At 72.1% G+C, this 57,671-nt stretch carries 45 protein-coding genes, 1 tRNA gene, 2 pseudogenes and 1 riboswitch (1 of these 49 running past the window's edge); of the genes and pseudogenes, 30 read left to right on the forward strand and 18 right to left on the reverse strand.

Features of this window, described 5'->3' with window-relative positions:
* Both STBA_RS38950 and STBA_RS22430 read left to right on the forward strand, forming a co-directional pair.
* Positions 1–207, forward strand: a pseudogene (locus STBA_RS38950) (ABC transporter ATP-binding protein); the annotation flags it as partial.
* Positions 204–2,795: an FtsX-like permease family protein gene (locus tag STBA_RS22430; protein WP_077060964.1), complete on the forward strand. Its 2,592-nt coding sequence runs from the start codon at positions 204–206 to the stop codon at positions 2,793–2,795. The pseudogene STBA_RS38950 and the gene STBA_RS22430, both read left to right, overlap by 4 nt.
* 123 nt (positions 2,796–2,918) lie before the next feature.
* Here STBA_RS22430 and STBA_RS22435 read toward each other — a convergent pair whose 3' ends face one another.
* Complete coding sequence (locus STBA_RS22435; RefSeq protein ID WP_077060965.1) at positions 2,919–3,578, reverse strand: response regulator transcription factor; 660 nt, start codon at positions 3,576–3,578, stop codon at positions 2,919–2,921.
* Entirely contained in the window at positions 3,554–4,723 is a 1,170-nt protein-coding gene (locus tag STBA_RS22440; protein ID WP_077060966.1) for a sensor histidine kinase, read from the reverse strand. Before STBA_RS22440 ends, STBA_RS22435 begins: the two co-directional genes overlap by 25 nt.
* 112 nt (positions 4,724–4,835) lie before the next feature.
* Between STBA_RS22440 and STBA_RS22445 the strand changes: the two genes are divergently transcribed.
* Positions 4,836–5,603, forward strand: a complete 768-nt coding sequence (locus STBA_RS22445) for an ABC transporter ATP-binding protein (protein ID WP_077060967.1) — start codon at positions 4,836–4,838, stop codon at positions 5,601–5,603.
* Positions 5,600–7,987: an ABC transporter permease gene (locus tag STBA_RS22450; protein WP_077060968.1), complete on the forward strand. Its 2,388-nt coding sequence runs from the start codon at positions 5,600–5,602 to the stop codon at positions 7,985–7,987. The genes STBA_RS22445 and STBA_RS22450 overlap by 4 nt, the downstream gene beginning before the upstream one ends.
* Positions 7,988–8,116: 129 nt before the next feature.
* On the opposite strand, the gene STBA_RS22455 is transcribed toward STBA_RS22450, so the two are convergent.
* On the reverse strand, positions 8,117–8,554 hold the full coding sequence (locus STBA_RS22455) for a DUF5980 family protein (RefSeq protein ID WP_077060969.1): 438 nt from the start codon (positions 8,552–8,554) through the stop codon (positions 8,117–8,119).
* A 280-nt stretch (positions 8,555–8,834) separates the two neighbouring features.
* Between STBA_RS22455 and STBA_RS22460 the strand changes: the two genes are divergently transcribed.
* From STBA_RS22460 to STBA_RS38955, 3 genes are all read left to right on the forward strand, one after another.
* Complete coding sequence (locus STBA_RS22460; RefSeq protein ID WP_077060970.1) at positions 8,835–10,187, forward strand: hypothetical protein; 1,353 nt, start codon at positions 8,835–8,837, stop codon at positions 10,185–10,187.
* A 20-nt stretch (positions 10,188–10,207) separates the two neighbouring features.
* Positions 10,208–10,987 (forward strand): hypothetical protein, encoded by a 780-nt coding sequence (locus STBA_RS22465; RefSeq protein WP_079252099.1) that lies wholly within the window; start codon positions 10,208–10,210, stop codon positions 10,985–10,987.
* A 681-nt stretch (positions 10,988–11,668) separates the two neighbouring features.
* Positions 11,669–13,186, forward strand: coding sequence for a serine/threonine-protein kinase (locus tag STBA_RS38955; RefSeq protein ID WP_077060971.1), 1,518 nt, complete (start codon positions 11,669–11,671; stop codon positions 13,184–13,186).
* 22 nt (positions 13,187–13,208) lie between these two features.
* On the opposite strand, the gene STBA_RS22475 is transcribed toward STBA_RS38955, so the two are convergent.
* The 5 genes from STBA_RS22475 to STBA_RS22495 form a co-directional block, all read right to left on the reverse strand.
* On the reverse strand, positions 13,209–15,620 hold the full coding sequence (locus tag STBA_RS22475) for a protein kinase (protein ID WP_077060972.1): 2,412 nt from the start codon (positions 15,618–15,620) through the stop codon (positions 13,209–13,211).
* A gap of 166 nt (positions 15,621–15,786) precedes the next feature.
* Positions 15,787–19,077, reverse strand: a complete 3,291-nt coding sequence (locus STBA_RS22480) for a tetratricopeptide repeat protein (protein WP_077060973.1) — start codon at positions 19,075–19,077, stop codon at positions 15,787–15,789.
* A complete protein-coding gene (locus STBA_RS22485; protein WP_077060974.1) occupies positions 19,077–19,493 on the reverse strand; it encodes a hypothetical protein in 417 nt (138 codons plus the stop codon). The genes STBA_RS22480 and STBA_RS22485 overlap by 1 nt, the downstream gene beginning before the upstream one ends.
* Positions 19,494–19,563: 70 nt before the next feature.
* Entirely contained in the window at positions 19,564–19,779 is a 216-nt protein-coding gene (locus tag STBA_RS22490) for a DUF397 domain-containing protein (protein ID WP_077060975.1), read from the reverse strand.
* Positions 19,776–20,603, reverse strand: coding sequence for a helix-turn-helix transcriptional regulator (locus tag STBA_RS22495; protein WP_077063510.1), 828 nt, complete (start codon positions 20,601–20,603; stop codon positions 19,776–19,778). The genes STBA_RS22490 and STBA_RS22495 overlap by 4 nt, the downstream gene beginning before the upstream one ends.
* Positions 20,604–20,772: 169 nt before the next feature.
* Between STBA_RS22495 and STBA_RS37935 the strand changes: the two genes are divergently transcribed.
* Both STBA_RS37935 and STBA_RS22500 read left to right on the forward strand, forming a co-directional pair.
* Positions 20,773–20,931, forward strand: coding sequence for a hypothetical protein (locus STBA_RS37935; protein ID WP_171987761.1), 159 nt, complete (start codon positions 20,773–20,775; stop codon positions 20,929–20,931).
* Positions 20,932–20,959: 28 nt separating this feature from the next.
* Positions 20,960–21,193, forward strand: coding sequence for a hypothetical protein (locus STBA_RS22500; protein ID WP_143659552.1), 234 nt, complete (start codon positions 20,960–20,962; stop codon positions 21,191–21,193).
* 15 nt (positions 21,194–21,208) lie between these two features.
* Here the strand turns inward: STBA_RS22500 and STBA_RS22505 are convergent, their stop codons facing one another.
* Complete coding sequence (locus STBA_RS22505; protein WP_077060977.1) at positions 21,209–21,913, reverse strand: DinB family protein; 705 nt, start codon at positions 21,911–21,913, stop codon at positions 21,209–21,211.
* Positions 21,914–22,148: 235 nt separating this feature from the next.
* A complete protein-coding gene (locus STBA_RS22510; RefSeq protein WP_171987762.1) occupies positions 22,149–22,994 on the reverse strand; it encodes an alpha/beta hydrolase in 846 nt (281 codons plus the stop codon).
* 334 nt (positions 22,995–23,328) lie between these two features.
* Between STBA_RS22510 and STBA_RS22515 the strand changes: the two genes are divergently transcribed.
* The 3 genes from STBA_RS22515 (at position 23,329) to STBA_RS22525 (ending at position 26,738) form a co-directional block, all read left to right on the forward strand.
* Positions 23,329–24,480 (forward strand): glutamate-cysteine ligase family protein, encoded by a 1,152-nt coding sequence (locus STBA_RS22515; RefSeq protein ID WP_216355953.1) that lies wholly within the window; start codon positions 23,329–23,331, stop codon positions 24,478–24,480.
* Positions 24,481–24,549: 69 nt separating this feature from the next.
* On the forward strand, positions 24,550–25,602 hold the full coding sequence (locus STBA_RS22520) for a hypothetical protein (RefSeq protein WP_077060979.1): 1,053 nt from the start codon (positions 24,550–24,552) through the stop codon (positions 25,600–25,602).
* Positions 25,602–26,738, forward strand: a complete 1,137-nt coding sequence (locus STBA_RS22525; protein WP_077060980.1) for a hypothetical protein — start codon at positions 25,602–25,604, stop codon at positions 26,736–26,738. Before STBA_RS22520 ends, STBA_RS22525 begins: the two co-directional genes overlap by 1 nt.
* A gap of 27 nt (positions 26,739–26,765) precedes the next feature.
* On the opposite strand, the gene STBA_RS22530 is transcribed toward STBA_RS22525, so the two are convergent.
* Positions 26,766–27,839 (reverse strand): LacI family DNA-binding transcriptional regulator, encoded by a 1,074-nt coding sequence (locus tag STBA_RS22530; RefSeq protein WP_077060981.1) that lies wholly within the window; start codon positions 27,837–27,839, stop codon positions 26,766–26,768.
* A 12-nt stretch (positions 27,840–27,851) separates the two neighbouring features.
* Positions 27,852–28,010 carry a hypothetical protein gene (locus STBA_RS37940; protein ID WP_171987764.1) on the reverse strand — a complete coding sequence of 53 codons (159 nt, stop codon included), beginning with the start codon at positions 28,008–28,010 and terminating at the stop codon, positions 27,852–27,854.
* Positions 28,011–28,167: 157 nt separating this feature from the next.
* Between STBA_RS37940 and STBA_RS22535 the strand changes: the two genes are divergently transcribed.
* Positions 28,168–30,108, forward strand: a complete 1,941-nt coding sequence (locus STBA_RS22535; protein ID WP_077060982.1) for a cellulase family glycosylhydrolase — start codon at positions 28,168–28,170, stop codon at positions 30,106–30,108.
* Between the two features lie 25 nt (positions 30,109–30,133).
* A complete protein-coding gene (gene manD / locus STBA_RS22540) occupies positions 30,134–31,363 on the forward strand; it encodes a D-mannonate dehydratase ManD (RefSeq protein ID WP_077060983.1) in 1,230 nt (409 codons plus the stop codon).
* Positions 31,364–31,419: 56 nt separating this feature from the next.
* Here the strand turns inward: manD and STBA_RS22545 are convergent, their stop codons facing one another.
* From STBA_RS22545 to STBA_RS22555, 3 genes and pseudogenes are all read right to left on the reverse strand, one after another.
* The gene (locus tag STBA_RS22545; protein ID WP_077060984.1) at positions 31,420–32,721 is read right to left on the reverse strand and encodes an erythromycin esterase family protein; all 1,302 of its coding nucleotides are present in this window, start codon (positions 32,719–32,721) and stop codon (positions 31,420–31,422) included.
* A 104-nt stretch (positions 32,722–32,825) separates the two neighbouring features.
* Positions 32,826–33,151 (reverse strand): annotated as a pseudogene (locus STBA_RS38960) (hypothetical protein).
* A 406-nt stretch (positions 33,152–33,557) separates the two neighbouring features.
* On the reverse strand, positions 33,558–34,229 hold the full coding sequence (locus tag STBA_RS22555) for an HNH endonuclease family protein (RefSeq protein WP_079252102.1): 672 nt from the start codon (positions 34,227–34,229) through the stop codon (positions 33,558–33,560).
* A gap of 211 nt (positions 34,230–34,440) precedes the next feature.
* Here STBA_RS22555 and STBA_RS22560 point away from each other — a divergent pair, with 211 nt between their 5' ends.
* The 3 genes from STBA_RS22560 (at position 34,441) to mfd (ending at position 39,488) form a co-directional block, all read left to right on the forward strand.
* Positions 34,441–34,926, forward strand: a complete 486-nt coding sequence (locus STBA_RS22560; protein WP_077060985.1) for an OsmC family protein — start codon at positions 34,441–34,443, stop codon at positions 34,924–34,926.
* A gap of 36 nt (positions 34,927–34,962) precedes the next feature.
* The gene (locus STBA_RS22565; protein ID WP_077060986.1) at positions 34,963–35,637 is read left to right on the forward strand and encodes a class I SAM-dependent methyltransferase; all 675 of its coding nucleotides are present in this window, start codon (positions 34,963–34,965) and stop codon (positions 35,635–35,637) included.
* A gap of 299 nt (positions 35,638–35,936) precedes the next feature.
* Entirely contained in the window at positions 35,937–39,488 is a 3,552-nt protein-coding gene (mfd, locus tag STBA_RS22570) for a transcription-repair coupling factor (RefSeq protein WP_077060987.1), read from the forward strand.
* 60 nt (positions 39,489–39,548) lie between these two features.
* On the opposite strand, the gene STBA_RS22575 is transcribed toward mfd, so the two are convergent.
* Positions 39,549–40,187 (reverse strand): DUF4352 domain-containing protein, encoded by a 639-nt coding sequence (locus STBA_RS22575; RefSeq protein ID WP_143659554.1) that lies wholly within the window; start codon positions 40,185–40,187, stop codon positions 39,549–39,551.
* 205 nt (positions 40,188–40,392) lie between these two features.
* Between STBA_RS22575 and STBA_RS22580 the strand changes: the two genes are divergently transcribed.
* From STBA_RS22580 to STBA_RS22590, 3 genes are all read left to right on the forward strand, one after another.
* Positions 40,393–42,219: an N-6 DNA methylase gene (locus STBA_RS22580; protein ID WP_077060988.1), complete on the forward strand. Its 1,827-nt coding sequence runs from the start codon at positions 40,393–40,395 to the stop codon at positions 42,217–42,219.
* Between the two features lie 86 nt (positions 42,220–42,305).
* Positions 42,306–42,794 (forward strand): hypothetical protein, encoded by a 489-nt coding sequence (locus tag STBA_RS22585; protein WP_077060989.1) that lies wholly within the window; start codon positions 42,306–42,308, stop codon positions 42,792–42,794.
* Positions 42,791–44,080 (forward strand): serine/threonine-protein kinase, encoded by a 1,290-nt coding sequence (locus tag STBA_RS22590; RefSeq protein WP_077060990.1) that lies wholly within the window; start codon positions 42,791–42,793, stop codon positions 44,078–44,080. The genes STBA_RS22585 and STBA_RS22590 overlap by 4 nt, the downstream gene beginning before the upstream one ends.
* A 6-nt stretch (positions 44,081–44,086) precedes the next feature.
* On the opposite strand, the gene STBA_RS22595 is transcribed toward STBA_RS22590, so the two are convergent.
* Positions 44,087–44,158: transfer RNA gene (locus STBA_RS22595), tRNA-Gln, on the reverse strand.
* 224 nt (positions 44,159–44,382) lie between these two features.
* Between STBA_RS22595 and STBA_RS22600 the strand changes: the two genes are divergently transcribed.
* The 10 genes from STBA_RS22600 (at position 44,383) to STBA_RS22645 (ending at position 56,217) form a co-directional block, all read left to right on the forward strand.
* A complete protein-coding gene (locus STBA_RS22600; protein ID WP_077060991.1) occupies positions 44,383–45,747 on the forward strand; it encodes a sensor histidine kinase in 1,365 nt (454 codons plus the stop codon).
* On the forward strand, positions 45,740–46,969 hold the full coding sequence (locus STBA_RS22605; protein ID WP_077060992.1) for a cytochrome P450: 1,230 nt from the start codon (positions 45,740–45,742) through the stop codon (positions 46,967–46,969). Before STBA_RS22600 ends, STBA_RS22605 begins: the two co-directional genes overlap by 8 nt.
* Positions 46,970–47,207: 238 nt before the next feature.
* Entirely contained in the window at positions 47,208–48,068 is an 861-nt protein-coding gene (locus tag STBA_RS39325; RefSeq protein WP_290443903.1) for a transglycosylase family protein, read from the forward strand.
* 314 nt (positions 48,069–48,382) lie between these two features.
* Positions 48,383–48,536, forward strand: a riboswitch (cyclic di-AMP (ydaO/yuaA leader).
* Positions 48,537–48,539: 3 nt separating this feature from the next.
* On the forward strand, positions 48,540–49,199 hold the full coding sequence (locus STBA_RS22615; RefSeq protein WP_077060994.1) for a transglycosylase family protein: 660 nt from the start codon (positions 48,540–48,542) through the stop codon (positions 49,197–49,199).
* A 222-nt stretch (positions 49,200–49,421) separates the two neighbouring features.
* The gene (gene eno / locus STBA_RS22620; RefSeq protein ID WP_077060995.1) at positions 49,422–50,702 is read left to right on the forward strand and encodes a phosphopyruvate hydratase; all 1,281 of its coding nucleotides are present in this window, start codon (positions 49,422–49,424) and stop codon (positions 50,700–50,702) included.
* Between the two features lie 84 nt (positions 50,703–50,786).
* On the forward strand, positions 50,787–51,275 hold the full coding sequence (locus tag STBA_RS22625; protein ID WP_077060996.1) for a septum formation initiator family protein: 489 nt from the start codon (positions 50,787–50,789) through the stop codon (positions 51,273–51,275).
* Between the two features lie 32 nt (positions 51,276–51,307).
* The gene (locus tag STBA_RS22630; protein ID WP_077060997.1) at positions 51,308–51,883 is read left to right on the forward strand and encodes a DUF501 domain-containing protein; all 576 of its coding nucleotides are present in this window, start codon (positions 51,308–51,310) and stop codon (positions 51,881–51,883) included.
* Positions 51,880–52,836, forward strand: a complete 957-nt coding sequence (locus STBA_RS22635; RefSeq protein WP_077060998.1) for a Ppx/GppA phosphatase family protein — start codon at positions 51,880–51,882, stop codon at positions 52,834–52,836. The genes STBA_RS22630 and STBA_RS22635 overlap by 4 nt, the downstream gene beginning before the upstream one ends.
* Positions 52,837–53,207: 371 nt before the next feature.
* Positions 53,208–54,623, forward strand: a complete 1,416-nt coding sequence (locus STBA_RS22640; protein WP_077060999.1) for an NAD(P)/FAD-dependent oxidoreductase — start codon at positions 53,208–53,210, stop codon at positions 54,621–54,623.
* A 220-nt stretch (positions 54,624–54,843) separates the two neighbouring features.
* The gene (locus tag STBA_RS22645; protein WP_079252104.1) at positions 54,844–56,217 is read left to right on the forward strand and encodes a cyclopropane-fatty-acyl-phospholipid synthase family protein; all 1,374 of its coding nucleotides are present in this window, start codon (positions 54,844–54,846) and stop codon (positions 56,215–56,217) included.
* 45 nt (positions 56,218–56,262) lie between these two features.
* Here the strand turns inward: STBA_RS22645 and STBA_RS22650 are convergent, their stop codons facing one another.
* Positions 56,263–57,671: the 3' portion of an ABC transporter permease gene (locus STBA_RS22650; protein WP_077061000.1), read on the reverse strand. It continues 1,138 nt past the right edge of the window; only the last 1,409 of its 2,547 coding nucleotides appear in the window; the start codon falls outside the window, past its right edge; the stop codon is at positions 56,263–56,265.

The following is a 57,671-nucleotide window of genomic DNA, read 5'->3' on the forward strand; positions in this document are numbered from 1 at the left end:
GCCGAAGTCCTCGGCTTCCTGCGCCGCTCCGTCGACGAGCTGGGCCAGACCATCGTCATGGTCACCCACGACCCCGTCGCCGCCGCCTACGCCGACCGGATCATCTTCCTCGCCGACGGCCGCGTCGTCGACGAGATGCGCAACCCGACCGCCGACCGGGTGCTGGACCGCATGCGGGGCTTCGACGGCCAGGGGCGCACGTCGTGACCGTACTGAAGACCTCCCTGCGCAGCTTCTTCGCGCACAAGTGGCGCATGGTGCTCTCGGCGATGGCCGTGGTGCTCTCCGTCGCGTTCGTGTGCGGCACGCTGGTGTTCACCGCCACGATGAACACCACGTTCGACAAGCTGTTCGCCGAAAGCGCGTCCAACGTCATGATCGCCCCGGCCGAGGACGAGGACAGCGGCTCCTCCTTCGAGGGGACAGGACCGGCCAACGGCGTTCCGGAGTCGGTGCCGGGCTCCGTCGTCGACGAGGTCGCCGCGGTCGACGGGGTGGAGCAGGCCACCGGCGTCGTCCTGTCGAGCAATGTCACCGCGATCGACGCCGACAACGAGAATCTCAACCCGACCGAGGGCGCGCCGACCATGGTCGCCAACTGGTCCGAGATCGAGCTCCGGACGATGGAGCTGGCCGAGGGGCAGGAGCCCGTCGGCCTCGGCGAGGTCATGATCGACGCCGACACCGCCGACAAGAACGATCTGGCGATCGGCGACGAGATCCGCCTGGTGACCGTCTTCGGCGACTACACGGCCAGCATCACCGGCATCGCCGAGTTCATGGTCACCAACCCCGGCGCGGCCATCGTCTACACCGACCTGCCCACCGCGCAGGAGATGCTGCTCGGCGGTGCCGACGACTTCACCGAGATCTACGTGGACTCGACGGGCGACGTCACCGACGAGGCGCTGAAGCAGTCCGTCGCCCAGCTCCTGGGTGCCGATACCTACAAACTGCAGACCGCCGACGAGTACATCGAGGAGAACCGCGACGAGTTCGGCGAGGTGCTGTCGATCCTGGAGTACGTGCTGCTCGGCTTCGCCGGCATCGCGCTGCTGGTCGGCATCTTCCTCATCGTCAACACGTTCTCCATGCTGGTCGCCCAGCGCACCCGCGAGATCGGCCTGATGCGGGCCATCGGGTCGAGCCGCCGCCAGGTCAACCGGTCCGTGCTGATCGAGGCGCTGCTCCTCGGCGTGTTCGGCTCCATCGTCGGCTTCGGACTCGGCGTCGGCCTCGCGGTCGGCCTGATGGCGCTGATGGGTTCGCTGGGGATGAACCTCAGCACCGAGGACCTGACCGTCGACTGGTCCGTGCCCGTCATCGGCATCGTCCTGGGCGTCATCGTCACCCTGCTCGCGGCCTACATACCCGCCCGCAGGGCCGGAAAGATCAGCCCCATGGCCGCGCTGCGCGACGCGGGCACCCCGGGCGACATCCGGGCGGGCCGGGTGCGCGCGGCCCTCGGCGGCGTCCTCACCCTGGCCGGCCTCGGCGCGCTGGCCGCGACCGCCTCGGTCGACAAGGCGTCGGACGGCGCCGGCTTCCTGGCGATCGGCGTGCTGCTGAGCCTGCTCGGCCTGATCCTGGTCGGCCCCGCGCTGGTCGGCCTGGTCGTCCGCGCGCTCAGCGCGGTGCTGCTGCGCGGCTTCGGCTCCGTGGGCCGCCTCGCCGAGCGGAACGCGCTGCGCAACCCGCGCCGCACCGGCGCGACCGCGTCCGCGCTGATGATCGGCTTGGCGCTGGTCGCCGGTCTTTCCGTGGTCGGTTCCTCGATGGTGGCCTCGGCCACCGACGAGATCGACAGCTCGCTCGGCGCCGACTACATCGTCCAGACCAGCAACTTCACCCAGCTCCAGCCGGCGGTCGTGGAAGCCGTCCAGGGCACGGAGGGCCTGGCGAGCGTCACCCCGTCGATGCCGGTCGAGACCGAGATCACCCTCCCGGGCGGGGGGACCGAGGAGATCGGCCTCTCCGCGTCGCCGGCCACCTACGTCGACGAGGTGCAGCTCGACGTGGCCGAGGGCGACATCGCCGCCGCCTTCGAACAGGACGGCATCGCGATCGACGGCGACTGGGCGGAGGAGGAGGGCGTCGGCATCGGCGACCAGCTCCCCGTGGCGTTCGACGCGAGCGGCGAGACCGCGACGCTCGAAGTCCGGGCGATCATCACGCCCGGCAGCGCGTTCGTCGGCTCCTGGTACATCGGCACCGAGACGATGGAGACGTACATCCCGGCCGAGGCCCGGCCGCTGCCGTGGATGCTGTTCGCCTCCGCCGAGGACGGCGGCGAGGAGCAGGCCCGGGCCGCGCTCGACGCGGCGATGGAGCCCTACCCGCAGGTCGACGTCAGCGACCAGGCCGAGTTCAAGGAGATGATCCAGGACCAGGTGGGCCAGCTGCTCAACATGGTCTACGGCCTGCTGGCGCTGGCGATCATCGTGGCCATCCTCGGCGTCGTGAACACCCTGGCGCTCGCCGTGGTGGAACGGACCCGGGAGATCGGCCTGATGCGCGCGATCGGCCTGTCGCGGCGGCAGCTGCGGCGCATGATCCGCCTGGAGTCGGTCGTGATCGCCCTGTTCGGCGCCCTGCTCGGCCTCGGCCTGGGCATGGCGTGGGGCGCGGCGGGCCAGCAGCTGCTGGCCCTGGAGGGCATGCCGGTCCTGGAGATCCCGTGGGGCACGATCATCGGTGTCTTCATCGGCTCCGCGGTGGTCGGCCTCCTGGCCGCGCTGGTCCCGGCCTTCCGCGCCGGCCGCATGAACATCCTGAACGCCATCGCCACCGAATAGCGGTCCCGCGAAAGGGCCGCCGGCCTCCGGGCCCGGTATCACCGCTCCCCCTGTCGCAGGCAGGACCCGGGGGTGCTGTCACCGGGCCCGGAGGTCTTTCGACGCCGCTTCGCGCTCCCGGGCTCACGCGCGCAGATAGGCGAGCACCGCGAGGACGCGGCGGTGGTCGTCGGGTGCCGCCGGGGGGAGGTCGAGCTTCAGCAGGATGTTCGCGATGTGCTTGGCGACCGCCGCCTCCGTGACGACCAGCCGCCGGGCGATGGCGGCGTTGGACCGGCCCTCCGCCATGGCGGCGAGCACCTCGCGCTCGCGGGGCGTGAGGCGTTGCAGGGGGTCCCGGCGGCGGGCCAGGAGCTGGCGCACCACCTCGGGGTCGACGACGGTGGCGCCCGCGGCGACCCGGCTGACGGCGTCGCTGAACTCCTCGACGTCGCCGACACGTTCCTTGAGGAGATAGCCCAGCCCCGCGCCGGCGCGCCGGTCCTCCAGAAGCTCCTCGGCGAAGGTCTGCTCGACGTACTGGCTGAGGACGAGGACGGCCAGGTCCGGCTGTCCGGACTGGAGCGTGCGGGCCGCCCGCAGCCCCTCGTCGGTCTGGCCGGGCGGCATCCGGACATCGGCGATGACCAGGTCGGGCCGGTGCTTCCGGGCGGCGGCCAGCAGCGCCGGGCCGTCGCCGACCGCGGCGAGGATCTCGTGGCCGAAGCGCCGGAGGAGTTGGGCGATGCCTTCGCGGAGCAGGACCGCGTCCTCGGCGATCACGATGCGCAAGGGCCGCCGCACGGGATCTCCGCTCTCAGGAGGGTGCGCCCGCCGGGCGGGCTGGACAGGAACATCATGCCGTCCGCCGCCGCGATCCGGTCGGCGAGACCGGTGAGCCCCGTGCCGCGCGCCGGGTCGGCACCGCCCGTGCCGTTGTCCTCGATCTCCAGGTGGAGCAGGGCGCCGCGGCGGCGGGCGGTGACACGGCAGTGCTCGGCGCCGCTGTGCTTGGCGACGTTGGTCAGGGCCTCGGCGGCGACGAAGTAGGCCGTCGACTCCACCGCGGGCGGCAGGCGGTCCGGCAGATCGATGTCCAGGTCGGCCGGAACCGGCGAGCGGCCGGCGATGTCCCGCAGGGCGGCGGGCAGCCCGCGCTCGGTGAGCACCTGCGGGTGAACGCCGCGGATCAGCTCCCGCAGTTCGGCCAGCGCCTCCTTGGCGAGGGTGTGCGCCTCCCCGACCTCCTTGGCCGCGGCGCTGCCGGGCGGCAGGTCGAGGGCGGCGAGCCCGAGCTTCATGTGGAGCGCGACGAGACGCTGTTGCGCCCCGTCGTGGAGGTCGTGCTCGATGCGACGGCGTTCGGTCTCGAACGCGTCGACAAGGCGCGCCCGTGAGCGCGTGACCTCGCGCAGTTCGCGGTCCCGGGGCACGAGGACGGCGCGGGCGACGGCGCCCCGTGCGCCGGCCCAGGCACCGATGGGGTAGGCGGCCACGGGAAGGAGCAGGGCGCCCGCGACCGGGCCCGCGACCGCGTGCCAGGTGCCGGCGGTGGGCTGGAGCGGGGCGAGCAGGAGGAAACCGGGGATGCCGAGGGAGACGAGGACCACGGCGAGATCCGCCCAGCCGACGGCCAGGACCGAGACGGCGCCGTAGCCGGCCGCCCGCCAGGGGCTCGCGGGCGGCACCCGGTTGCGATCGACGAGGGCGAGTCGGCGGCGTTCGAGAGGGCCGGCGAGGGCCACGGCGAAGGCGACGACGAGGAGCCCGCAGAGCACCACGGTGGCGCGGCCGAACGGCGCCGCGACCAGCCCGCCGACGCCGAGGCCGACCGCGGCGGCGAACGTTCCGCCGGACAGGAGGTAGGCCACCGCTCGCCACGGCCATGCGGTGCGGAGGTAGCCCAGCGGGCTGCGGCCGAGGGCCTCCAGGACGGTACGCGGGATCACGCCGCCGACCGTATCCGGCCGCGCGGCGGGGCGTCGGTAGTGCCAGGTGGAGTATCGGCTCTCGCGCCGGCGCCCGTGTGCCGGGCGGCACGGGGCCCGTTGTATTTCCCGCATGACAACGACACGGAACGCGGAAGCGGCCGGGGTGGTCAGGCCCGTCGAGTTGCGCGCGGTGACCAGACGCTACGCCGTGGGCGGCCAGACCGTTACCGCCCTGGACGGCGTGACCACCGGCTTCGACGCCGGAACGATGACCGCCGTCATGGGCCCGTCGGGCTCCGGCAAGTCGACGCTGCTGCACTGCGCGGCGGGCATCGACCGCCCGACGGCGGGGCAGGTGCTGATCGGCGGGACGGCGCTGGACGGACTGGACGAGCATGCGCTCACCCTGCTGCGCCGGGAGCGCATGGGCTTCGTCTTCCAGGCGTTCAACCTCGTCTCGGCGTTGACCGCCGCGCAGAACGTCGAGCTGCCGCTGCGGCTGGCCGGCCGCGGACCGGTGCCGGACGAGGTGTCGGCAGCCCTGCACCGGGTGGGGCTCGCGGACCGGGCCGGCCACCGGCCGAGCCAGCTGTCCGGCGGGCAGCAGCAGCGGGTGGCGATCGCCCGGGCGCTGATCTCGCGGCCCGCCGTCCTGTTCGCGGACGAGCCGACCGGGGCGCTGGACACCGGCGCCTCCCGCGAGGTGCTGCGGCTCCTGCGGGAGCTGGTGGACCGGAACGGCCAGACCGTGGTGATGGTCACGCACGCGCCGGCCGCCGCGGCGCACGCGGACCGGGTGGTGCTGCTCACGGACGGGCGGCTCGTGGACGAACTGCCGGGCGGCGACGGCGCCGAGGCGATCGCGCGGCGGATGGCCGCGCTTGAGGCGGCGTCGTGATCGGCGTGGCTGCGGTGCGGGACCGCTGGGTCTCCTTCCTGGGGTCCTTCGTGGCCGTGGCGCTGGGCGTCGCGGTGGTGACGGTCAGCGGCCTGGTTCTGCTGTCGGGGGGCACGGGCGTGCCGGAACGGCTGGCGGGGGCGCCGGTGCTGGTGCGGAGTGCGGTCGGCGAGCAGGTCGGCGGAACGTTCCGGGAGGACCCGCCGTGGGCGCCGGAGCGGGCCGAGGAGTTGCGGCGGGAGCTGGCCGGACTGCCCGGGGTGGCGGCGGCGGTGGCGGACCGTTCGTTCTACGCGCAGGCGGTGGGCACCGAACAGCGGAAGGGGGAGCGCCAGGGACACGGGTGGGCCGGAGCGGAGCTGGCCGCGTACGGGCTCGGCGCGGGAACGCCCCCGGTGGCCGCGGACGACATCGTCGTGGACCGGGCGCTCGGCTTCGCGCCGGGCGAGCCGGTCACGGTGCTGACCGCCCTCGGCCCCGAACGGTTCACGGTGTCCGGGCTGCTGGACGGGCCGGGGTACTACGTGACCGACGCGCGAGCGGCCGAACTCGCGGGCGGGGTACGCGTCATCGGCCTGGTGCCGGGGCCCGGCGCCGACGCCGCCGAGGTGGCCGCCGCCGCGCGGTCCGTGGTCGGCGGCGAAGGCCAGGTGCTCAGCGGCGCCGCACGCGACGCGCTGACCCCGAAGGCGGACGCGATGACCCGGTGGATCGGCAGCCAGGTGCTCACCGCCATGACGGTGCTCTCCGCGTTCGTCGCCGTCTTCATCGTGTCCTCGACCTTCGCCTTCACCGTGGCGCGGCGGCGACGGGAGTTCGGTCTGCTGCGGATGATCGGCGCCACGCCGCGGCAGGTGCGCCGGATGGTCCACGGCGAGGCGCTGGCTGTCGGCGCGGTCGGCGCGGCGGCGGGCGCGCTGCTCGGCACCGGGCTGGCGCCCGCGATGGCCGGGGTGCTGATCGAGGCGGGCTTCCAGCCGCCGGGCTTCACACTGCACCCGCGCCCGTGGGTGCCGGCCGCGGCGTTCGGTCTCGGCCTGGTCGTCGCGTTCGCCGGCGCCTGGTCGGCGTCCCGGCGGGCGGCGCGGGTGGCGCCGCTGGAGGCGATGCGCGAGGCGGTGGTGGACAGCCCTGCCGTGACGCGACGCCGGTGGCTCGTCGGTCTTTCGGCGTCGTCGGCGGGCCTGGCCTGCGCGGTGGGGACGGCCTGGGCGTCGGCCGACAGCATGGTGCTGCTGGGTCTTGGCACGGCGATGGGCCTGACCGTCGGCCTCACCCTCCTCGTTCCGGCGCTGCTGCGGCCCGTCGCCGGGGCGCTGACCCGGCCGATGGCGCGCGGCCGGGGCGCCACCGCGATGCTGGTCCGCGAGAGCATGCTCACCGCCGTGCGACGCACCTCCGCCACCGTCGCGCCGGTGCTGGCCACCGTGGCGTTCACCGTGCTGATCACGAGCACCGTGCAGACGACCGCGAACGCCGGCACCGCCGAACGGACGGCGGCGGTGCGGGCCGAGGCGGCCGTCGTGCCCCGGGACACGCCGGGGCTCTCCGAGGCCGCCGTCGCCGAAGTGGCGGGCGCCGCACCGCTGTCGACGACCGTGTACGGCGGCGAGGGCCGCACGGCGCTGTCCGCGGCCGGGGTGTCGCCGGACTTCGAGGCGGTGTACGACGAACCGGCGCCCGGTGCGGGAACGGTGGTGATCACGGCCGCCGTCGCCGCCGCGCACGGCTGGTCGGCGGGCGGCACTGCCGTTCTGACCTTGGAGGACGGCCGCACGGAACGGTTGCGGGTGGCGGCCGTGGTGGACGACTCCCTGCCGTACCAGGTGCTCCTCCCGCGGGACCTGGTGCGCGCGCACGACCCGTCCGCGCTGGCCGACGTCGCCTACCGCACCGGCGGGGCGCCGCACCGGCCGGCCCCCGAACTGGGCGCCCGGGAAGTCCCGGTGGCGGAGTACGTGCGTGCGGCCGACGCGGAGGAGGACCGTCTGGTCTGGATTTTCACCCTGATCCTCGTCGCCATGACCGCGGGCTACACGGCGATCGCCGTCGCCGCCACCCTGCTCATGGCCACCGCCGACCGGGCCGGGGACCTCCGTACCCTGCGCCTGTCCGGGGCGACGGCCCGCCAGGTGCTGCTCGCCGTCGCCGGCGAGACGTGTTGCGTCGTCGCTTTCGGCACGGCCCTGGGTCTCGCGGTCGCCGCGCCCGCGCTGCTCGGCATGGTCCATGGGCTGCGCCACGGCCTGGGACTTCCGGTGGAACTGGCGGTGGCGTGGCCGTGGGTGGCGGGCGCGGTGGCGGCCTGCCTCCTGCTGGGGCTGGTGGCGTGCGTTCTCCCGGCCCGGCGCCACCTCGTACTCGCCCGGACCGCCCGCCGGTGACCCGAGCCGGAGAGCCTTGGGCGGAGTTCGCTCGCGGGAGCCCCGCCGGCGGCCTTCCGGCTCAGGTCACCGGGCGGCCCCGGGCAGGCCGGGCGCCGCCGCCGGGATTCAGCCGTCGGTCGTCAGGCGTCAGTCGCCCAGGCAGTCCTCTTTGACCGAAATCACTACCGGAACGGTCTGGGTGTCCGTGCCGTCGGAGGCCCACAGTTCGGCGATGTATTCGCCGACCGGCGTCGGCGCGATCGACACGTGGACCAGTCCGACGAACTCCTGGCGGTCCTCGTCCCAGTCCCCGGGGTGCACTGCGCCGCCGTCGCTGTACGAGCCCGGCGGCAGGTTCCGGACCTCGCCGTAGATCGTGGTGTCCCAGTAACCGGATATCGGGAGGTGGAAGTAGGTGCTGGGCCACCCGCGTTCCGGGTGGACGCATATCCGTTGCGGAAAGTCCGGGTGGTCCACCAGGACCCAGGTGGCGGCCGCCGAGGCCGGCGTGGCGCCGACCAGGGCCAGCGCGGATGCCGCGACCAGGCCGGAAACTAATCCGGCCGCACGACGGGCTGATTTCATCGATACCTCCTGATGAAGACGTGGGGGGCGCCAGGTGGCTTCGCGGCAACTCCTAGGGCCGGGAGGCCGCTCACGAGTGTCGCCCTCCCAACGGCCCCTGAACAAGGAGTAGTTGAGCGATAATCTTTTCGGTTCTCGTGGATCTTGATGCCGTTGGGCGCGCACCGGTCCCGCCCCGGCACCCCTCCCGGCGCCGATCGGACAGAGTGGCGCCAGAAGACGTCATCGCGGGTCCTCGGCCGCGACTTCGTCACCTGGCTTCGAGGGGAGGGGTTCGCTCATGCCACCGGAACCAGCGGAGCTGCTGCATTTCACCAGGGACGATGTGGAGGCGGCGACGGAGGGCGGCAAGAAGCCGTGGACTCGGCAGGCCGAGTTCGCCGACGAGATAAACGCCGAGGACATAGCCGCCGCGGCCGCCGCCTACGGCCGTGCGGCGGCGGAGGCCCGCGGGGCGCAGGATCTGGCGGTGCGGGCCACCGAACTCGCCGCGCAGGGCGGGGAGCTGGACGGGACCGCGCTGGTGGACGGCGAGGCGCGTATCGACGCGACGCGTGGCGGCCTTCAGGACGGCGGCGCCGACATCGACGCCGTGGTCGGACACCTCGTATACGCCATGAACCTGGCGCTCGCGACCGAGGACGACGTCCGCGGGCTGATCCACAACCCGCAGGGTCTCGACACCAAGTACGTGGACCACCTCAGGACGGCGACCGAGGAGTGGAACGGCTGGGTACAGGCGCTGAACGAAGCGCAAGCGGCGCAGAGCGACCTGATGGAGGGGTTCGGGATCTGGCTCACCGGAGAGCCGGTCCCGCTGAGCCTCACTCATCCCATCACTCAGGAGACGAGGCTGGCGAGGCTGACTTCTGCGGGCTGGGAACTTCCTCCGGACCTGGCCGGGCAGATCCGGGACAAGTATCTCCGGCTCGCGGCAACCGACGCCGCCGCCACCGCGGACGATATCGAGGCCGAGATCGAAAGGTACCGCCGGCGCCTGGCGGAGCGGGCGGACGAACTCGGCCGTCTCGGACACGACGTGTCGGCAGGCCCGCTGGGGCTGTGGAACAGTCCGGGGGAAGGCCGTCCCGACCTCACCCGCCAGGACAACGACTTCTACGCCCAGCAGAACCACAAGGGCCAGCGCAAGTCCCACCTGAACGCTGACGGAGACCTCGTTCCGGCCAATCCCACCGGCGCGGCAGGAATCGTCGATCACGTCGTCGGCAAGGGCCCGATCAAGTCGGACAGCCCTTTCACATCCCTCAGCAGAGAGGGCGCCGCCGCAAAAGACTTCGGGAACAGCTACATCAGGGTGGACCTGCCCACGCTTGAACAAGACATCGCAGCCGGGCGAGTGCAGGGTGTGGAGATTTACTCACCCGAAGAAGTGCAGGCAGCTATTCAGGGGAGCGCCGACAGCATCGCCGGACGGCCCGTGGACGTGACGGTGTCTCCTCACGCATCCCGAGCGGAGATCGACGAACTTGCCCGGTCCTACGGCTTGAGCGAAGATGCCACCAATCAGATCCGGCAGCGCATCATCGACATGAAGAACACGCAACGAGACGAAGAGTGGCTCATCAGGGGTACCGTACCGAACGAGTACGTTGATGGGCCGTTCGGCAATTGACCTGTGGGAGGAGAGCCCTCGTGGGCGCTGATGCACTGCTTCGCACCGGATTCGACGGCGATCAGCTGTCCAACCCGTATGACCTGATCGAGGCAGGAATCGAGGACCCCAGGCACCGGGAGCGCGTGCCAGGTCTGACAGCACTGTTGGCCGACGGCGCCGTACCGGCAACGGATCGCTTCCTCGCATGCTACGCACTGACGGCGTGGGCCGAAGCCGGTGGCTACTCGGGGGTGATCGACGCGGCGGCCGCCGGCAAGCAGACGTCGTGGTACGACACGTTGATCGATCGCACGTATTCGGTGGACAGCACCTTTGCCCATCTGGCCATGGCCATCTCCGATGGCGAGCACCTTGCCAGAGGCAAGAGAACGGAGTCGAAGCGGACTGAAGCAGTGCGTGCGCTGATCGGCATCGCGGACACCGAATACTTCGACGGGAAGCTCGAATACGTCCTTGACGAGGCGACTGCTGAATCGGTCATCGAGGATATCAAGTCAGTTGTGGAACGGGGGGTCCAATCGTCTGCGGAAGGCGAGCGCCCCGGTTTTGACCTGCCTACTCAGCTCGTGGACCTCGCGGCTGCCGTGGCGACCGTCGACGGGCCGACCGCTGTTGATCTCGCCACGCGGGTAATTGCCGAGGTGACCCACTCCCACTACCGCACCCTGAATCACGCCGTCGCGATCGTCTATCGCGCGAAGGGATTCCAGGGACAGGTTTTCGGTGAGTACCTGAAGACCATCGGAAACGAAAAGATTCGCGATCAGGTCGACGAAGTGCTCGCCTCTCGCCATTAGCTGTCCGGTCAGCAGGAGAACGGCCCCGGGGCGAGGCCGTTCTCCTGCCGCGGGCCATGATCGCCGACGCCGACTTCGAGGAGCACTCGCAGTTTCTGGCAGTCTCCTCGCTACCGGGAGCAGTTCACCTCGGCCGTATCAGCGTTGACGACCAGCCCGCCCTGACCAGCTCATCAGCACCTTCCACGCACCCATGACCTCGTCGCGGGCTTCCCGCCGGTCTGCTCCGGACTCATACTGGCCGCTGTGAACCTGATGAGCAGGCTCTTCAGCGCGCACTCCACTGCCATGCCGAAGTGGTGATCGGCGTTCGGTAAACGACCGTCCTCGTGGAGATGGACGGCGTCCTGGTAGTGCCGTTCGGCGGCGCGGGCAAAGTGATGCTCAGGTGGCTTCCCCGACATGAGGAGGATCGTGGAGGGGGAAATGCGCCTTGATGGCCCAGCCGAGCACCGCCCGATCAGTGTTCGGCGGGATCTCCGGCGGGGCACTTCCAGCGGTAACCACCAGCACTTCGTCCGGGGCCGGACGCGCCGGACGCGCCGGTCGCGGTCACCGCGGGCACGTCCGCGCTACTCCTCGGGCCCGATGAACCGTACTTGTGCAATCGGCTGTTGGTCAGCAGGCTGGTTCGCGGGGAGCTCGTTTCGCGGACGCGATGACGAAGGGGATGGGGTCGGCATGGCTGAGGTGCGTCCACTGGGGCCCGGAGACCCGCGCGAGATCGCGGGCTACGTGCTGCACGGGCGGCTGGGCGCCGGCGGCATGGGAACGGTGTACCTCTCCGCGACCCGCGGCGGGCAGCCGGTCGCCGTCAAGGCGATCCACCACGAGCTGGCCGAGGACCCGAAGTTCCGGCGGCGCTTCGAACAGGAGGTGCGCGCGGCACGGCGCGTGCGGGGCCGGTACATCGTGCCGGTGCTGGACAGCAACACCGAGGGCCCGCTGCCGTGGCTGGCCACCGAATACGTTCCCGGGCCCTCGCTCGCGCGGGCCCTGGCCCGGCACGGACCGCTCCTGCCCAGCACGTCCTTGCTGCTGATGGCGGGCGTGGCGGACGCGCTCGGCGACATCCACGCGGCGCACATCGTCCACCGCGACCTCAAACCGTCCAACATCCTCCTGACCACGGACGGCCCGGCCGTCATCGACTTCGGTATCGCGCGGGCCGCCGAGGCCACCCCGCTGACCGGTACGGACACGCGTGTCGGCACCCCGGCGTTCATGGCCCCCGAGCAGATCAGGGGCAACGCCCCCGCCACCCCGGCCATCGACGTCTTCGCGCTCGGCCTGACCGTGCACGTCGCCGCCACCGGGGTCCACCCCTTCGGCGAAGGGCCGGCCCCGGCCGTTCTCTACCGCATCGACGGCGAGGAACCCGACCTCACCGCCTGCCCGGACAGCCTGCGGCCGGTCATCGCCCGCTGCCTGGCGAAGGACCCCGCGGCCCGGCCCACTCCCGCCGAGGTGGTGGAGCTGTGCCGGCAGGCCGGCGCCGGACTCGGCCTGCCGGGCCCGTTCCCCGGCGCCGGCTGGCTGCCCCCGGCCGTCACCGCCGCCCCGCCCCCGTACACGCCGACGCGGTCGGCGACCATCCCGGCGGCCCCGCCTCCGCTGCCGCCCCCGCCCCCGCCGCCCGCCCGGCGCCCGGCCGCTGCCATCGCGCTCGGCGCGGCTCTCGCCACCGTGACGGTCGTCGCCCTCGTCGCCTGGCTCCTCACCGGAGACGGCGACGAAGGGAACGGGGCCGCCACCGACCCCTCCCCGTCCGCCGAGGAGACCCCCGAGGGGGAGTCGGGGGAGGAAAGCCCGCAGGAGGAACCGCCGCCGGAGGAGCCCTCGCCGGAGGAGACCCTGCCGCCCGCCTACGAGGTCATCGAGCTGGCCGTCGACTTCGAGGCTGTGGAGGAGAAAGACGGCGAGGGCTGCGGCTGCTGGACCGTCACCGCTCGGGTGGTGAACAACGGCGACCTGCCCGTCACCCTCGACGGCGAATTCACCCTGGAGGACTCCCTGAGCCCCGGCGTGACGGACTGGTACTTCGACGAGTTCACCCTCGCCGCCAGGGAGACTTCCGTGCTTTTCGTCCACTACCCGCAGGCCGACAGCTGCCGGGGCACCTACCGCATGGAGGTGTGGGGCGTGGCCCCGGAGGGCCCGCCCGTCTCCGACACGATCTTCGCCGCCTGCGAACCCTGAGGCAGCCGTCAGCCGTCAGCCGTCAGCCGCCCGCGGCCGCGGGCAGCACGGCCAGGACCGGCTCCTGCGCGCGGAACGAGTCGGTGATGCCCAGGGCGAGATGGCCTTCGGCGCGCACGGCCAGCAGGCCGTGGCCCCAGTCCTCCAGAACGCCGAGCTGTCTCTCGTTGAGCGTGGGCCCGGCCGCGGGCGCCCCGGGCCCGCTCATGCTGTGTATCGCGGGCGGCTGCCCCTCGCTGCTCGTCAGGACCTCGACCCCGCTGTCGGTCGGCGCGAGGAGCGTCACCGAGGTGGCCCCCTGGACGCCGGCGCTCCACAGCTGGGTGCCGTCGTTCAGATTCAGCGCGACGACGCCGTCGTCGGCACCGCCGGCACCGTTCTCCCCGTTGACGAGGTACAGGGTGTCGCCGTGCATCACGATGTTCGGCGGGGCGGTTGCCCCGTTGAACTCGTCGCGCAGCGTGCGGTCCGCGACTCCGGTCAAGTCCATCGGGACCAGATCCTCCGACTCGGCGGAGAGCGCGAAGACCGCGGCTTCCAGGCCCACGGATTGCTGGCAGGCGATCAGCAAGTGGTCGGCGCTCTCGGTCAGCGTTCCGGTGACCCACTCGTATTCGATCGGGCCGCAGTCGTCCAGCGAGCCCACCCACCGCGGCGAGGGCGAGTCGAGTACGGCCTCGAAGGCGACGAGCGCCGGGATGGGGTTGCCCTCGCAATCGGCGATGGCGTAGACCGTTTCCCCCAGCGCCTTCGCCATGCCGGTGAGCCGGCACCGGTTCTCCATCTGCGCCCCGCCGTAGTCGGTCGTCCAGCGGACCTCGCCGGTGGCCGCGTCGGCCGCGAGCAGGTCCGTGGTGCCGTGCTCCGTCTCGGTACGCGTTCCGGCGAAGGCGGCGGTGACCACGCCCTCGCCGATGGACAGGGACTGGCCGCCGAGGAGGTCCGGAAAGCCGGTCGCCCCCTCGGCCGTCAGGCTCACCGGCTGCTCCCAACCGGTCTCGCCCGAGGACAGGGACATGGTCTGGAGCCGGTCACACTGCTCGATGCCGCCGGCCTCCGTGTTGAACTGCCCGAAGGCGAACGCCCCGACGCCCCCGGAGGTGGTGTGGCTCATGTTGCACAGAACGCCGCCGTCCGGCGGCTGCCAGGACCACAACTGCCCACCGGTCACGGCGTTGTACGCGGTCATGCCGCCGTGGGAGGTGCCCAGCACGACGCTGGAGCCTTCCTGCCACAGGCCCACCAGGCCGCCGAACCCCTGCGGGTCGCCGACGGCGTCGGCGACGGTCAGGGCCCAGTGGAAGCCGAGCTGTCCATTGGGAACGGCGTCGTCCGCCTCGCCGGTGCCCGCCGGTGCATTCGCCTCGGACGGGGAGTCGTCCGAGTCCTGGGACACCAGGACGAGTGCGGCGACGACCGCGGCGCAGACCACGCCGGCCACCGCGGCCACCCACGCCCGCCGGCCCCGGGCACCCTTCGGCGGCTTCCCCGGCGGCGGCAACCATATGGGCGGGGCGGCCTGCGGTGGCGGCGGTGGCGGCGGTGGCATGGCGGGAGCCGGCGGAGCCACCGGCGGCGGGGCCGGCCGGCCGAGGCGGTCCAGCAGCTGTTCGGGGGTGGGCCTGGCCGCGGGACTCTTGGCGAGGCAGTCGGCGATCAGCGCGCGCAGCGCGGGTTCCGGCAGGTCCGCCAGGACCGGCTGTTCGTGGACGATGCGGTGGTAGGCCGTGGCGCGCTGGTAGGCCGTAGCACGCGCCTGGGCCCCGCCGAAGCCGAACGGCGCCCGGCCGCTCGCCGCGAAGTGCAGCACCGCGCCCAGCGCGTAGACGTCCGACGCCTCTCCCGGCTCCTCGCCGAGAAGCCGCTCGGGGCAGAGGTAGTCCGGGTCGCCCAGCACCGTGTCATCCGGTTCGGACGCGACCGGCCGCAGCGCGCGGACGAGTCCGGCATCGGTCAGCCGCGGCCCCTCCGCGGTCAGCAGTACCCCCGACGGCTCCAGCGCCCCGTGCACCACGCCCGCGGCGTGCACCACCGCCAGGGCCGCCAGCAGCCCGGCCGCCAGCTCCCGCACCGCTCCGGGCGCCAACGGGCCCTGCCCGGCTACCCGTTCGGCCAGCGAGGGAACGTCGAGATACTCGGTGGCGAGCCACGGAACCGACGCATCGAGGTCCGCGTCGACGAGCGGAACGACAAGGTCACCGCGCAGGCGGCGCGCCACCGCCACCTCGTCACGGAGCCGGCCGAGGAACGCGGCGTCCCCGGCGAGCCGTTCGGGCACGACCCGGACGGCCGCGGCGCGCTCCGCGGAACGTCCCAGGTACACCTGCCCCAGGCCGCCGCCCGCGCCCAGTCTCCCCAGCAGCCGGTAAGGACCGACACGCTCGGGATCGTCAGGGGCGAGCGGGCCCGCGCCCGCCTTCTCGCTCGGGGACATGGAAACGACCTTCCGTTCTGCGGTGCAATCCCCCGATCCTGAGGGCGCACGGCGAACGGATCAAGAACGGCCGTCTCCGGATGTGTAACAGCCCGGCTCGCCGGGCATGTTCACCGTCCCTCAGCACCGTCGCCACGGACGCCCGTAAAGCTCCCCGCAGCGGGTTCTACGGTGGAATCGGGCGGCCCTTCTTCGCCTGCCGCAGGTAGCGCCGCAGGTTGCGGGAGGTGTCGTCCTCGGGGCGCCCCTCGATGCGGCGGACTTCCAGAAGCCGGGTGTAGAGGCCTGCGGCCCGCCCCGTGTTGCCGACGGTGTGGTGAGCCACCGCCAGGGAGGTCAGGGCCAGGTTGCTGCGGGGGTCCGTCGGAGGACGGTCGGCGATGCATCGTTCGTAGAGGGGGATGGCCTCGTGGTGCCGACCGACGTACGCGTACGCCTCGCCCAGGCCGAACCGTGCACGCCAGGTATCCGGGGCGTCCTCCCCCAGGGTTGCCGCCAGGTGGGGCAGGGCCGCTGCGTACAGGGAGATCGCCCGGTCGTACTGCCGGATCTGCACGTACACGTCCGCGAGCAGAACGCGTCCCATGAGCGTCCGCTGGTGCAGGGCGCCCAGTGTGGCGGCGTTGTACGGGTCGTTCTCCACGAGCAGGGCGACCGCTGTCGCGTAGTCCCCCGCATGGAAGCGGTTCTGGGCGAGCAGATGGCGGGACCCGGTGACTCCGGGGTCATCCGGGCCGAAATGGCGCGTGCCCTCGCGGATCGACTGCCGCCACAGCGGCTCGGCCGCCTCCCATTCGCCCGCCGTGTCCAGAGCCGCGGCCTGCTCGAAGAGGGCCTCCAGCCGACGGATCACGCCGTCGTCGGGCCGGGGCGGTGCCGGGGCTTCGCTCGTCCGCGAGCCGGTTGGTGCAGGAGGTGCAGGAGGTGCCGGAGGCCGAGGAGGGACAGGCGGTGCGGGCGGCGCAGCGGGAACGGGCGCGACCGGGGCCGCCTGCGGGCCGGTGCGGACCTCGTCGAGCATCTCCCTTGCGCGGCGGGTCCGTTCATGGTCGGGGCCCAGCGTCCGGTGGCAGTCGGCGACGAGGGACTCGGCCGCTTCCCGCGCCCGGCCGGTGCGTTCGGTCACCGAGAGGGCCATGACGAGTGACTCGCGAGTGTCCAGCGTGTCCGCATCATCGGCGCCCAGGGCCGCCGCCTGCTCGGCCACGGTCTCCTCAAGCACCCGTATCCCCGCGTCGGCATCGTCCGCGGCCACCAGCCCCGCGCCCAGCATGCTCTTGGCGTCCAGGGTGGTGCGGTGCCCATGTCCCAGCCCGGCGGCCAGCCCGGCGTGCGCCCGACGCTGCTCCGCCAGGCCCCGCCGCAGGTCGCCGGAGGCCAGCAGCGCGCCGGCCAGCCGCTGCCGCCGGAAGAGCGTGTCAGGGTGGTCGGCGCCGAGGACGCGCTCACTGTCCGTGACAACACCGTCCAGCAGGGCCGTGCTCCCGGCCATGTCGTCGGCCTGCCGGGCGAAGGCGAGATCGGTGCGGACCACGAGGGTCTCCGGGTCGTCGGGCCCCTTGAACTCGGTCACGTCGCGGACGAGTTGCTCGCGGACCCGGACCGCCTCGGCCACGTCTCCGAGCGCCGTCCGGACATCGGCCAGGTGGCGCACGCACACGATCGTTGCCAAGTCGGCGGGGCCGCGCACCCGCCGCCAGGCGGCGGCGTTGGTCTCCAGCACCTCGGCGGCGGCGTGGAGGTCGCCGAGCGTGTCGTAGGCGCGGGCCAGGTCGTCCCTGGCCCACAGGACGTCCTTGTGGTCCGGGCCGAGCTTGCGCAGGAAGGCGTCGAGCACAACCCGGTGCATGGACAGGGGCTGTTCAGTGCGGTCACCGTCGAGCAGCCGGGCCTTGGCAAGGTTCGCCAAGGCACGCAGCGTCCGCTCGGAGTCCTGACCCTCGGCTTTGTCCCACGCGCCGAGCACCCGCAGGCGCATGGTGACGAGGTCGGCGGTTCGCCCGGCCTCTTCATAGGCCCGCGCCAGCTCCTGTTCGGCCATGAAGGCGGGCGCGCTCACGATCCCGAAGTGGCCGTAGGCGTCGGCCCACGCCTTCTCCAGCAGGGGAACGGACCGGGCCACGTCGCCCTGTTCGGTCAGATAGGCCCCCGCGGAGTTGAGTATGCTCACGAAGGCTTCCCCGGACGGGCTCGGCGCGTTGCGCTGAAGCGCCTCGACGTGCGGCAACAGCGCCCGCCACCGCGGCCACGTCTCCGGCTCCGTGGTGCCCGGCAGCAACAAGCCCAAGGCCGCACCGCAGGAGAAGAACCCCTCGTTCAGCGGCTCCTCGCCCCGGCGGGTGGCCCGGGTGCGGGTGCGGTACCAGTGCTGGAGCAGCGGATGCACGGAGATCGTCTCCGGTCCGAGATCGATCAGTCCGTGCGCGGCCAGCGCGCCGAGGGCGGGATCGACGGCCTCGGCCGGCACGGCAAACCTGACCAACTCCCGGGGAATCGCTTCGGGGGCGAGCCAGGAGAGGAACGCCAGCATGTCCGTCGCCCCCGGCACGTCCGAGACCCGCTCGGTGGCCATCCGCCAGATGGCGACGAGACTGCGGTCGTCGGACGCTCCTTCCGCCGGGGCGCGATAGGCCGTCCTGGGCTCGGAACGCAGCGTCCGCAGGTATGCGGCCGGCGCGAGCCTGCTCTCCCTGAGGAACGCGCCCGCCTGCGCGACAGCCAACGGCAGGTACCCCAACGCGTGGCAGATATCCGTCAGTTCGCCTGCCGCTGCCGTCGGCCCTCCGCGGTGCAGGTAGGTGCTGAGCAGCGTCTCCGCAGTTTCGGCCGGGAACGCGCCGAGTTCGGAGAAGTCCCCGAGCCGCGCCGCCAGCGACCGATCGTTCGTGGTCAGCAGGCACGCCCCGCCCGGGGCCCTGGCCAGCAACTCGCCGACGTACCCGAGGTCGGTGACCTGGTCGAGCACGAGCAGCCAGCCGTCGTGTGCACTCAGCCAGTTGAGCGCCCGCTCCCGCAGCAGCGGGGACGGTAACTCGGCCAGCTGCGGTTCGAGGGCGAGCGTGATGCGGCTCAGGCCGTCGTCCACCGCACCGGCGCTGTCCGCGTGCAGCCAGCAGACCTGAGCGTAGGCCGCGCCGCGGATGGTCGCGTAACGCGCGGCAAGGGTTGTCTTGCCGACCCCGTCGAGACCGAACAGCGTGTGCAGCCGCCGGCCGACTGACGCGGTGCCGGTGAGCGCCGCATCGAGCGTGGCCAGCTCCGCCTCGCGGCCGACGAACAGCGAAGCCGCGAGCGGCGGTCGGCCGATGATGCCGCCCACCGGCGGCACCTCGGCCGGAGGCCGGAGCAACTCGGAGGGGACAACGGTCATCCGCTCGGCGCGGTAGAGCATATTGATGGCGCCGTCGCCGGTGGAGACGATCCCCTCGTTCCACCCGATGTGCAACGGCTCGGGCATCAGCGCTGCTGCCGGAAGACGTTGTGGGCGCCGTCGCCGGTGGAGACGATCCCCTCGTTGTGGCCGACCGCAACGGCCCTGTCCCCGGTGGCGGACGCGGCGTCGCCCTTCGGCAGCAGGGCGGCGAACTCGCGCCGCAGATCCTCGTCGTCCCGCAGCAGCTTGCGCAACTCAAGGCGCAGCGCCGCCTGCTCGTCCTCGCCGCCCTCACCCTCGGCCAGGTCGGTCACGGCCCGCGCCAGGCCGTCGGCGTCGTCGGGCCGATGGCCCGTCAGCCAGGCCAGCAGTCGTTGCCCCAGACGCACCGTGTGGGGCGCGGCACTGTCCTCGGCACGGCGCAGCACATCCGCCCCGTACTGCGAAACGGCCGCGGAAATCGCCGGTACGGCCTGGGCGAGCAACGGCTCAAGCTCCATGATGAGTCCCCCTCGTCCCTCTCATCATTGCCGACCGGGACGAGGGGCGACAACCTTTCGGCCGTCTCCGTCAGGATTCCCCGACGCGAGGCTCCAGCGCGGCGACGAACGCCCGCCAGCCGGCGGCCGGGAAAGCCAGCGCGGGCCCGTCGGGGTTCTTGCTGTCCCGCACCGGAACGGCGCCGGTGAACGCCGCAGTTCCCGGGGCCCATTCAATGCACTGCCCGCCGTTGCCGCTGTACGAACTCTTGATCCATGTTGAGGAAGTGGTGATGCGGGGGGTCATCGAAGCTCCTTCGAAACGGTACGGATGAACGCCAGCGAGTCTTCGGGGGCTGCCGCGTGCGCGCGCAACCGCTCGTGCACCTCGGCGGCGTTGCTCACTGTCGTGTCGATCTGAGTCAGACGGCCTCCGGTAGGACCATCGCTCCACAGCGTATCCGGGCTTCTGTCCGCGAAGGTGAGCACGGTGAACGCGGGTGAGTGCGCAGCTGCCGCACCTGCGGTGAACGGCATGATCTGCACGTCGATCGTGGGGCTCTGCGCGATGTCGATGAGGTGGTCGAGCTGTGCGGCCATCACCTGCGGTCCTCCCACGACTGACCGGACACACGCTTCGTGAATGACTGCCCAAAGTCTCGGCCCGGCATCCCCGCCGAATGCCTCCCGCGGACGGCGCATCCTACCTTTCACCATTCCTTCGATCGTGTCGGCGCTCTCGTGCGGATTACCTGCACGCAGAATCGCGCGTGCGTAATCCTCCGTCTGCAACAGGCCGATGAAGCAGTGCACCGACCAGTCGAAGATCCGGTGCGCCTTGGGCTCCAGTTTCAGGTAGGGCACGAACCATGAAGGCGCCTCCGTCTCGTTGATCCTGCGCCGTAGACGAGTGAACAGTCCGCCTGTACCGAACACCACGTCGCAGCGCTCGGCGAAGGACACGGACGGCATCAGAACGCCGTTCTCCACCTTGCTGACGTAGGCAATGGAGTACCCGGTGCCGTTCGCCAGGTGACGCTGACTCTGCTTGCGCCCCTCCCGGGCGGCTCTGACCTCGAATTTGAAGTGGCCCAGCGGGCTCAACTGCTCGTTACGCTCCGCTTCTTCCATGCTGTCACCTGCCAACTCGCCAATGAGCTCCGGTACATGCATTGAGCATCAGCCACTCAACGGTGCCTCACCATAGCGGAACGGTGTTGCCTGGTAGCGGACAGTGCACGGAGGGGGTGCCTGCCCGGAGGGGGATAACTCACGGCTTTCGAACGGCAGGTGGCACCCCATGACCGATACGCAGTCCGAGCCGGCCGCGGAGGAAAACCCCGTACCCGCGGGGGAGTTGCCTACGCCGCCGCCCGATGAACTGGCGCTGCGGACCGCGGAGCTGCTCCGCGAAGCGGAGGCTCTTGCCGCGGCCATTCGCGAACACCTGAAAGGGTGATAGGCAGATGTACAGCAAAATTCACCAGATGAAACACGGTGCGGGCGTGCAGGTGGCCGTCGAGGTCAACGCCGCCACCGTGCGCCGTGGCGATCAGCTCATGATCGGCGGGCAGGTCTACACCATCAGTGATCTCACCAGCATGCAGCGCGGCGTGAAGCGCCTGCACTTCACCTCCGGTGAGACCTTCACCCTCCACCCCGCCACGGTCCTGTGGGCCGCCCGCCGCACCGACCCGCGCAGGGCCGCCCGGCGTCTGTAGGAGAGGCCCTCTCGGTTACCTGGCCCGCCACAGATCGCGGAGCAGCGCGATCTCGGCCATGTGGTGGATGAATTCGAGGTTGGCTCCCCACACCACGCTGATGAACGGTTCGTCGGGGGCCGAGCTGTACGGGTACTGCGAGAAGCCGACCGTGTCCAACTGCTCCTCGGTGACCGCCCCGACGCTGTCGCGCCAGCAGTCGATCAGCGGCCAGAACCGTTCGAGTGCCAAGGCGGCGGTGGGGGTGAAGTCGACCAACTGCTTCGGCTCCCGCCGCCGTTCACCGAAGGTCCATTCCCAGTCGCCCGCGAAGTGGAAGTGCAGGTGCGCCAGTCGCCACGCGATGGTCGTGATCGGTGCTTGGTCGGGCTCCGGCTCACCGGTGTGGGCGAGGACCTCCTCGACCCGCTCCTCACTCACGCTCCAGTCGTCGGCGATCTTGGCGATGCTCATGCCGCCGGCGGCCTGCCGGGCGACCTCCGCGTACTCGTTCGACGGAATGTCGGGTGCGCCGAGGTCGAGCACCCACTCGCCGGGCCCGAACGCCCTGGGCGTCGTCGCCTCGCCCCGGCGCCGGATCGACCAGCAACCGGGCACCGGCTCCCACAGGTACTCCTCGTCCCCGAGCCCCGCCAGCCGCACCTCGGCCATCTCCCTGGCCTTGTCGAACTGGTCGAGCAGCAGGCCCAAACGGTCGGTCCTTATGCCTTCGGTCTCCATGCCCCGTCCCCCTTCAGCGCTCAGCTGGAAGGTAACGGCTCCCCCCGCGGCGCGCGACCGGATTTTTCGAAGTGCTGCGGAGCGGCGGTACGTACGTCGTGGACGAGATCGACACCGGCCTCCACCCCCGCCTCACCGCTCGGCTCATCTCGGGCGGCGTGCTCTCGCCGGCCAGGTCACCAGGAAGCCGGGGGCCTTTGTCGCGCGAAGACGCGAAGGCCGCTGAGCGGAACCTTCAGCCGGCGAACGGTGCCAGGGTGCGGGCGAGTGATTCTTCGCCGATCAGGCCGAAGTGGTCGAGTTTGGTGAGTTCGGCGGAGATGTGGTCCGTGCCGCCGTATTGCCGCATGGCCGCCTCGATGGCGGGCAGGTGTTCGTCGTACGGTGCGGAAAGAACGATCCGCACCTGGTCGGCCACCCGGGCCACGTGGCCCAGGCGTTCCGTCAACTGCTCGTATCCGGAAGGATTCCAGTAGGAGAGCATGTCCCGGGACAGCTGAGAGATCTGGCCGAAATCCTTGGGTGCGAGTTTCGGCAGATAGCGGCACAGGGCGCGGAATTCTCCCTCGTCCGCCGCGGAGGCAATGAGCTGCTTGAAAACCGGGAGCGGGTGGCGGGGGTCCGCGTCCGCGAAGAGGCGGGAAATGCTCATCGTCGACTGGTTGACGTTGGGGTCGAGCAGCACGGCCGCGTGGACCGGCGGTGCCGTGCGCTGTTCGCTCCGCCAGTGCTCGGCCAGTTGCAGGACGAGGTCGGCGCCGAGGGAGAAACCGGCGATCACGATCCTTTTGCGGGCGTTCTCCCGGCGGACCTCCGCCACGGCCCCCGCGACCATCCGGATGTGCGAGGAGAGCGGCACCGGTGGGAGGCCGCGCACGCCGTCCGGCTCGTAGCCGCGCAGGGTGAGCGCGATGCTGTGGCTGTCGTGTCGCCTGAGATAGTCGAGGTAGTCCGTGGCGTCGAGTCCGAGACCGTGCAGGAAGATTGTCACCGTTCCGGAGTCGGCTTTTCGTTCCAGGCAGCTCAACCCGTGCAACGTTCGCTCGTCGATCACATGATCGGAGCCCAACGCGGAAGTCATCAAGGCCATCCCTCGGCAGACGCGTGCGGCAGGTAGGCCAACGACTCTAGAGCAATGCCGCCCGGCATGCGCTGGAGAGAACGGAATCGGCACGATCAGACGTCGCCGAACGCAGAGGCGTACGACCGCACTGGACATCGCTGCGAATCTTCTGCTGTAATCGGATGATAGCTGTTCGATCAGCTCCTTGTCGAAACAGAAGCATTCGGTTCCGGCCACACCGGGGATCCTGGGCGGGGGAGCGTGTTTCTTGGGTAGCACCTTGAACGAGTCGGAAGCCAGGGACCTGATCTTTTCCCACGCCTTCTCACGCGACTGCGCCGGAAGAGTCGGGGTGGAACTCGAGTGGCTGGTCGATGTGGACGGCGGCGGCACCGGAGAGCGTTCACGGGCGGGGCTGACGGAGTCGGTGTCGCTGCTGGCGCGCCGTGCCGGAGCGCGGCTGGCCGGTGACAGCCTCGTCTCCCTGGAGCCCGGTGGGCAGCTGGAGTTGAGCACCCGGCCGGCCGGATCGCTGAGCGCATGCGTCGACCGGGCGGCCTCGGACCTCGCGACGCTGCGCGCGCTCGCCACCGCACAGGGACTGGTCCTGCGGGGAGCGGGCCTGGACGACCGGCCCCCGCGTCTGCGGATCGCGCATCCCCGGTACCTGGCGCTCGACCAGTACTACCGCCAAGTCGGCGGCCAGGGCCGCGCCTTGCTGTGCAGTACGGCGTCGGTGCAGATCAATGTGGACGCGGGTGACCACTCGTCCGGCTGGCGGGGCCGCAACCGTCGCTGGGCCCTGGTCAACGTCCTCGGACCGGTGTTCATGGCGATGTTCGCCAACTCGCCCACCAATGTCCGGGGCAGGCAGGTCCGTTCCGGTCGGCAAGTGCTGAGGCTCGCCACCGATCCGGCCCGCAGCGGCCCCTTGCCGCCGAGTGACGACCCGAGGTCTCTGTGGGCGGAGCACGCGCTCGGCACCCGCGTGGTCGCGGTGCGGTCCCTGGAGGACGGAGCCTGGGAGGTGCCGTGCGGCCGGCTCACCCTGCGGCGCTGGCTACGGGGCGGCGGGCCGCGGCCCGTTCAGGCGTCCGATGTGCGGGCCCACCTCAAGTCGCTGGTCACGCCGGTCCGTGCCTGCGGGCATCTCGAACTGCGGATGATCGACGCCCAGGGTGGCGACGACTGGGTCGTGCCGCTCGCCGTGGTCGCCGTGCTGCTCGACGACGCGCAGTCCTCGGACGCCGTCTGGCGCCTGCTGGGTGCGTCCGCAGTGGCGTCCGGGCGCACGGGCTGGAGGCGGGCGGCGGAGACCGGGCTGTCCGACCCCGCACTCGCCATGGTGGCAAGAACGGTCATGCATATCGCCCTGGAAGGACTGCCGCGGCTCGGCGTTCCCTCCTGGGCCCTCGACGCGGTCGAGCGTTACGCGGACGCCTACACCCTGCGTGGACTATCGCCCGCCGACCGCCGCCCGGCCGGGTCGGCGGCCGTCGCCTGACGCCTTCGCCGTCTGTACGAGTACGGGACGAGTACGCGCACGAGTACGCGCACGAGAAAGGGGCGCCGGATGATGCTCGACCGCAGGGACGTGCTGCTGCGGACGTTGACCGATATGCAGCGCCACCAGCAGGGCAATCACGGCTGGGCGGTGCTCCACGAGTCGATGGCACTTCTGGCCGGTGCGGGCTCCGGCTCGCCCATGGACGCGGTGCTCGGCTCCGTATGGCAGTCGAGGCCGCGGATGAGCGAGGCACATCTGATCACTCTCCTGGGCATTGCCCTGCGCACCGTCGCCGAACGGCAGCCCCGGGCCGCGGCGCTCTTCCGGCCGGAACAGCCGGCCGCCGAGCGCGCCCGCCTGCTCGCGGAGGTCCTGGACAGCCATGGCGAGGAGATCATCGCCGTCATCTCCGAACGCTCCAACTCCTTCACGGGAGCTCGCCGTTTTCTCGTGCCGCAGCTCGTCCTGGGGGCCTACGCGGCGCATCAGCGGATCGGCAGCGTGCGCCTGCTCGACATCGGGACCAGCATCGGACTGCTGCCCCGCCAGCTGAACAACCGCACGGTATTCGAACGGTTCGCGCCCGACCTGGAGTGGTACCCGCGGGCGCCGTCCTTCCGGCACATCCCGCTGACCGCACGGTTCGGCGTCGACGCCCCGCCGCTGCCGACCCTGGAGTGGGTGCGCGGCTGTCACGGGCCGTCCGCGTACTACAACGAGCGCCTTTCCGAAGTCGAGTGGTCTCTGGCACAGACGGAAGCCGCCGCTGCCGATCTGCGCATCCTGCCGCTCGACATCCTCAACCTTCCGGCGCTCGGCCGGTTCCTGCGCGCCCACCGCATCAACGTGGCCACCTGCAATTTCGTGCTCTACCAGTACGACGGGCCGACCAGGGAGCAGGTCATCGCCGCGATCACGAGGAACCTGGCATGGCCCGGACTCCTGCTCAGCATGGAGCCGGGCCACGAACTGCGGCGCATGGGCGCCCGCGTGCGCGCCCACCTGCCGGGCAGGGCCGACGCGCTGCACGTCGCGGACGTTTCCGACGCGCATTTCGTCGGGCGCGTGACGACCGGGCCGGGATTCGCGGAGCTGACCGGTGCGGATCGGGCTCCGTGATGCTGCTGACGTTGACCGGCACCCGGCGGCTCGTCTCCTTCTTTTCCCGGCACCGGGTCCTCATCGCCGGAGCCGGTGGCCTGGCCGGCATTCTCATAGGCATCTACAGCGACGAGGCCCGCAACGTGATCCAGTGGACGTGGGACCACATGAAGACGGGGGGCGCTCTGATCGTCCTTGCCTCCGTGGGCGCGTTCTCGGCGGCTTGGTGGGGGCGTGGAAAAATGGAGCGCCGCTGGGAATCCGAGCGGGAAACGGTGGCGAGGTCCTTCGACGTCCATGCGGATGACTTCGACGAAGGACTGCCGTCCGACCACGCGGTCATCGGCAGGGAATTGCGGTACATCGAACGCCGTACCCCGTCTTCGCACCTGGTCGTCCTGCTCCACGGTCTCGGGCTCGACTCGGGCGACTTCCGCCCTTTCATGAACGTCGCGTCCCAGCACACCGTGGGCATCACCGCGTTCGGGCACAACACCGACGAGGCCAGGGACAGCCGTTACCGTGCCATCGGGCTGGCCACCCATGCCGCTCTCATCAACGGTGCCATCAACAAGCTGTGCCGGGAGTACCCGCACAAGAAGCTCACGCTCGTGGGATTTTCTGTCGGTGCCGACATGCTGTTCCGGCTCGCCGAACTCTGGGCGGATCACCCCGGCCGGAAGCCGGATGTTTCCTCCGCTCTGCTCCTCGATCCCAACATCAATCACTCCACGATGATCATCACGGGCAGTGTGGCGCACCTCAATCCCGACGAACCGCTCGCCGAACTGAAACGCATCGCCGAAATACCCCGCTCCACCATCGAGTTCCAGAACGTCTGTGAATACCTGCACAAGATCACCGGTAAGGACCTCCGCCAGGTCCAGCGCTACGCACACGATCTGTGGAACTACTGGGAGCCTGCCGGACAGTACGACCTGTTCTTCCAGCGTTTCGAGCGGCTCCAGGCGGCATGCGGAACGGTGCAGGTACGCTTCTCCACCCATTTCGAGGAGCATTTCAACGAGGTCGTCGCGCTGGCCCGGCGGGCAGGTATCCGCGGCGTCTTCGACCTGCGGCGCGTGGACCACTTCGAACTGTGCCGGGACACGTTCCTCAAGGGCGAGGTCGACGCGCTCACCCCGCGGCGGTGAGGGCCCCCGGGCTCCCCGGCCCTGGAATCAGGCGGCGGCCGGGGCCGGTCCGGTGGATTCGCGGGGGACCAGGTGCGGGGGGTGGATCGTCGGCGGGTCCTGGGCGTGGGGGACGTTGAGCAGGGTGAACATGGCGGCTGCCGCGGCGCGGCCCAGCTGGACGAGGTCCTGGGCGATCGTCGTCAGGCGCGGGTAGACCAGCTCGCCGAGCGGCAGGTCGTCGTAGCCGATCACCGACAGGTCGCCCGGTACGTCGTAGCCGAGACGGCGGGCCGCGTTCATGCCGGCCACCGCCATCGTGTCGTTCGCGAACAGGACCGCCGTCGGGCGTTCCGCGGCGTCGGCCGCGAGCAGTTCGCGCATGGCGGCGACCGCGCCCTGGGCGGTGAAGTCCGAGGTCAGGGTGCGGCCGGGGCGCAGGCCGTGCTCGGCCAGTGCCGTTTCGAAGACCTGCCGCCTGAAGACGGTGTGCACCCGGTCCTGCGGGCCCGACACGTACGCGATGCGCCGGTGGCCGAGGCCGAGGAGGTGGTCCACCGCGGCGCGCACGCCCGCGTCCTGGCCGCTGGCCCGGACGGCGGGGACCGGGTCCTCCCGCCAGGGCGCGCCGACCAGCACCGCGGGCAGCCGCAGGTGGCGCAGCAGCTCGAACCGCGGGTCGCCGATGCGGCTCTCGGTGAGGATCACCCCGTCGACGCGCCGCTCCTCGGCCAGCCGCCGGTAGGCCCGTTCCTCCGCGCCCGGCTCCTCGCCGACGATGTGCAGCAGCAGGCCGTAGTCGGCGGGCGCCAGTTCGCGCTCTATGCCGGAGATCAGCAGCGTGAAGTGCGGGTCGGTGGCGAGCACGTCGGGGGAGCGCCCGGCGACCATGCCGACCGCCCGCGTGCGCGCCCCGCGCAGGGCGACGGCCGTGGCCGAGGGGGACCACCTGAGCTTGGCGGCGGCGTCGAGCACGCGCTGTCTGGTGGGCGCGGAAATGCCGTCACGGCCGTTCATGACCTTGGACACCGCCGACACCGAGACGCCCGCCAGCGCGGCCACGTCGGCGATGGTGGGCTTGGCGGAACGCCGCCGGTCCGTCCGTCCCGTCCGTCCCGTCACGTGAGCACTCCCTCAGACCTTGGTTTCTTCCCTGCGGAGCCGGAGGAACGCGTGCGCGACGCGGGCGGGAATGAGGGACACCACCGTACCAGCGGCGGCGAGCACGGGAGTTGGTCCGTGCCGTACATCGTCCGCGTCCGCGTCCGCGACCTTCGAGGTGAAACGTTGCACCGCACCGGACGAGGGGGGACGGTAGCGCACTAATTCCGTCGGATCAACGGGTCGACAGAGGATAGGTAAAACGATATACCTGTGCGGGGCGTCCCGTGGAACCGCGCGGACGGCGGCGGGACTCGGACATCGGCCGGAAAGGGAACGGACCCAATCGATGAGGCGCAACGCGGCGAAGCTCGGCGACGGCACGCTCTGGGTGGGGGTGAACTACTGGTCCCGCACCGGCGGCCCGCTGATGTGGCGCGACTACCGGACCGACGTCATCGACGAGGAACTGCGCACCATGCGTGACCACGGGATCACGCTCACCCGCTCGTTCTTCTACTGGCCGGACTTCATGCCGGCCGAGAACACCCTCGATCCCCAACTCGTCGCCCACTACGACGACTTCCTCGACCGCCACCAAGCGCTCGGCATGAACACCATCCCGACGTTCATCGTCGGCCACATGTCCGGGCAGAACTGGGACCCGGCCTGGCGCAACGGGCGCGACATCTTCGCCGACCCGTCGTTCGTCGCCCAGCAGGAGTGGTACGTCCGCACGCTCGGCGCCCGCTGGAAGGACCACCCGGCCATCGCCGGCTGGCTGCTCACCAACGAAATCCCGATCTACGGCCACTGGCAGTCCCGCGGCATCGGCACCATTGACGCCGACGCCGTCACCGCCTGGGCGAAGACGCTGATCGACGCCCTGCGCGCGGTGGGCGCCCACCAGCCCGTCTCGGTCGGCGACGGCGCCTGGGGCGTCGAGATCACCGGCGCGGACAACGGCTTCCGCATCCGCGACCTCGAACCGCTGATCGACTTCCACGGCCCGCACGTCTACCGGATGGAGACGGACGAGGTCCGCCAGCACCTCGGCGCCGCGTTCATCTGCGAGCTGCTCGGACCCATCGGCGGGAAGCCGGTGATCATGGAGGAGTTCGGCCTCACCTCGGACTACGTCTCCGAGGAGAACGCCGCCCACTACTACCGGCAGATCCTGCACAACACGCTGCTCGCCGGGGCCACCGGCTGGATTCCCTGGAACAACACCGACTACGACGAGCTGTGGGCGCAGGAGCCCTACAGCCATCACCCGTTCGAAATGCACTTCGGCCTCACCGACGACAAGGGCCGGCCGAAGGAGCAGCTGCGCGAGGTCAAGCGGTTCACCGAGGTGCTGCGCGCCGTCGACGCGCCGCGGCTGCGCCGCGCGGACACGGAGGTCGCCCTCGTGGTCTCCTCGTTCCTGGAGAAGCCCTACCCGTTCACCCAGCCCGAGGACCACACCAGCGTCTTCGCCCACACCCGGCAGGCGTACGTGGCGGCCCGCGAGGCCGACCTGCCGGTGGGCGTGGCCCGCGAGGCCGACGGGCTGCCCGACGACTGCGCGCTGTACCTGCTGCCCTCCGCCAAGCAGCTCACCGCGCCCGGCTGGCGCCACCTGCTCGGACGGGCCGAGGCCGGGGCGACCGTGTACGCGTCGTACTACGTCGGCGAGCACCACGTGCAGCGCGGCTCGTGGTGGCCGAAGCTGGACGAGACGTTCGGCGTGGTGAAGCAGCTGCGCTACGGGCTCACCGACCCGATCGAGGACGACGAGCTGCGCGTGACGTTCCGGCGCGACTTCGGTGACATCCGCGCGGGCGAGGAGCTGGTGTTCCCCGTCGCGGGCACCGAGCACTCCCGCACCTACCTGCCCGTCGAGCCGAACGGCGCCGAGGTGATCGCCACCGACGCGCACGGGCGGCCCGTTCTGCTGTCCCGTACGTACGGTGCGGGCCGGCTGGTGCTGTGCACCTACCCGGTCGAGCACATGGCCGCCGTCACCCCGCGCGTCAACCCCGAGCCGACCTGGCGGCTGTACGCGGCGCTCGCGGCGGAGGCCGGCGTCACCCCCGACGTCACCGTGGACGACCCGCGCGTGCTGGTGGGGCGCATGGAGCACGAGGACGGGCGCACGTTCGTCTGGTTCGTCAGCCAGCACCCGGAGCCGCTGACCGTCAAGCCGCGGGTCGCCGTCGGCACCCTCAGGGACCTGACCGGACAGCAGTTCCCCGCCGTCGAACTGTTCGCCTACGGTGTCGTCGTCACCGAACTCACCCGAGACTGAGGTAGCCAAGTTGAAGACCGATGCCATGAAGATCGCGTCAGCCGAGGTGATCGTCACCAGTCCCGGGCGCAATTTCGTGACCCTGCGGATCACCACCGCCGACGGCCTCACCGGCCTGGGCGACGCTACGCTGAACGGCCGCGAACTGGCCGTCGCCTCCTACCTGACCGAGCACGTGGCGCCGCTGCTCACCGGCCGCGACGCCGGGCGGATCGAGGACACCTGGCAGTACCTGTACCGCGGCGCGTACTGGCGGCGCGGCCCGGTGACGATGGCCGCGATAGCCGCCGTCGACGTGGCGCTGTGGGACATCAAGGCCAAGGCCGCGGGCATGCCGCTGTACGAGCTGCTCGGCGGCGCCTCGCGCACCGGCGCGCTCGCCTACGGCCACGCCTCGGGCCGGGACGTTCCCGAGCTGCTCGACTCCATCCGCGCGCACCTGGCCGACGGGTACCGCGCGATCCGGGTCCAGACCGGCATCCCCGGCCTCGACTCCGTCTACGGCGTGGCCGCCTCCTCCGCCGGGGGCGGGGAGCGCTACGACTACGAGCCGGCGCGGCGCACGGCCCTGCCGGTCGAGGAAACCTGGGACACCCGCGCCTACCTGCGGCATATCCCCGGCGTGTTCGAGGCGGTGCGCAACGAGTTCGGGCCCGAACTGCCGCTGCTGCACGACGGGCACCACCGGATGACGCCGATCCAGGCGGCGAAGCTGGGCAAGGCGCTCGAACCGTACGACCTGTTCTGGCTGGAGGACGCCACCCCGGGCGAGGACCAGGCGGCGCTGCGGCTGATACGGCAGCACACGACGACGCCGCTGGCGATCGGCGAGGTCTTCAACTCGGCGCACGACTACACGGTGCTGCTGCGGGAGCGTCTGATCGACTACGTGCGCTCGGCCGTCACCCACACCGGCGGCGTCACGGCGATGCGCAAGCTGCTGGACCTGGCCGGCCACTACGGCGCGAAGTCCGGCATGCACGGGCCGACCGACATCTCGCCGGTGGGCATGGCCGCCGCCCTGCACCTGGACCTGGCCATCCACAACTTCGGCATCCAGGAGTACATGCGCCACTCCCCGCGCACCCTGGAGGTCTTCCGCACCAGCTACACCTTCGAGAACGGTCTGCTGCACCCGTCCGACACCCCCGGCCTCGGCGTCCACCTCGACGACGAAGCGGCGGCGGCCCACCCGTACGAGCCCGCCTACCTCCCCGTGAACCGCCTGACCGACGGCACGGTCCACGACTGGTAGCGGGGGAGGGCACTGTCCCGACCAGCCGGGACGGTGATCTTGGTCATCGGCCCGGTTCACGTGTTCTCGAGATCGTCGGCCACGGTGGAGGTGGGGGTGTTGAGGACGGCGTCGAACGCCTCGGTGACGGGGGTGTGCAGGTAGGTGCTCTGAATCCGGATGCGGTCGGGGCCCGGGGCGAGGCCGGCGTCGCCCCTGGCCTCCGGGCGTGCTGCCCGGTGGAGACCGGCGATGCTGAGCCCGAGTTCGGCATCGGCGAAGGCCGCTTCGATGCTTCCCGGCTCGGGCGGTTCCAGCGCGGTGGCGTCGACGGTGAAACCGAAGCGCACGTTCTCGTCGCGGCGCATGTCCGCGGTGTGTCCGGTGGTGCTCGTCACGCAGAGCGCGAAGTACTCGTCGCCGAGCACGCTGTGCAGGTGCTGTCCCATCGGGAGCGTCGTGAGGTGGCCGTCGAAGGAGATCGGTGATTTCTGGATGTGGGCGTTGTGAGCCGCCAGCACGACGCGGGTGCCGGGCTCAAAGCGTTCCAGGTGCCACAGGACCGACCCGGCCATGTACGCGTCCCGGGCCGAAGTATCGGCGGGCAGCCCCTTTCCCGCGAAAAGGCCGGCCATGGCACGGAAGGTGTAGTCGGCGTGGCAGGCACCTTCGAGGCGTCTCAAGGCAATGTCGTAACTCTGCTGATCGCCGCGGGAGACGTACAGCGGCTCGACAGAGCGGAACCGGATGAGCAGGCGCATCAGGACCGCGCTGAGGGCGTCCTGTTCGGTGGCGGCCAGGCGTGCCCACGCCGGTGCGGCCACGGCCCCGGAGTCGCCGGCGAACGATTCGGCAATCCGCATCGCGGTCCGGGCCGCCGGCAGGATCTCGGGATCGACCTGGCGCAGGTAGTCGGCGACCGGGGTCAGTGCGGGGAGCAGGGACCCACCGGCCGCCGGGATATCGATGCCGGCGAAACGCACCGGTGGCGAGGCTGTGCGGTTGTGCCGACGCATCCAGCGCAGCGGCTCGTCGACTCCCACGGGGATCGCCGTGGCGAGGTGGGCCGACAGGTCGTCGTCCGTTCCCTCGCCCTGGGCCCACGCGTCAAGGGCGAAGCCCTCGCTGAAGCCGTACTCGAAAGCCAGGACGGTGAAACCGCAGCGTTCGACCAGGAACCGCAGTATGCGCTCACGCATGAGTGCGAACTCGTTGATGAAGTGGGAATTCTCCCCGAGCGCGACGACGCGGGCTCCGCCGATGATGGTGCGCAGCGGCTCCAGGTCATCGAGCGGCGCCTCACGGTCGAGGTGGGTGAGCGGGACGGCATGGGCGCGAAGCCAGTCGGCGAACGGGTTGTGGTGGGACGAAGCAGGCATGCTGACAGCTCGACTCTCGGTGCTGGAAGGCGGATCGATCGCCGGCACGGGAGCCCACGTGCGCGAAGATCTCCGCAGATCCGGTCGTGCCGGGCCGGGACCGTTCAACGGCCCGTCGCCCCGCGGGGTGGTGGGTCTTGACGTGCCGCGTTCTCCAAGTCGTCGACGCTGCCGGACATGAGCGTGCAAATGTGTTCGGTGATGTGCTGGAGCGGCCAGTCCCACCAGGCCAGGGCCAGGAGACGGTTGACGTCCGCATCGCTGTAGCGGCGGCGGATGAGACGGGCAGGGTTGCCGCCGACGATGCCGCGTTGCGAGTCTCGAAGGCGGTCGGATCATCGGGGTCGTCGTAGTAGGAGAACTCGCCGACCTCGATCAGCGGCGAGGTGACCAGGGGTTTCAGCAGTACCACCCGCGGCTGCTCGGGCATCGGATGGACCACGGTCGGGCGGCGCCGATGGGGACGCCCCGAGGCCTTCCGGAAAGGAAGCGATTCGCGATGCCACCTGTTCCGCCGGCGGGCGACGGCTGAGCGGGCTTCACCAGTTCCGTATCCGCCGCAGGGGAAAGATCGAGAGGTAACAGCGCCCCTCGCTCGCGACTGTGGTGCGCATGCCGCGCGAGTGCGACGAACGGACCGCTGTGGTGGGGGCCGGCGGGTCCTGGGCATGCCCCGGCGAGTGGTGCCGCGGCTGCGCGGTGCTCCGCCGGGGCCTCGCGAGGCGGTCGGCGGCGCGCGAGGCCGCGTGCCCCTCCCCCGCGGCCGGTCGGGTTGTGAGCACGACACGGGCGGCGGGGGAGGGGGGTCCTGATGCCGGGGTGTGATTCCCGGGGGATCAGCAGCCGTTGAGGATGCCGGTCAGTGCGCTCTTCTCGGCGGAGTCGACGGACAGGCCGTAGTGGTGCTTCACGTGGACCCAGGCGCGCGCGTAGACGCAGTGGTAGCTGCCCCGCGGGGGCAGCCATTCGGCCGGGTCCTGGTCGCCCTTGGACTGGTTGACGTTGTCGGTGACGGCGATCAGCTGCGGGCGGGAGAGGTCGTTGGCGAACGCCTCGCGCCGGGAGGTGGTCCACGCGTCGGCGCCGGAGTCCCACGCCTCGGCGAGGGGGACGAGGTGGTCGATGTCGACGTCCGAGGCGGCCGACCAGGTCGCGCCGTCGTACACGGAGTACCAACTGCCGCTGACGGCCGCGCAGCTCGAGTCGGTCTCGACGTTGCTGCCGTCGCGCTGGAGCACGACCTCGCGGGTGTTGCAGTTGCTGCCCTGGGAACTCCAGTGGGGGAAGAGGTCGCGGTCGTAGCCGGTGCGGTCCTCGGAGGTGACTGTGAGGGAGGCGAGGTAGGAGCGGGCGGTGGCCGCGCTGACGGGGGTGGGCAGTGCGGCCTGGGCCGCGGGGCCGGTGAACAGCGCGGCCAGGGATATGAGACCGGTGAGGGCGGCGAGCACACCAAGGCGTCGACGCGCGTAGATCCCGCGCGTTGCGCGGGTACGGCGGAGGCGGATCACGCGAACTCCCTTGAGGTGGGGGTGGGTTCGGCTCGGCAGAGCCGCGTGGTCGTGCGTTGGCCATCATCGTGGAAAAACGTTTCTGCGAGGCGTGCGTCAGGTAACGGATTGGCGGCATGCTCACGTCACCGCCGAATTTCCGGGCGGCGCCGGGCCGTTGCGGGCGGGAACGGCGGGTAGCGTGGGTCGGCCGACCCGAAGGAGGGGCATCATGCCGAGAAGCCGTGAGCACGCGTACGACGTCACCGTCACCTGGACGGGCAACACCGGTGAAGGGACGGTCGGTTACCGCGCATACACGCGCGACCACGACGTGACCGCGCCGGGCAAGGCGACCCGGTTGACCGGGAGCGCGGACCCGGCGTTCGTCGGCGATCCGGAGCGGTGGAACCCCGAGGAACTGCTGGTGGCCTCGCTCTCGCAGTGCCACATGCTGTCGTACCTCGCGGTGTGCTCGCTCAAGAAGGTCGTCGTCACGGCCTACGAGGACGTGGCCCGCGGCGCGATGTCGGAAACGGCGGGCGGCGGCGGCCGTTTCACCGAAGTCGTGCTCAACCCGGTGGTGACCGTCGCGGAGGAGTCGATGGTGGAGGCCGCGACGGCCCTCCACGAGGACGCCCACCGCATCTGCTTCATCGCCAACTCGGTCAACTTCCCGGTCCGCCACGCCCCGCGGATCGTCGTCGCCGGCGGCTGAGCCGGTCTGTCAGTGGCGGCTGGCAGGATCGCCGCCATGAGGGATCACTCCGCGGCGATCGCCGGCTACTGGGACGCTGCTGCCGCGTCGTTCGACGAAGAGCCTGATCACGGCCTGCGCGCCGATGCCACCCGGGCGGCGTGGGCGGCCCTGCTGCGTTCCTGGCTGCCCGCTCCGCCCGCCGAGGTGCTCGACGCGGGCTGTGGCACGGGTTCGCTGTCCTTGCTGCTCGCCGAGGACGGGCACCGCGTCGTCGGGGTCGATCTGTCGCAGAAGATGATCCAGCGGGCCCGTGCCAAGTTCGCCGCCGCGCAGGTCGAGGGCCGCTTCCTGGTGGGCGACGCTGCCGTGCCGCCGGCGGACGGCACGTCGTTCGACGCGGTGCTGTGCCGTCATCTGATATGGACCTTGCCCGATCCCGTGGCCGCGTTGCGGGAGTGGGTCGCACGGCTGCGGCCGGGCGGCCGCCTGGTGCTCGTCGAGGGCCGCTGGGGCCGGAGCGGGGAGGGCTCGGCGCCGTATGCGGACGGTGCCGGCGGGCTGCCCTGGCAGGCCGGGGTCGGTGCGGCGGATCTCGCGGCCTGCGTCCGCCCCTTGGTGGCCGGGCTGCGGATCGAGCCACTGAGCGATGTCCAGGACCTGTGGGGTGGTGCGGCGGTGAGCGATGAGCGTTACGCCCTCATCGGCGAGGCGGGCGAGATCCGCGGTTGAGTCGTCCGGCCCGCGGGGCGGGGTGTTCGCCGCACCGCGTGTGAACGTGTGAAGGCGCCTCGCCCTGGTACTCGGCGGACTCGGACCGATGCCGGGTGAGATGCCGGGCGAGGCGGGCGGCCACCCGGGGTGACGGCCCGGCTGCGGGGCGCGGGCGCGTACCCTTGAAACCCCCGGCCCGCGGCGCGTGCCGGGTGTTTCGGGTTGCCCGGCGGCCCTCCGCGGCCCGCCCATCCCGCCTCCGCCGTTGCCCGTTACCCGTTGCCGAGAATCCGCAAGCCACCGGATGGAATGACCTCATGAGCCTGTACGGCCTGCTCGACGCCGTATCCGAAGAGTCCGCACTCGCCGAGGCGGTCGGCGCCGCCGCCGAGGGCGTCCGGCGCCATGTCGATCTCGTCGGGCCGCCCGCGGCCCGCCCCTTCGCGGTGGCCGCGCTGGCGCGCTCGGCCGGGCGGCCGGTCCTCGCCGTCACCGCGACCGGGCGGGAGGCCGAGGATCTGGCGGCGGCGCTGCGTTCGCTGCTGCCGCCGGACGGCGTCGCGGAGTACCCGGCGTGGGAGACGCTGCCCCACGAACGGCTCTCGCCGCGCGCCGACACCGTCGGCCGGCGGCTGGCCGTGCTGCGGCGGCTGGCGCACCCGAGCGCCGACGATCCGGGTGCGGGGCCCGTTTCGGTCGTGGTCGCGCCGGTCAGGTCCGTGCTCCAGCCGCAGGTGGCGGGGCTCGGCGATCTGGAGCCCGTCAGTCTGCGCGGCGGCGGGAGCGCCGACCTGGCCGACGTGACGGAACGGCTGGCGGCCGCCGCGTACACGCGCGTCGAACTGGTGGAGAAGCGCGGCGAGTTCGCCGTCCGCGGCGGCATCCTCGACGTCTTCCCGCCGACCGAGGAGCATCCGCTGCGCGTGGAGTTCTGGGGCGACGACGTCGAGGAGATCCGTTACTTCAAGGTCGCCGACCAGCGTTCCCTGGAGGTCGCGGAGCACGGTCTGTGGGCGCCGCCCTGCCGCGAGCTGCTGCTGACGCAGGAGGTCAGGGCGCGCGCCGCGGAGCTGGCCAGGAGCCACCCGGAGCTGGACGAGCTGCTCGGCAAGATCGCCGAGGGCATCGCGGTGGACGGCATGGAGTCGCTGGCGCCCGCGCTCGTCGACGATATGGAGCTGCTGCTCGACGTGCTCCCGGCGGGCAGCATGGCGGTCGTCTGCGATCCGGAGCGGGTCCGCGGCCGGGCCGCGGACCTGGTGGCCACCAGCCAGGAGTTCCTCCGGGCCTCGTGGGCCGCCGCCGCCATGTCCGACACCGGCGAGGCGCCGATCGACGTCGGCGCGGCCTCGCTGCGCGGCCTGGCCGAGGTGCGGGAGCGGGCCGCCGCGCTCGGGATGCCGTGGTGGTCGGTGTCGCCGTTCTCGCCCGATCTGGCGGAGGAGTCGGAGGAGGACAGCCTGCGGCTCGGCATGCGGGCGCCGGAGACCTACCGCGGCGATACGGCGCGGGCCCTGGCCGACACGAAGGGCTGGCTGGCCGAGGGCTGGCGCGTGGTGTACCTCACGGAGGGGCAGGGACCGGCCGCCCGCACCGCCGAGGTGCTGGGCGGGGAGGGCATCGCGGCCCGGCTCACCACGCCGCTGAACGGGGAGATCGCGCCGTCGGTCGTGCACGTGGCGTGCGGCGCGGTCGAGCACGGCTTCGTCGCGCAGGGCCTGAAGCTCGCGGTGCTCACCGAGACCGACCTGACCGGCCAGAAGGCGGCGGGCCGCGAGGGCGCGCGGATGCCGGCGCGGCGCCGCAAGACGCTCGACCCGCTCACGCTGGAGCCGGGCGACTACATCGTGCACGAGCAGCACGGGGTGGGCCGCTACGTCGAGATGGTGCAGCGCACGGTGCAGGGCGCCACCCGCGAGTACCTGCTGGTCGAGTACGCGCCGGCCAAGCGCGGGCAGCCGGGGGACCGGCTGTTCGTGCCGACCGACCAGCTCGACCTGGTCACCAAGTACGTCGGCGGCGAGGCGCCCTCGCTGCACCGGCTCGGCGGGGCGGACTGGACGAAGACGAAGGCCCGCGCCAAGAAGGCGGTCAAGGAGATCGCCGCTGACCTGATCAAGCTGTACTCGGCGCGGATGGCGGCCCCCGGCCACGCGTTCGGGTCGGACACGCCGTGGCAGCGGGAGCTGGAGGACGCGTTCCCCTATGTGGAGACGCCGGACCAGCTGACGACCATCGGCGAGGTCAAGGAGGACATGGAGAAGTCCGTGCCGATGGACCGGCTGGTCTGCGGTGACGTCGGCTACGGCAAGACGGAGATCGCGGTGCGCGCCGCGTTCAAGGCGGTGCAGGACGGCAAGCAGGTCGCGGTGCTCGTACCGACGACGCTGCTGGTGCAGCAGCACTACGGCACCTTCTCCGAGCGGTACGCGCAGTTCCCCGTGAACGTGCGGCCGCTGTCGCGCTTCCAGTCGGAGGCCGACGCGCGGGCGGTGACCGAGGGGCTGCGGGACGGTGCGGTGGACATCGTGATCGGCACCCACCGGCTGTTCTCCTCGGAGGTGAAGTTCAAGGACCTCGGCCTGGTCATCGTCGACGAGGAGCAGCGGTTCGGCGTCGAGCACAAGGAGCAGCTGAAGAAGCTGCGGGCCAATGTCGACGTGCTGACGATGTCGGCCACGCCGATCCCGCGCACGCTGGAGATGGCCGTGACCGGCATCAGGGAGATGTCGACGATCACCACCCCGCCGGAGGAGCGGCACCCGGTGCTGACGTTCGTCGGCCCGTACGAGGAGCGGCAGATCGGCGCGGCGATCCGGCGGGAGCTGCTGCGCGAGGGGCAGGTCTTCTACATCCACAACCGGGTCGAGTCGATCGACCGTGTCGCCGCGCGGCTGCGGCAGATCGTGCCCGAGGCGCGGATCGCGACGGCGCACGGGCAGATGGGCGAGTCGGCGCTCGAACGGGTCGTGGTCGACTTCTGGGAGAAGCGTTTCGACGTGCTGGTCTCCACCACGATCGTGGAGTCCGGCATCGACATCTCGAACGCCAACACCCTCATCGTGGAGCGCGGCGACACGTTCGGCCTCTCCCAGCTGCACCAGCTGCGGGGGCGGGTCGGGCGCGGCCGGGAGCGCGGGTACGCGTACTTCCTGTACCCGCCGGAGAAGCCGCTGACGGAGACCGCGCACGAGCGGCTCGCCACGATCGCGCAGCACACCGAGATGGGCGCGGGCATGTACGTGGCGATGAAGGACCTGGAGATCCGCGGCGCGGGGAACCTGCTGGGCGGGGAGCAGTCGGGGCACATCGCGGGCGTCGGGTTCGACCTGTACGTGCGGATGGTCGGCGAGGCGGTCGCGGACTACCGGTCCACGCTGGAGGCGGGCGGCGGCGAGCCGGAGGAGTCGCTGCTCGAGGTGAAGATCGAGCTGCCGGTCGATGCCCACGTGCCGCACGACTACGCGCCGGGGGAGCGGCTGCGGCTCCAGGCGTACCGGTCGATCGCGGCGGCGAACACGGAGGACGACATCCGCGCGGTCCGCGAGGAGCTGGCCGACCGTTACGGCCCGCTGCCGGAGCCGGTGGAAAACCTGCTGCTCGTCGCGGGCCTGCGGATGCTGGCCCGGTCCTGCGGCGTCACGGACGTCACGCTCCAGGGCAGCCGGATCAGATTTTCGCCGGTGGAGCTGCGGGAGTCGCAGGAGCTGCGGCTGAACCGGGTGTACCCGGGCTCGGTGATCAAACGTGCCACCAAGCAGGTTCTGGTGCCGCGCCCGGCCACGGCCAGGATCGGCGGCAAGCCGGTGGCCGGCCGCGACCTGCTCGCCTGGACCGGCGAGTTCCTGACCACGATCCCGGGCTCGTAGGGGCGTCCCGTCCCGGCGGGGGCGCGGGCCGCCGGGACGAAGCCGAGGGGTGCCCGGGGCTCAGAGCGGGATCTCCCAGATGGCCGGGGTGGAGTCGAACTCCAGTGCCTGCTCGATCTGGACTTCGAGCGCGGCGGCGTCCGGCGGGGCGTCGAAGGCGTAGTCGGCGCTCGCCGTCCTGCCGGGCAGCAGCTCGCCGTTGAAGCCGTTGCCGACGGTGTCGTCGTAGATCTCCTCCGCCGTCACGCCCTCCGCCCCGGCCCGCGCGGTGGCCAGGATGAACGTGGTGTCCACGGCCTCGGAGCCGTTGTTCGCCAGTGACACGGTGACCGAGTACGCCGCGTTGCCCTCGGTGTGGCCGACGGCCCAGTCGGTGGGCGTGTAGGGCTCGGCCGCCGAGACGGTGATCTCGAAGCCGCTGTCGTAGACGGCGGTCTCCTCGGCCGCGAACAGGCCGTCGTCCGTCTCCTCCGACGTTTCCTCCGTCGTCTCCTCCGCCGACTGCCCTTCGCCGTCATCGTCGGTGCCGCCGTCCTCCTCGGCCTGTTCGCCCTCCGCGCCGCCCGAGCCCGTGGCGCTCTCCGGGTCGTCCTCGCTCGAACAGGCGGTGAGCCCGCCCAGGGCGAGTGTCGCGGCGGCGGCGCCGGCGAGGGCGAGCATGCGCTGCCTGGCGAAACGGGGTGCGGCGGTCTTGGACACGAGGATTCCCTCTCCTGAAAGCAACTCTGAATCAACCGGCCCTCCTTGGGCTGGCGCGGTCAATCAGAGCATAGGCTGTGAATCGAGTCAACGCGCATTTCGGTGGGCACGGTGGTGCTTCCCGTGTATCGGTGTGGACACCGGCACGGGTAGGGTCGGAAGACCGCCACAGCTTGAGGACACCCCGACGAACGGAGGCCGCCACGTGCCCGGGCAGCACAGCGAGGTCACCGCCGCCGGAATCGCCCGTCTCGCCGGGGTCGGCCGCGCCGCCGTCAGCAACTGGCGCAGGCGCTACGACCACTTCCCCCGCCCCGTCGGCGGCACCACGACCAGCCCCACCTTCTCGCTCCCCGAGGTCGAGCAGTGGCTGCGCGAGCAGGGCAAACTCGCCGAAGTGCCGCTGCGGGAGCGGCTCTGGCAGCTGGTCGGCGACGACCCGGCCGGAGCCGCCGCCGCGCTGGCGCGCACCGGCGAGCAGTACCTGGCCCAGAGCGCCGCGACCGAGGGACCCGCGCTCGCCCGCGCCGCGGCGGCCCTCGCGGTCGAGGAGGGCCCCGCCCCCGCGTACGAGTTCCTCCTCGCCCGCCACCTCGACGCCGGCGCCCGCCAGCTCACCCTGACCCCGCCGGAGACCGCCGCCCTGATGGCCGCGCTCGCCGGCCCCGCCGACTCGGTGCTCGACCCGGCCTGCGGCCCCTGCACCCTGCTGGCCGCCGCGCGGACCGCCGCGGGCGCGCCGCCCGGCGAGCTGTACGGCCAGGAGACCGATCCCGTCCTCGCCCGCCTCGGCAGCCTGCGGCTCGCCCTGCGCGGCACGACCACCGTCCAGGTCCGCGGCGGCGACACCCTGCTCGCGGACGCCTTTCCCGGCCTGGCCGTCGACGCCGTGCTCTGCCACCCCCCGTTCAACGAACGCAACTGGGGCCACGACCAGCTCATCTACGACCCGCGCTGGGAGTACGGCCTGCCCGCCCGCACCGAGTCGGAGCTGGCCTGGGTCCAGCACGCCCTGGCGCGGCTGCGCCCCGGCGGCACCGCCGTCGTACTCATGCCCCCGGCCGCCGCGTCCCGGCGCACCGGGCGGCGCGTCCGCGCCGCCCTGCTGCGCCGCGGCGCGCTGCGCGCCGTCGTCGCGCTGCCCGCGGGGGCCGCGCCCCCGCACAGCCTCGCGCTCCACCTCTGGGTGCTGCGCAGGCCGGGCGCCGAGCCGGCCGCCGATCCGCGGCTGCTCGTGGTCGACACGGCGACGGCCCACCGCGCGGCGGGCCGCGCCCCGCTCGACTGGCCGGCGCTGCACCGCACCGTGCTCGACGCCTGGCTCGCGTTCGACCGGGACGGCGACGTCGCGGAACGTCCCGGCATCCACCGCGCCCTGCCCGTGATCGACCTGCTCGACGACGAGGTCGACCTCGCTCCTGGCCGGCACCTGCCGCCGCCCGCGTCCGCCACCGGCGCCGCCGGGCTCGCCGCCGTGCGCGAGGACCTGCGGGACACGCTGCGCCGCACCCACGACCTGGCCCCCGGGCCAGGCCGCGCCGACCCGGCCGAGGGGGCCCACTGGTCCACCGTCACCATCGGCGAACTCGCCCGCACCGGCGCCCTGGAGATCCACCCCCCGCCCGCCGCGCCCGCGCCCGCGGCGGGGGACGTGCTCGTTCCGCTGCTGCTCCAGGGCGCCACGACCCGCGTCATCGGCGCGGAAGAGCCGGCGCCCGCGGCGCCCGACCGGCACACCTGCCTGCTGCGGCCCGACCCGGGGGCGCTGGACCCGTGGTTCCTCGCCGGCTTCCTGCGCGCCACCGCCAACACCCGGCAGGCCGGCAGCTACGCCTCCAGCTCAACCCGCGTCGACGTGCGCCGCCTCAAGGTGCCGCGGCTGCCGCTGGCCGCCCAGCGCCGCTACGGCCGCAGGTTCCGCGAGCTCGCCGCGTTCGAGGCGGCCCTCGACCACGCGGCGGACCTCGGCCGCCGGCTGATCCAGGGCACCGTGGACGGCCTGACCGGGGGGACGCTGCCGCCCGGGGACTGAACTGCCGCCGCGCGGCGGGGATATCATCTGCACCCCGACCCGAGGATCGAACGGGCACCCGAACGGGCCCGAGGGGGAGTCTGCTGATGTACGGCCCGCCGCCCCTGCGGCCCAGGACCGGCGCCAGGGCCCTCGTCGTGCGCTGGCTTTTCGCCCTCTTCCCCATCGGCTCGCTCGGGCTGCTCGCCTGGGTGCCCTCGCTCCGGTTCGCCGTGCTCCGCGGGCGCGGCACCGACTGGGCGGTCTTCTGCCTCTTCTGCTCGCTCACCGTCGCCGAGGTGGTGCTGATCAGCGCCGTTCCCGACGACGAGAGCAACCTCAGCGCGTTCGCCGGTTTCTACGCGCTCGCCTACCTCGTCGGGGCCACCGTCCACGCCGTGCGCGCCGACCGCTTCCCGCGGCGGGCCGCCGTGCCGCCCGGCCACGTTCCGCCGCCGCCCGCGCACCGGCCGGTCGCGCCGCGGCCGCACCCGGGGGCCGCCGCCGCGCCGCGGGCGGCGTCCCCGCGCATGCGCCAGGTCGCCTCGGAGCTGGACGAACTGGGCGCGCTGCTGCGCCGGCAGGAGGGCAGGTGACCGGCCGGCTGCTGGCCGGGCGCTACGAGCTGGCCGAGCCGCTGGGCAAGGGCGGCATGGGGGAGGTGTGGTCCGGGCACGACCGTTCCCTCGGCGGGCGCCGCGTCGCGGTGAAGCTCCTGAACGCCGGCCGGCTCGCCTCCCTGTCCGGCACCAGCGACCCCGAGGAGCTGCGCCGCCGCTTCCTGCGCGAGGCCCGCGTCACCGCCCGCATCGACCACCCGGGCCTGGTGGCGGTGCACGACGCGGGGCAGGAGGGCGAGGAGCTGTTCCTCGTCATGCAGCTCGTCGACGGCTGCGGACTCGGCGACCACCTGGCCGAGCACGACCCCTACCCGTGGCCGTGGGCCGCGGCCGTGCTGGCCCAGCTCTGCTCGGCGCTCGCCGCCGTGCACGCGGTGCGGATCGTCCACCGCGACCTCAAGCCGGGGAACGTCATGATCCGCCCGGACGGCCGGGCCACCGTGCTCGACCTCGGCATCGCCGCCGTGCGCGGCGACGGTGAGGACACCCGCCTGACCCGCACCGGAACGCTGCTCGGCACGCCCGTCTACATGGCGCCCGAGCAGGCCGTGGGGGACGTTCCGGTCGGCCCAGGCGCCGACCTGTACGCGCTGGGCGTCATCGGCTACGAGCTGCTGACCGGCCGGGTGCCGTTCACCGCCCCGAACGCGGCCGGGCTGCTGTACAAGAAGCTGCACGAGGAGCCGGTGCCCGTGGCCCGCCTGCGGCCGGACGCTCCGCCGCAGCTCGCGGCGCTGATCCACCACCTGCTGGCCAGGTCCCCGCAGGACCGCCCCGCCGACGCGCACCAGGTGTTCGCCGTCCTCGCCCCGCTGCTGCCCCCGCCCGCGGGGCACGCGCCGGGCGCGGACGGTGGTGCGGGGGGTGGTGCGGGGGGTGTGCCGCTCGATCCGACCCGCCCGTTCCGCTACCCGATGGCGCCCTGGCCCGCGCCGCGGCCGCGCGAACCGGACATGTCCACCGCGCTGGAGGAGATCAAGCACCTGCTGGCCCTCGGCCAGTACCCGCAGGTCGCCGGTCTGCTCAGCCGCACGCTGCCGATCGCGGTGGGCCGGTACGGGGAGGGGTCCGCGGTGGTGCGCAGCCTGCGCAAGCAGTACGCCGCGACGCTGCTCGACATCGGGCGCTACGCGGAGGCGCTGCCCGAGATCCAGCGGCTCGCCCACGAGTTCACGCTGGAGAACGGGCCCTACGACGCGGTGGTGCGGCAACTGCGGGCCGACGAACAGCTCTGCCTGCAACAGCTCGGCCACGCGCCGTGATTCAGGCTCCCCCGCCAGGACTCGAACCTGGACATACGGTACCAAAAACCGCAGTGCTGCCGATTACACCACAGGGGATGGTGAATTGGGCCGGTTGTTCCCATTGATCGGACTGCCCGCCCGACAGGACACACTATGCCAGCACGCCGGGGCCCGGTGCGACGGCATCACCCTGGGCGTCATGGGCACGGCAACGTCCTGAGCGCTGCCGCCGCGGTGGCGGCCCGTGCCCGCCGGAGCCACGGTGAGTGGCCGCTTCCCCGACCGGAAAAGCGGTGGCCTCCGCCCGTAGTCTGGTCGTCATGACAGCGACGGGGGCGGCCACGGCGGAGGGGAGCTTCGAGCTGGGATGGTGGACGCGCCGGCGCAGCGTCGCGCTCGACGGCGCGCTCGCCCTGGCGTCCGCGGCCGAGTGCGCGGTCCAGGGAATCGGCTTCGCCGAGCGCACCGGACTGCCCGTCTGGCTCGTGGTGATCTCCGGAGCCATGGCCGGTCTGGTGCTGATCGTCCGGCGCCGCTGGCCGCTGGCCGTGATCCTCGTCTCGGTCGCCGTACTGCCCGCGAACATGGGCGGCATGCTGGCCCTCGTCGGCCTCTACACACTTGCCACCACCGAGGCGCCGCGGCGGATCATCGCCGCGCTCGCCTGCATGGAGGGCGGTGGCGTGGTCATCGTGAGCTACCTGCTGCTCGACCAGGACCCCGCCCTGCGGGAACAGGCGCTGCCCGCGTGGTTCCAGCCGCTCGTCTCCGTTCTCTTCGGGGTGGCCGCCGTGCTGCCCCCGGTGCTGCTCGGCATGTACGTGCGGGCCAGGCGGCGCCTCGTCGAGACGCTGCGGGACCGCGCCCACGGGCTGGAACGCGAACTGTCGCTCCTCGCCGACCGCGCCGAGGAGCGCGCGGAGTGGGCGCGCGAGGAGGAACGGCGGCGCATCGCACGCGAGATGCACGACGTCGTCGCACACCGGGTCAGCCTGATGGTGGTGCACGCGGCGGCGCTCCAGGCGGTGGCCGCCAAGGACCCGGACAAGGCCGCGCGCAACGCCACCCTCATCGGTGACATGGGACGGCAGGCGCTGACCGAGCTGCGCACGATGCTGGGCGTGCTGCGCGCCGGGGAGCCGGCGGTGCGGCCGGACGCCTCCGCCCGCCTGGCCGAGATCGCGGGCTCGGCGAAGGCGCGGCAGCAGGAGGCGGAGGAGCAGGGCCCGTCGCTGACGGAGCTGGCCGTCCTGGTCGACCAGTCGCGCGCCGCGGGCATGACGGTGGACCTCGCGGTGGAGGGCGAGCCGCGGGGCTACGCGGAGCAGGTGGAGTCGACGGCGTACCGGGTGGTGCAGGAGGCGCTGACCAACGTGCACAAGCATGCGGCCGGTGCGGCGGCGCAGGTGCGGCTCGCGCACCGGGAGGGGGAGGTCGCGGTGCTGGTGCAGAACGAGGCGCCGCGGGGCGGTGGCGGGGCGAGCCTGCCGAGCGGGGGCAACGGCCTGGTCGGGATGCGGGAGCGGGTGGCGGCGCTCGGCGGCGGCTTCGTGTCGGGCCCGACGGACGCCGGCGGCTTCCGGGTCTCGGCGGTGATCCCGGACCGGGCGGTGGCGGACGGGGCGGCGGCGGAGGGAGCGGTGCCGGACAAGGCGGTACCGGAGCAGCGGTCCGCCCATGGGTGAGACCGCCCCCGGGCTGTTCGGCACCGCGTTCACGGCCGATCCGTACCCGGCGTACGCGTGGCTGCGCACCAACGCGCCGGTGCACAAGACGGTGCTGCCCAGCGGCGTGTCCGCCTGGCTCGTGACCCGGTACGCCGACGCGCGGCGGGCGCTGGCCGATCCGCGGCTGAGCAAGGACCCGCGGCGGCACCGGGCGGCGGAGCACGCCTCGGGCCGGGTGGGCATCCCGGGTGAGCGCCGCGCCAATGTGATGACGCACCTGCTGAACATCGACCCGCCCGACCACACGCGGCTGCGGCGGCTGGTGTCCCAGGCGTTCACCCCGCGGCGGGTCGCCGCGTTCGAGCCGCGGGTGCGGGAGCTGGCGGACCGGCTGGTGGACGGCTTCGCGGAACGGGGCAGCGCCGACCTGATCGACGAGTTCGCGTTCCCGCTGCCGATCTACGCGATCTGCGACATGCTCGGCGTTCCCGCGGAGGACCAGGACGACTTCCGGCGCTGGGCCGGGATGATGCTGCACACCGCGGGGAAGCGCGGCGGGGTGGGGCGCGCGGTGAAGCGGATGCGCGCTTATCTGGGGGAGTTGATCCACCGCAAGCGTGAGGATCTGGGCGACGACCTGATCTCGGGCCTGATCCGGGCCTCCGACCACGGCGAGCAGCTGTCGGAGGAGGAGGCCGCGGCGATGGCGTTCATCCTGCTGTTCGCGGGCTTCGAGACGACGGTCAACCTCATCGGCAACGGCATGCTGTCCCTGCTGCGCAACCCGGCGGAGCTGGCGCGGCTGCGCGGGGCGGTCGCGGCGGGCGACGAGGCGCTGCTCGCGTCCGCGGCCGAGGAACTGCTGCGGTTCGACGGGCCGGTGGAGCTGGCGACGTGGCGTTTCGCGACCGAGCCGCTGACGCTCGGCGGGGAGCGGGTGGCCGCGGGCGATCCGGTGCTCGTGGTGCTGGCGGCGGCGGACCGGGACCCGGAGCGGTTCGCGGCGCCGGACACGCTGGACCTCGGGCGGGCGGACAACCCGCATCTGGGATACGGGCACGGCATTCACTACTGTCTGGGCGCGCCGCTGGCGCGGGTCGAGGCGCGGACGGCGCTCGCCACGCTGCTCGGCCGCCTGCCCGACATCCGACTGGCCGCGGACCCGGGGGAGTTGCGGTGGCGCGGTGGCCTCATCATGCGCGGCCTGCGTGCACTGCCGGTGGAGTTCAGTCCTCGGTGATGACGCGGAGTCAGCGGTGTGATCTGCGTGTGATCTGCATGGGATCGGCTTGTGATCGTGTGGAGGGAGGGCTAGGTTCCCCTCAACCGCATCACTGTTCGCATGGGAGGCCCATCAGATGCGCTCCGGGACTGGTCGTCATCGTCGTCCGCGACAGGCTCCGGCCTTCATCGTCGCCGCGGGCGTTACGGGCGCGGGAATAGCCCTGCCGCTGCTGAGCGCGGGGTCGGCGCAGGCCGTGGGGGACGAGACGTGGGACAGGGCGGCCGAGTGCGAGAGCGGCGGGCTGTGGAGTGCCAACACGGGTAACGGGTACTTCGGCGGGCTCCAGCTGACCCTCGGCATGTGGGAGCAGTACGGCGGACTCGAGCTCGCGCCGCGGCCCGATCTGGCCAGCCGCGCCCAGCAGATCAACGTGGCCGAACGGATACTCGCGGACCAGGGCAAGGACGCCTTCCCGGCCTGCGGCGTGCTCTCCGGCCTGTGGCAGGAGTACCGCGAGGAGGCCGACGAGGTGGACCGCGCCGAGGAGGCCGAGGAGGCGCAGGCCGAGGAGGAGATCGGCGGGCCCGAGGAGTCGGCGGCGCGCGAGGGGACGCCGGAGGAGGACGGGGCCGGTCCGGAGGAGCCCGAGGCGCCCGAGGAGCCGTCGGCCGGTACGGGGGAGGAGAGACCGGGGGACGCGCCCTCCGGGGACGCGGACGCGGGGGCCGAGGACGTTCCCGAACGGACCGAGGAAGAACTGCCCGCGCAGACGCCCGAGGAGGTGCCGGACGAGCGGTCGGCCGAGGAGCGCGCCGGCGGGGACATCGCCGACGAGGACCGTTCGGCCGAGGGCGGCGCGGAGGACGCGCGCGGCGGCCGGCACCGCGGCGATCCGGACCCCGAGGAGGCGGGGCGCCTGGGGGAGTCGGGGGGCGGCCGGCATGCGGAACGCCACGAGGTCCGGCGGGGGGACACGCTGTCCGCCATCGCGGTGGAGTACGGGGTGCGCGGCGGCTGGCCGGTCCTTTACGCCGCGAACGAAACGGTCATTGGTGATGATCCGGACTACATACTCCCTGGTCAGGAGCTGGACTTGACCATTACGGGCCGTTAGCGCCCGGTTCGCGCGTGCTATTTCACGGATGGTCAAATGTGACCATCATCTCCCCGTTCAGTCGGAGTGTCCGACTCGCCCGTCCTGTCCGGGCCGTCGTTGACCTGCGCAGATGTGGCCCCCCGCGCGTCAAGCCCCGCCACGCCGACGATCTTCTTCGTTCTTGAATCGTTAGCTGGCGTGTGTTTAGTGTCCCTCCGCCTGGCTCCGAGCCGGGCACCCGGGCCGCAACGCCGAATCCTGCCGCCGGCCGGGGGACCACCATCGCGCACCACCGCAGGCAGGAGCGGGGGACCCAGGCCACGGCCCGGCCCTCACGACGAGGACCGGACCGCGGATGCCGCGAAGGACCCATGCGGGCCCGAGCGGCTTGGGGTGAAGCCCCGAGTACCGCAAGGCACTCGGGGCCGGGCAACTCACCTGACCCGAACCCGACAGCTCACCTCGCAGGCGTCGGTGAGAAGGAACGACATGCTGTTCACGGGCAAGGGCCGTCACCGCCGTCCGTCCAAATCGACCCGGATCGCCACCGCCGCCACCGTCACCGGCGCCGCGGTCGCCATCCCGCTTCTCAGCGCCACCGGCGCCAACGCCGCCTCGGTCGACACCTGGGACGCCGTCGCCCAGTGCGAGTCCGGCGGGGACTGGGCCATCAACACCGGCAACGGCTTCTACGGCGGCCTCCAGTTCACCCAGTCCAGCTGGGAGGCGGCCGGCGGCACGCAGTACGCCCCGCGCGCCGACCAGGCCACCAAGGACCAGCAGATCGCCGCCGCCGAGGAGTTGCTGAGCATCCAGGGCCCGGGTGCCTGGCCCGTCTGCGGCGCGCAGGCCGGCCTGTCCGGCGGCGGCCCGGCTGCCGACGTGGACACCGGTGGCGAAGCGGCCCCGGCACCCGAGCAGGAGCAGGAGCAGCCGCAGGCCGTTCCGCAGTCCGCCCCCGACGAGGCCCGCGAGGAGGAGGCGCCCGCCCCCGCCACGGGCGAGCAGTACACCGTGGAGTCCGGCGACACGCTCTCCCGCATCGCCGACGACCACGGCCGCGGCTGGCAGGAGCTGTACGCCGACAACGAGGCCGTCATCGGCGACGACCCCGATCTGATCATCCCCGGCCAGCAGCTCACCGTCTGACCCGGCCTCATCCCGGTGCGGCCGGGGCCACCTGGCCGCACCGGGTTTTCTTCACCTTGTAAACAAAAAGATGAGACGCCCCCCGGCCCGCTCTGAACTGCGCCTTTGACGTGGCCGGAGCGGCCGGCGGCGGGCGGGAGGACGGTGCGGCTCCCGAAGGCGGTTAGGCTCAGAGGGCTGAAGACGCCTACGGAAGAACCACTCGGACCAAAGGAGAACCTCGTGCCGTCCATCGACGTCGTCGTAGCCCGCGAGATCCTCGACTCGCGAGGCAATCCCACGGTCGAGGTCGAGGTCGGCCTCGACGACGGCAGCACCGGCCGCGCCGCGGTCCCCTCCGGCGCCTCCACCGGTGCCTTCGAGGCCCTGGAGCTGCGCGACGGGAACCAGAGCCGCTACCTCGGCAAGGGTGTGGAGAAGGCCGTGCTCGCGGTCATCGAGCAGATCGGCCCCGAGCTGGTCGGCTACGACGCCACCGAGCAGCGCCTGATCGACCAGGCCATGTTCGACCTGGACGCCACCGCCGACAAGTCCTCGCTGGGCGCCAACGCGATCCTGGGCGTCTCCCTCGCCGTCGCGCACGCCGCCTCCGAGTCCCGCGACCTGCCGCTGTTCCGTTACCTCGGCGGGCCCAACGCGCACCTGCTGCCGGTGCCCATGATGAACATTCTGAACGGCGGCGCCCACGCGGACTCCAACGTCGACATCCAGGAGTTCATGATCGCGCCCATCGGCGCCGAGTCGTTCTCCGAGGCCGTCCGCTGGGGCGCCGAGACGTACCACACCTTGAAGAAGGTGCTGAAGGAGCGCGGCCTGGGCACCGGCCTCGGCGACGAGGGCGGCTTCGCGCCCAACCTGTCGTCCAACCGCGAGGCGCTCGACCTGATCGTCGAGGCCATCCAGAAGGCCGGCTACACCCCGGGCCAGGACATCGCGCTCGCCCTCGACGTGGCGGCCACCGAGTTCCACAGCGAGGGCGTCTACACCTTCGAGGGCAAGGGCCTCACCGCCCAGGAGCTGACCGCCTACTACGCCGAGCTGGTCGAGTCCTACCCGCTGGTCTCCATCGAGGACCCGCTGAGCGAGGACGACTGGGAGGGCTGGAAGGCCCTGACCGACGAGCTGGGCGGCAAGGTGCAGATCGTCGGCGACGACCTGTTCGTCACCAACCCCGACCGCCTCCAGCGCGGCATCGAGTCCGGCACCGCCAACGCGCTGCTGGTGAAGGTCAACCAGATCGGCTCCCTCACCGAGACCCTGGACGCCGTCGAGCTGGCCCAGCGCAACGGGTTCAAGTGCATGATGTCCCACCGCTCCGGCGAGACCGAGGACGTCACCATCGCCGACCTGGCCGTCGCCACCAACTGCGGCCAGATCAAGACCGGCGCCCCCGCCCGTTCCGAGCGGGTCGCCAAGTACAACCAGCTCATGCGCATCGAGGAGATCCTCGACGAGGCCGCGGTGTACGCCGGACGCGACGCGTTCCCCCGCTTCCGCGGCTGACACCGGCTCCCTGCCCGCCGTCCCCGCCGTCCGTCCCGTACGGTGGCGGGGACAGACACCGGGCAGGGCGATCAGGGAGGCGATGTGGCCGCGGACCGGGACCGGTTCTCCACCGCCACCAGGATCAGGGCCCTGGGCGAGCAGGCCGCCGCGCGCGTCTACCGCGCGCAGAACCGGCGGTTGCGCCGCCCGCCGCGGCGCAGCCGCCTCACCGGCCGCGCCGCGGTCCTCGCCCTCGTCGTCTGCTCGCTGATCGTCGCCCTCGCCTACCCGCTGCGGCAGTACGTCCAGCAGCGCGCCGAAGTCGACGACCTGCGGCGGCAGACGGAGGAGGAGCGGCGGCGGGTGGAGGAGCTGCGGGACGAGAAGGCCCGCTGGCAGGACCCCTCCTACGTCGAGCAGCAGGCCCGCGAGCGGCTGAGCTTCCTGCGGCCCGGCGAGACCGGGTTCATCCTCCCGCAGGAGCGGGCGGACGAGGAGGACGACGGCCGCCGCACCAGCGGCGCCCCGGCCGCCCGCCCCTGGTACGAAACGCTGTGGGAGCGCGTCGACGGGGCCGACCGGACGCAGTGACCCCAGGACAGACGCCGGAGAGACGCAATCCCGTGGAAACCCCGACCCCGAGCCCGACCCCGGCCGACACCGAGGCGGTCAGGCAGCAGCTCGGCCGCCCGCCGCGCGGCCTGCGCGCGGTCGCGCACCGCTGCCCCTGCGGCCACCCGGACGTCGTCGAAACGGCGCCGCGGCTGCCCGACGGCACGCCGTTCCCCACCACCTACTACCTGACCTGTCCGCGCGCCGCCTCCGCGATCGGCACCCTGGAGGCGGACGGCATGATGAAGGACATGACGGCGAGGCTGGCCGAGGACGCCGAGCTGGCCGCCGCCTACCGGGCGGCGCACGAGGACTACCTCGCCCGCCGGGATGCGATCGGGCCGCTGCCCGGCTTCCCCAGCGCCGGCGGCATGCCGGACCGGGTCAAGTGCCTGCACGTCCTGGTGGCGCACGCGCTCGCGGCGGGCCCCGGCGTCAACCCGTTGGGCGACGAGGCGCTGGCCGCGCTGCCCGAGTGGTGGCGCAAGGGGCCCTGCGTGGCGGAACGGGGCGCGGACACGGGCACGGAGAACGGCGCGGAGACCGGCACGGAACCCGGCACCGGACCCGAGGGAGACGACGCATGACGGCAGCGGCCGCCATCGACTGCGGCACCAACTCCATCCGCCTGCTGATCGCGGACACCGATCCGGCGGCCGGGCGGCTGACCGACCTCGACCGGCGCATGGAGATCGTGCGCCTGGGCCAGGGCGTCGACCGCACGGGCCGCCTCGCCCCCGAGGCCCTGGAACGGACGTTCGCCGCCTGCCGCCAGTACGCCGACGCCATCGCGGAGCACGGCATCACGCCGGACCGCATCCGTTTCGCGGCGACCTCGGCGTCCCGCGACGCGGAGAACCGGGAGGACTTCATCCGCGGCGTGAAGGACGTGCTCGGCATCGTGCCGGAGGTGATCACCGGCGACGAGGAGGCCGAGCTGTCCTTCGTCGGCGCCACCCGGGAGCTGATCGGGCGGGACGGTACGACACCGCCCTACCTGGTGCTCGACATCGGCGGCGGCTCCACCGAGTTCGTGCTGGGCGATGCCGGGGTCCGCGCCGCGCGCAGCGTGGACATCGGCTGTGTGCGGCTGACGGAGCGTCACCTGCTCCGCGACGGGCGCGTCGCGGACCCGCCCACGCCCGCGCAGATCGCCGCCATCGCCGCGGACATCGACGCGGCGCTCGACCTGGCCGCGGAACGGGTGCCGCTGACCGAGACCCACACCCTGGTCGGCCTCGCGGGCTCGGTGACGACGGTCGCCGGAATCGCGCTCGGCCTGCCCGCCTACGACTCCGCGGCCCTGCACCACGCGCGGCTCACGGCCGGTCAGGTGCGCGAGACCACCGACCGCCTGCTGGCCGCGACGCATGCGGAGCGCGCCGCGATCCCGGTGATGCACCCGGGGCGGGTCGACGTGATCGGTGCCGGGGCGCTCGTGCTGGCGAAGGTCATGGAGCGCGTCGGGGCGGCGGAGGTCGTGGTCAGCGAGCACGACATCCTCGACGGCCTGCTCTGGACCGCGGCCGCCCGCGGCTGACACCCTGGCCCACGCGGGCCCGCACCGGTCCGGGGCGGCCCGCGCCGGTCCGCGTCGGCGCGGAAGCAGTCTCGTGAAGTTTTTCACATGATGCGGGGCCGAGGAGTCGCCCGGCCGGGCCCGACGGGCCCTTCCGGCGCTCAGGAGCCACCGTTTCCGGTCAGGACCCGCCCCGCTCGGCCGTTCGACCAGGCCGCCGCCGCGTCCATCGGCGGCCCGCGGACCCCTTGCCACCTGGGGCGTTGCCCCGCAGCCCGGTCGGAGGTGTCCGCCCGTATCCGGAGAAAGGGGCGCAGTGTAGCAGAATCACCCACCTAGCTTGTGAAGCCCCTCACGAGCTTCCCCCCTGGGCCGGGTGGATACTCGATGGCATGAGCACCACGGAGCGTCCCCGAATTCTCGTCGTTGGTGGCGGGTACGTCGGACTGTACGCAGCCCGCCGCATCCTGAAGAAGATGCGCTACGGCGAGGCAACCGTCACCGTCGTCGACCCGCGTTCGTACATGACGTACCAGCCCTTCCTCCCCGAGGCGGCGGCCGGCAGCATCTCTCCGCGGCACGTCGTGGTGCCGCTGCGGCGCGTGCTGCCCCAGGCCGAAGTCCTCACCGGCCGCGTCACCTCCATCGATCAGGACCGCAGGGTCGCCTCCGTCGCGCCGCTCGTCGGCCAGCCGTACGAGGTGCCCTTCGACTACCTGGTGGTGGCGCTCGGCGCCGTCTCGCGCACGTTCCCCATCCCCGGACTGGCCGAGCAGGGCATCGGCATGAAGGGCGTCGAGGAGGCGATCGGGCTGCGCAACCACGTGCTGGAGCAGCTCGACAAGGCCGACTCCACGAACGACGAGGACGTCCGCCGCAAGGCGCTGACGTTCGTCTTCGTGGGCGGTGGCTTCGCCGGCGCGGAGACCATCGGCGAGGTCGAGGACATGGCCCGCGACGCCACGAAGTACTACCCGAACATCAAGCGCGAGGACATGCGCTTCGTGCTCGTCGACGTCGCCGACAAGATCCTTCCCGAGGTCGGCCCCAAGCTCGGCGAGTGGGGGCTCGAACACCTCCAGAAGCGCGGCATCGAGGTGCACCTGAAGACCTCGGTCAAGTCCTGCGTCGGCGGCCACGTCGAGCTGAGCAACGGGGTCACCGCCGACTCCCACACCATCGTGTGGACGGCCGGCGTCAAGCCGAACCCGGCGCTCACCCGCTTCGGCCTGCCGCTCGGGCCGCGCGGGCACGTGGACACCGAGGCCACGCTCCAGGTCGCGGGCACCGACTACATCTGGTCCGCCGGTGACAACGCGCAGGTGCCCGACCTGGCCGCCCGCGCCGCCGGCCAGGAGAACGCGTGGTGCCCGCCCAACGCCCAGCACGCGCTGCGCCAGTCCAAGGTCTTGGGCGACAACGTGATCGCCGGGCTCCGCGGCTTCCCGCAGAAGGATTACAAGCACGCCAGCATGGGCGCGGTGGCCGGGCTCGGCCTGCGCAAGGGCGTCGCGATGATCAAGCTCGGCAAGCTGACCCTCCGCTTCCGCGGCCGGATCGGCTGGTACCTGCACCGCGGCTACCACGGCATGGCGGTCCCCACCTGGAACCGCAAGATCCGGGTGTTCGCGGACTGGACGCTGGGCCTGTTCCTCAAGCGCGAGGTCGTCTCGCTCGGCGCCATGGAGCACCCGCGCGAGGAGTTCTACGAGGCGGCGGCCCCGGTCACCGCGGCGGCCGCGTCCGGTGCGGGCGCGCCGCGCGGGACGGACCGGCCGGCCGACAAGCCCAAGGCCAAGGCGGGCTGACGGCACGGCAGTAGCGGAGGACGGACGGCCCAGGGCCGCCCGTCCTCCGTTTTCGTTGCGTGCCTCCTTTCTTTGTCTTGTTTCTTTGTCTTGTCTTTGCCTTGCTTACGCTCGCTGGCGGAATCACACCGGGAATCGACCGGGGAATGGCGGTGTTTTCCCTGGGCTGGATGCCAAGGTGGCGAGGACGATTCGTCCTCATTCCTGGAGGTGTGTCTGCATGGCTGTCGCCCCCCGGCTCGCCGCGCTCACCGAGCAGCTACTCGGTTCGGCGCTCCCCCTCCGCCTCCGCGCGTGGGACGGCTCGGAAACCGGCCCGCCCGGCGGCCCGGTCATCGTGGTGCGGCACCGCAGGGCGCTGCGCCGACTCCTCTTCAAACCCGGTGAACTGGGCCTCGCCAGGGCCTGGGTGGCCGGGGAAATCGACGTCGAGGGCGACCTGTACGCCGCCCTCGGCCTGCTGCTCGCGCCGATCCAGGCGGAACGCGACATCCCGCCGCGGCAGAAGCTCACCATCGCCCGCGAACTCGTCCGGCTGGCCGGCCCGGCCGCGCCCGTGCCGCCGCCCCCGCCGCGCGAGGAGGTCGCGCGGCGCACCGGACCGCTGCACTCGCTGCGGCGCGACCGCCAGGCCATCAGCCACCACTACGACGTGGGCAACGCGTTCTACGAGCTGGTCCTCGGCCCCTCCATGGTCTACTCGTGCGCCGTCTGGGACGAGGACACCGACACCCTGGAGGCCGCGCAGACCGCCAAACTCGACTTGATCTGCCGCAAGCTCGGCCTGCGCGAAGGGCAGCGGCTCCTCGACGTCGGCTGCGGCTGGGGCTCGCTGGCGCTGCACGCCGCCCGCCACTACGGCGTACGGGCCGTCGGCGTCACGCTCTCCGAGGAGCAGGCCGCCTACGCCAGGGAACGGGTGGCGAAGCAGGGGCTCGGGCACCTCGTCGAGATCCGCGTCCAGGACTACCGCGAGACGGCGGACGGCCCGTTCGACGCCATCTCCTCCGTCGGCATGGCCGAGCACGTCGGCGCGGCGCGCTACCGCGAGTACGCCGAGCGGCTGTTCGGTCTGCTGCGCCCGGGCGGCCGGCTGCTGAATCACCAGATCGCCCGGCCGCCGCGCGCCGACGAGAGCAGCTACCGGGTGGACCCGTTCATCGACGCCTACGTCTTCCCCGACGGCGAACTGGCCCCCGTCGGCCGCACCGTGACGCTGCTGGAACGCGCCGGGTTCGAGGTACGCGACGTCGAGTCGCTGCGGGAGCACTACGCCCTCACGCTGCGCCGCTGGGTGCGCAACCTGGAGGCGCGCCGGGCGGAGGCCACGCGCCTGGCGGGCGCGGGCCGCGCCCGCGTGTGGCGCCTGTACATGGCCGCCTCCGCGCTGTCCTTCGAACGCGCCGGTATCGGCGTCAACCAGGTCCTGGCCGTCCGCCTGCCCGTCGCAGGCGGCCCCGGCCTCCCGCTGCGCCCGCGCGCCTGGACGGAACGCGGAACGGTGCAGGAGCGGACGCGGCGGCCGGAACGGCCGGAACGGCCGGAGCGGCAGCGGCCCGCGGCGCCCGCGCGGGCGCAGGAACAGCCGCACTGACCCGGCCCGCCCGGCGCCCGGGACCCGGGCGCCGGGCGGGCCGGGCTACTCGGTCTTGATGGCCTCCAGCATGTTCATCCTGGCCGCGCGGCGGGCCGGCCACAGCGCGGCCAGGACGCCGACCAGGGCGGCGAGGCCGAGGAAGACGGCCATCCGGCCCCACGGCAGCACGAGTTCGTACGTGGTCAGGTAGTCCCGCAGCATCTCGCCGACGGCCCAGCCGAAGAACACGCCGAGCCCCACCCCGAGCACACCGCCGAACAGCGCGATCACCACCGACTCCAGGCGCACCATCCGCTTGGTGCCGCGCCGCTGAAGACCGATCGCGCGCAGCATGCCGATCTCCTGGCGGCGTTCGAAGACGGACATGGCCAGGGTGTTGATGACGCCGAGGACCGCGACGATCACCGCCATGGCCAGCAGCGCATACAGCATGTTCAGCAGCAGTGTGAACATGAACGCGATGTCCTCGGAGACGTCCTCCTTGTCCTGCACCAGAACGGCCGGGTTGTCGCCGAGCGCCGCCTCCAGCGCGGAACGGGCCTCCTCGCTCGCCCCGTCCGCGGTGCGCAGCATGACCTGGAAGTCGGTCACGCGCTCCATGTGCGGGTCGAGCGCCGCGTCGTCCAGGATGACGCCGCGGATCATCTCGTTGCCCTCGTAGAGCCCCGAGACTGTCAGGCTGCCGGCGGTGCCGTCCTCGTACCGCACGGGGAACGTGTCGCCCAGGCCGAGGCCGAGATCCTCGGCGGTGTCGGTGTCCACCACGGCGTTCTCGCCGCTCAGACCCTCGAAGGAGCCCGCCTCGAAGTCGAGGTTCGTCAGCTCGCCGATCGCCGCCCCGTTGACGCCGGTGAGGTACCGCTCGTCGGAGTCGTCGGCGATCAGCGCGGGCGACATGCTCAGCCCGGTGATGTCGGTGACCTCGGGGCGCGCGGCCAGCGTCTCCTCGACCTCGGGCGACAGCGGCGAGAAGTTGGCCATGGAGACCACGTAGTCGGAACGCAGCGACTCCGTCGCCATCTTGTCGATGCTCTTGGCCATCGAGTCGGCGATCACGGTGATGCCGGTGATCAGCGTCAGCCCGATCATCAGCGCCGACGCGGTGGCGGCGGTGCGGCGCGGATTGCGCACCGCGTTCCGCCTCGCCAGCTTCCCTGACACCCCGAACAGGCGCAGCAGCGGCGCCGCGGCGGCGATGACGGGGCGGGAGAGCAGCGGCGTCAGGATGAACACGCCGATCACCAGCAGCGCCGCGCCGAGCCCCATCGTGGCGCCCTTGTCGCCCGAGCCGATGCCGGCGACCACCAGGGCGCCGCCGCCCAGCGCGACGACGGCACCGATGGTCGTGCGCACCACCATGCGGCGGGCGGTCGGCGCTGCGTGGATGCTGCTCATGGCCGCGACCGGCGGGATCTTCGCGGCGCGGCGCGCGGGCAGGTAGGCCGCGAGTA

Source organism: Streptomyces sp. MP131-18, assembly GCF_001984575.1.
GTDB classification, from domain to species: Bacteria; Actinomycetota; Actinomycetes; order Streptomycetales; family Streptomycetaceae; genus Streptomyces; species Streptomyces johnsoniae.

Coding starts and splice junctions, on each gene's coding strand:
- STBA_RS22500 (WP_143659552.1), top strand. CDS start 20,960: ATGAAACACGGTGCGGGCGTGCAGGTGGCCGTCGAGGTCAACGCCGCC.
- STBA_RS22480 (WP_077060973.1), bottom strand. CDS start 19,077: ATGCCCGAGCCGTTGCACATCGGGTGGAACGAGGGGATCGTCTCCACC.
- STBA_RS22455 (WP_077060969.1), bottom strand. CDS start 8,554: ATGAAATCAGCCCGTCGTGCGGCCGGATTAGTTTCCGGCCTGGTCGCG.
- STBA_RS38955 (WP_077060971.1), top strand. CDS start 11,669: ATGGCTGAGGTGCGTCCACTGGGGCCCGGAGACCCGCGCGAGATCGCG.
- STBA_RS22460 (WP_077060970.1), top strand. CDS start 8,835: ATGCCACCGGAACCAGCGGAGCTGCTGCATTTCACCAGGGACGATGTG.
- STBA_RS22510 (WP_171987762.1), bottom strand. CDS start 22,994: ATGACTTCCGCGTTGGGCTCCGATCATGTGATCGACGAGCGAACGTTG.
- STBA_RS22490 (WP_077060975.1), bottom strand. CDS start 19,779: ATGACCCCCCGCATCACCACTTCCTCAACATGGATCAAGAGTTCGTAC.
- STBA_RS22565 (WP_077060986.1), top strand. CDS start 34,963: ATGAGGGATCACTCCGCGGCGATCGCCGGCTACTGGGACGCTGCTGCC.
- STBA_RS22585 (WP_077060989.1), top strand. CDS start 42,306: ATGTACGGCCCGCCGCCCCTGCGGCCCAGGACCGGCGCCAGGGCCCTC.
- STBA_RS22525 (WP_077060980.1), top strand. CDS start 25,602: ATGCTGCTGACGTTGACCGGCACCCGGCGGCTCGTCTCCTTCTTTTCC.
- mfd (WP_077060987.1), top strand. CDS start 35,937: ATGAGCCTGTACGGCCTGCTCGACGCCGTATCCGAAGAGTCCGCACTC.
- manD (WP_077060983.1), top strand. CDS start 30,134: ATGAAGATCGCGTCAGCCGAGGTGATCGTCACCAGTCCCGGGCGCAAT.
- STBA_RS22475 (WP_077060972.1), bottom strand. CDS start 15,620: ATGTCCCCGAGCGAGAAGGCGGGCGCGGGCCCGCTCGCCCCTGACGAT.
- STBA_RS22645 (WP_079252104.1), top strand. CDS start 54,844: ATGGCTGTCGCCCCCCGGCTCGCCGCGCTCACCGAGCAGCTACTCGGT.
- STBA_RS22640 (WP_077060999.1), top strand. CDS start 53,208: ATGAGCACCACGGAGCGTCCCCGAATTCTCGTCGTTGGTGGCGGGTAC.
- STBA_RS22485 (WP_077060974.1), bottom strand. CDS start 19,493: ATGGAGCTTGAGCCGTTGCTCGCCCAGGCCGTACCGGCGATTTCCGCG.
- STBA_RS22560 (WP_077060985.1), top strand. CDS start 34,441: ATGCCGAGAAGCCGTGAGCACGCGTACGACGTCACCGTCACCTGGACG.
- STBA_RS22520 (WP_077060979.1), top strand. CDS start 24,550: ATGATGCTCGACCGCAGGGACGTGCTGCTGCGGACGTTGACCGATATG.
- STBA_RS37935 (WP_171987761.1), top strand. CDS start 20,773: ATGACCGATACGCAGTCCGAGCCGGCCGCGGAGGAAAACCCCGTACCC.
- STBA_RS22635 (WP_077060998.1), top strand. CDS start 51,880: ATGACGGCAGCGGCCGCCATCGACTGCGGCACCAACTCCATCCGCCTG.
- STBA_RS22615 (WP_077060994.1), top strand. CDS start 48,540: ATGCTGTTCACGGGCAAGGGCCGTCACCGCCGTCCGTCCAAATCGACC.
- STBA_RS22605 (WP_077060992.1), top strand. CDS start 45,740: ATGGGTGAGACCGCCCCCGGGCTGTTCGGCACCGCGTTCACGGCCGAT.
- STBA_RS22600 (WP_077060991.1), top strand. CDS start 44,383: ATGACAGCGACGGGGGCGGCCACGGCGGAGGGGAGCTTCGAGCTGGGA.
- STBA_RS22505 (WP_077060977.1), bottom strand. CDS start 21,913: ATGGAGACCGAAGGCATAAGGACCGACCGTTTGGGCCTGCTGCTCGAC.
- STBA_RS22495 (WP_077063510.1), bottom strand. CDS start 20,603: ATGGAAGAAGCGGAGCGTAACGAGCAGTTGAGCCCGCTGGGCCACTTC.
- STBA_RS22545 (WP_077060984.1), bottom strand. CDS start 32,721: ATGCCTGCTTCGTCCCACCACAACCCGTTCGCCGACTGGCTTCGCGCC.
- STBA_RS22535 (WP_077060982.1), top strand. CDS start 28,168: ATGAGGCGCAACGCGGCGAAGCTCGGCGACGGCACGCTCTGGGTGGGG.
- STBA_RS22445 (WP_077060967.1), top strand. CDS start 4,836: ATGACAACGACACGGAACGCGGAAGCGGCCGGGGTGGTCAGGCCCGTC.